General features: G+C 56.8%; 49 protein-coding genes and 1 pseudogene (2 of these 50 running past the window's edge). 26 read left to right on the forward strand and 24 right to left on the reverse strand.

The genetic code is table 11. From position 1 onward, the window contains the following. Nucleotides 1-2,665, forward strand: the 3' portion of a protein-coding gene (locus tag Z946_RS0112850) for an efflux RND transporter permease subunit (RefSeq protein WP_025056139.1). 383 nt of this gene lie to the left of the window's left edge; 2,665 of the gene's 3,048 nt are visible here — the last part of the coding sequence; its start codon lies off the left edge, out of view; it ends in the stop codon at nt 2,663-2,665. Nucleotides 2,666-2,708: 43 nt separating this feature from the next. Here Z946_RS0112850 and Z946_RS0112855 read toward each other — a convergent pair whose 3' ends face one another. From Z946_RS0112855 to Z946_RS0112865, 3 genes and pseudogenes are all read right to left on the reverse strand, one after another. Continuing rightward, nucleotides 2,709-3,317, reverse strand: a complete 609-nt coding sequence (locus Z946_RS0112855) for a TetR/AcrR family transcriptional regulator (protein WP_025056140.1) — start codon at nt 3,315-3,317, stop codon at nt 2,709-2,711. 3 nt (nt 3,318-3,320) lie between these two features. Further along, nucleotides 3,321-3,972 (reverse strand): annotated as a pseudogene (locus Z946_RS20715) (DsbA family oxidoreductase). 258 nt (nt 3,973-4,230) lie between these two features. Then, on the reverse strand, nt 4,231-4,800 hold the full coding sequence (locus tag Z946_RS0112865; RefSeq protein WP_025056141.1) for a carboxymuconolactone decarboxylase family protein: 570 nt from the start codon (nt 4,798-4,800) through the stop codon (nt 4,231-4,233). Between the two features lie 392 nt (nt 4,801-5,192). Between Z946_RS0112865 and Z946_RS0112870 the strand changes: the two genes are divergently transcribed. The 3 genes from Z946_RS0112870 (at nt 5,193) to Z946_RS0112880 (ending at nt 7,662) form a co-directional block, all read left to right on the forward strand. Next, a complete protein-coding gene (locus Z946_RS0112870) occupies nt 5,193-6,161 on the forward strand; it encodes a response regulator (RefSeq protein ID WP_025056142.1) in 969 nt (322 codons plus the stop codon). 152 nt (nt 6,162-6,313) lie between these two features. After that, complete coding sequence (locus Z946_RS0112875) at nt 6,314-7,303, forward strand: response regulator (protein ID WP_025056143.1); 990 nt, start codon at nt 6,314-6,316, stop codon at nt 7,301-7,303. Next, nucleotides 7,300-7,662, forward strand: coding sequence for an Hpt domain-containing protein (locus Z946_RS0112880; RefSeq protein WP_025056144.1), 363 nt, complete (start codon nt 7,300-7,302; stop codon nt 7,660-7,662). The genes Z946_RS0112875 and Z946_RS0112880 overlap by 4 nt, the downstream gene beginning before the upstream one ends. 68 nt (nt 7,663-7,730) lie before the next feature. On the opposite strand, the gene Z946_RS0112885 is transcribed toward Z946_RS0112880, so the two are convergent. From Z946_RS0112885 to Z946_RS0112895, 3 genes are all read right to left on the reverse strand, one after another. Next, nucleotides 7,731-8,105: a response regulator gene (locus tag Z946_RS0112885; RefSeq protein ID WP_025056145.1), complete on the reverse strand. Its 375-nt coding sequence runs from the start codon at nt 8,103-8,105 to the stop codon at nt 7,731-7,733. 15 nt (nt 8,106-8,120) lie between these two features. Next, the gene (locus Z946_RS0112890; protein WP_025056146.1) at nt 8,121-9,770 is read right to left on the reverse strand and encodes a PAS domain-containing sensor histidine kinase; all 1,650 of its coding nucleotides are present in this window, start codon (nt 9,768-9,770) and stop codon (nt 8,121-8,123) included. Nucleotides 9,771-9,919: 149 nt separating this feature from the next. After that, a complete protein-coding gene (locus Z946_RS0112895; protein ID WP_037969717.1) occupies nt 9,920-13,108 on the reverse strand; it encodes a CHASE domain-containing protein in 3,189 nt (1,062 codons plus the stop codon). A gap of 608 nt (nt 13,109-13,716) precedes the next feature. Here Z946_RS0112895 and Z946_RS0112900 point away from each other — a divergent pair. Genes Z946_RS0112900 through Z946_RS0112910 form a run of 3 tightly spaced genes read left to right on the forward strand, consistent with a single transcriptional unit; the run spans nt 13,717 to nt 16,268 of the window. Continuing rightward, on the forward strand, nt 13,717-14,133 hold the full coding sequence (locus Z946_RS0112900) for a CopG family transcriptional regulator (RefSeq protein WP_025056148.1): 417 nt from the start codon (nt 13,717-13,719) through the stop codon (nt 14,131-14,133). A 25-nt stretch (nt 14,134-14,158) separates the two neighbouring features. Continuing rightward, a complete protein-coding gene (locus tag Z946_RS0112905) occupies nt 14,159-15,169 on the forward strand; it encodes an extracellular catalytic domain type 1 short-chain-length polyhydroxyalkanoate depolymerase (RefSeq protein WP_025056149.1) in 1,011 nt (336 codons plus the stop codon). A 1-nt stretch (nt 15,170) separates the two neighbouring features. Then, on the forward strand, nt 15,171-16,268 hold the full coding sequence (locus Z946_RS0112910; RefSeq protein ID WP_025056150.1) for a C45 family autoproteolytic acyltransferase/hydrolase: 1,098 nt from the start codon (nt 15,171-15,173) through the stop codon (nt 16,266-16,268). 97 nt (nt 16,269-16,365) lie between these two features. Here Z946_RS0112910 and Z946_RS0112915 read toward each other — a convergent pair whose 3' ends face one another. Further along, nucleotides 16,366-18,663 (reverse strand): TRAP transporter permease, encoded by a 2,298-nt coding sequence (locus Z946_RS0112915; RefSeq protein ID WP_025056151.1) that lies wholly within the window; start codon nt 18,661-18,663, stop codon nt 16,366-16,368. A 70-nt stretch (nt 18,664-18,733) separates the two neighbouring features. Beyond that, on the reverse strand, nt 18,734-19,804 hold the full coding sequence (locus tag Z946_RS0112920; RefSeq protein WP_025056152.1) for a TAXI family TRAP transporter solute-binding subunit: 1,071 nt from the start codon (nt 19,802-19,804) through the stop codon (nt 18,734-18,736). Nucleotides 19,805-19,919: 115 nt separating this feature from the next. On the opposite strand from Z946_RS0112920, the gene Z946_RS21135 reads away from it, so the two are divergent. Continuing rightward, nucleotides 19,920-20,426, forward strand: a complete 507-nt coding sequence (locus tag Z946_RS21135; protein WP_025056153.1) for a MarR family winged helix-turn-helix transcriptional regulator — start codon at nt 19,920-19,922, stop codon at nt 20,424-20,426. Nucleotides 20,427-20,428: 2 nt separating this feature from the next. Then, nucleotides 20,429-22,078 (forward strand): sulfatase-like hydrolase/transferase, encoded by a 1,650-nt coding sequence (locus Z946_RS0112930; protein WP_025056154.1) that lies wholly within the window; start codon nt 20,429-20,431, stop codon nt 22,076-22,078. 26 nt (nt 22,079-22,104) lie between these two features. Here Z946_RS0112930 and yghX read toward each other — a convergent pair whose 3' ends face one another. The 6 genes from yghX to xylF all read right to left on the reverse strand — a co-directional run bounded on the left by yghX (nt 22,105) and on the right by xylF (nt 29,182). Continuing rightward, nucleotides 22,105-23,004: a YghX family hydrolase gene (yghX, locus tag Z946_RS0112935; protein WP_025056155.1), complete on the reverse strand. Its 900-nt coding sequence runs from the start codon at nt 23,002-23,004 to the stop codon at nt 22,105-22,107. 223 nt (nt 23,005-23,227) lie between these two features. Then, nucleotides 23,228-24,523, reverse strand: coding sequence for a xylose isomerase (gene xylA / locus Z946_RS0112940; RefSeq protein ID WP_025056156.1), 1,296 nt, complete (start codon nt 24,521-24,523; stop codon nt 23,228-23,230). Between the two features lie 16 nt (nt 24,524-24,539). After that, nucleotides 24,540-25,973 carry a xylulokinase gene (gene xylB / locus Z946_RS0112945; protein ID WP_025056157.1) on the reverse strand — a complete coding sequence of 478 codons (1,434 nt, stop codon included), beginning with the start codon at nt 25,971-25,973 and terminating at the stop codon, nt 24,540-24,542. Next, the gene (locus Z946_RS0112950; RefSeq protein ID WP_025056158.1) at nt 25,973-26,722 is read right to left on the reverse strand and encodes an ATP-binding cassette domain-containing protein; all 750 of its coding nucleotides are present in this window, start codon (nt 26,720-26,722) and stop codon (nt 25,973-25,975) included. The genes xylB and Z946_RS0112950 overlap by 1 nt, the downstream gene beginning before the upstream one ends. Next, the gene (locus tag Z946_RS0112955) at nt 26,722-28,008 is read right to left on the reverse strand and encodes a sugar ABC transporter permease (protein WP_025056159.1); all 1,287 of its coding nucleotides are present in this window, start codon (nt 28,006-28,008) and stop codon (nt 26,722-26,724) included. The genes Z946_RS0112950 and Z946_RS0112955 overlap by 1 nt, the downstream gene beginning before the upstream one ends. A gap of 139 nt (nt 28,009-28,147) precedes the next feature. Continuing rightward, complete coding sequence (gene xylF, locus Z946_RS0112960) at nt 28,148-29,182, reverse strand: D-xylose ABC transporter substrate-binding protein (protein WP_025056160.1); 1,035 nt, start codon at nt 29,180-29,182, stop codon at nt 28,148-28,150. A 224-nt stretch (nt 29,183-29,406) separates the two neighbouring features. On the opposite strand from xylF, the gene Z946_RS0112965 reads away from it, so the two are divergent. Both Z946_RS0112965 and Z946_RS0112970 read left to right on the forward strand, forming a co-directional pair. Continuing rightward, nucleotides 29,407-30,669 carry an ROK family protein gene (locus Z946_RS0112965; protein WP_025056161.1) on the forward strand — a complete coding sequence of 421 codons (1,263 nt, stop codon included), beginning with the start codon at nt 29,407-29,409 and terminating at the stop codon, nt 30,667-30,669. Between the two features lie 11 nt (nt 30,670-30,680). Further along, nucleotides 30,681-32,165: a CRTAC1 family protein gene (locus Z946_RS0112970; protein WP_025056162.1), complete on the forward strand. Its 1,485-nt coding sequence runs from the start codon at nt 30,681-30,683 to the stop codon at nt 32,163-32,165. On the opposite strand, the gene Z946_RS0112975 is transcribed toward Z946_RS0112970, so the two are convergent. Then, complete coding sequence (locus Z946_RS0112975; RefSeq protein ID WP_025056163.1) at nt 32,162-33,478, reverse strand: cytochrome-c peroxidase; 1,317 nt, start codon at nt 33,476-33,478, stop codon at nt 32,162-32,164. The genes Z946_RS0112970 and Z946_RS0112975 overlap by 4 nt on opposite strands. Nucleotides 33,479-33,658: 180 nt before the next feature. Here Z946_RS0112975 and Z946_RS0112980 point away from each other — a divergent pair, with 180 nt between their 5' ends. Beyond that, on the forward strand, nt 33,659-35,335 hold the full coding sequence (locus tag Z946_RS0112980; protein WP_025056164.1) for a sulfatase-like hydrolase/transferase: 1,677 nt from the start codon (nt 33,659-33,661) through the stop codon (nt 35,333-35,335). Nucleotides 35,336-35,350: 15 nt separating this feature from the next. On the opposite strand, the gene Z946_RS0112985 is transcribed toward Z946_RS0112980, so the two are convergent. Genes Z946_RS0112985 through Z946_RS0112995 form a run of 3 tightly spaced genes read right to left on the reverse strand, consistent with a single transcriptional unit; the run spans nt 35,351 to nt 38,060 of the window. Continuing rightward, complete coding sequence (locus Z946_RS0112985) at nt 35,351-36,187, reverse strand: NAD-dependent epimerase/dehydratase family protein (RefSeq protein ID WP_025056165.1); 837 nt, start codon at nt 36,185-36,187, stop codon at nt 35,351-35,353. A 21-nt stretch (nt 36,188-36,208) separates the two neighbouring features. Next, nucleotides 36,209-37,411, reverse strand: a complete 1,203-nt coding sequence (locus Z946_RS0112990) for an NAD(P)/FAD-dependent oxidoreductase (RefSeq protein ID WP_025056166.1) — start codon at nt 37,409-37,411, stop codon at nt 36,209-36,211. Nucleotides 37,412-37,448: 37 nt separating this feature from the next. Further along, complete coding sequence (locus tag Z946_RS0112995) at nt 37,449-38,060, reverse strand: 2-hydroxychromene-2-carboxylate isomerase (RefSeq protein WP_025056167.1); 612 nt, start codon at nt 38,058-38,060, stop codon at nt 37,449-37,451. Between the two features lie 171 nt (nt 38,061-38,231). Here Z946_RS0112995 and Z946_RS0113000 point away from each other — a divergent pair, with 171 nt between their 5' ends. The 5 genes from Z946_RS0113000 to Z946_RS0113020 all read left to right on the forward strand — a co-directional run bounded on the left by Z946_RS0113000 (nt 38,232) and on the right by Z946_RS0113020 (nt 42,672). Then, nucleotides 38,232-38,777 (forward strand): sigma-70 family RNA polymerase sigma factor, encoded by a 546-nt coding sequence (locus tag Z946_RS0113000; RefSeq protein ID WP_025056168.1) that lies wholly within the window; start codon nt 38,232-38,234, stop codon nt 38,775-38,777. Continuing rightward, nucleotides 38,777-39,472, forward strand: coding sequence for an anti-sigma factor (locus tag Z946_RS0113005; RefSeq protein WP_025056169.1), 696 nt, complete (start codon nt 38,777-38,779; stop codon nt 39,470-39,472). Before Z946_RS0113000 ends, Z946_RS0113005 begins: the two co-directional genes overlap by 1 nt. Before the next feature lie 82 nt (nt 39,473-39,554). Further along, nucleotides 39,555-40,535 (forward strand): membrane dipeptidase, encoded by a 981-nt coding sequence (locus Z946_RS0113010; protein ID WP_025056170.1) that lies wholly within the window; start codon nt 39,555-39,557, stop codon nt 40,533-40,535. Then, complete coding sequence (locus Z946_RS0113015) at nt 40,532-42,175, forward strand: hypothetical protein (protein ID WP_025056171.1); 1,644 nt, start codon at nt 40,532-40,534, stop codon at nt 42,173-42,175. Before Z946_RS0113010 ends, Z946_RS0113015 begins: the two co-directional genes overlap by 4 nt. Then, complete coding sequence (locus Z946_RS0113020) at nt 42,172-42,672, forward strand: hypothetical protein (protein WP_037969726.1); 501 nt, start codon at nt 42,172-42,174, stop codon at nt 42,670-42,672. Before Z946_RS0113015 ends, Z946_RS0113020 begins: the two co-directional genes overlap by 4 nt. A gap of 10 nt (nt 42,673-42,682) precedes the next feature. On the opposite strand, the gene hrpB is transcribed toward Z946_RS0113020, so the two are convergent. Then, a complete protein-coding gene (hrpB, locus tag Z946_RS0113025; RefSeq protein ID WP_025056173.1) occupies nt 42,683-45,097 on the reverse strand; it encodes an ATP-dependent helicase HrpB in 2,415 nt (804 codons plus the stop codon). A gap of 80 nt (nt 45,098-45,177) precedes the next feature. Between hrpB and meaB the strand changes: the two genes are divergently transcribed. Further along, nucleotides 45,178-46,149, forward strand: a complete 972-nt coding sequence (gene meaB, locus Z946_RS0113030; protein ID WP_025056174.1) for a methylmalonyl Co-A mutase-associated GTPase MeaB — start codon at nt 45,178-45,180, stop codon at nt 46,147-46,149. A gap of 20 nt (nt 46,150-46,169) precedes the next feature. Here the strand turns inward: meaB and Z946_RS0113035 are convergent, their stop codons facing one another. From Z946_RS0113035 to Z946_RS21885, 3 genes are all read right to left on the reverse strand, one after another. Next, on the reverse strand, nt 46,170-47,120 hold the full coding sequence (locus tag Z946_RS0113035) for a tyrosine recombinase XerC (protein WP_241461333.1): 951 nt from the start codon (nt 47,118-47,120) through the stop codon (nt 46,170-46,172). Then, on the reverse strand, nt 47,117-47,824 hold the full coding sequence (locus Z946_RS0113040; protein ID WP_025056176.1) for a DUF484 family protein: 708 nt from the start codon (nt 47,822-47,824) through the stop codon (nt 47,117-47,119). Before Z946_RS0113040 ends, Z946_RS0113035 begins: the two co-directional genes overlap by 4 nt. 76 nt (nt 47,825-47,900) lie before the next feature. Further along, nucleotides 47,901-48,026, reverse strand: coding sequence for a hypothetical protein (locus tag Z946_RS21885; protein ID WP_260168498.1), 126 nt, complete (start codon nt 48,024-48,026; stop codon nt 47,901-47,903). A 12-nt stretch (nt 48,027-48,038) separates the two neighbouring features. Here Z946_RS21885 and Z946_RS0113050 point away from each other — a divergent pair, with 12 nt between their 5' ends. Further along, nucleotides 48,039-48,968: a nitrilase-related carbon-nitrogen hydrolase gene (locus tag Z946_RS0113050; protein WP_025056177.1), complete on the forward strand. Its 930-nt coding sequence runs from the start codon at nt 48,039-48,041 to the stop codon at nt 48,966-48,968. Between the two features lie 3 nt (nt 48,969-48,971). Here the strand turns inward: Z946_RS0113050 and fsa are convergent, their stop codons facing one another. After that, the gene (fsa, locus tag Z946_RS0113055; RefSeq protein WP_025056178.1) at nt 48,972-49,625 is read right to left on the reverse strand and encodes a fructose-6-phosphate aldolase; all 654 of its coding nucleotides are present in this window, start codon (nt 49,623-49,625) and stop codon (nt 48,972-48,974) included. Between the two features lie 94 nt (nt 49,626-49,719). On the opposite strand from fsa, the gene Z946_RS0113060 reads away from it, so the two are divergent. The 5 genes from Z946_RS0113060 (at nt 49,720) to Z946_RS0113080 (ending at nt 56,044) form a co-directional block, all read left to right on the forward strand. Continuing rightward, on the forward strand, nt 49,720-51,915 hold the full coding sequence (locus tag Z946_RS0113060; protein ID WP_025056179.1) for a primosomal protein N': 2,196 nt from the start codon (nt 49,720-49,722) through the stop codon (nt 51,913-51,915). A gap of 135 nt (nt 51,916-52,050) precedes the next feature. Then, complete coding sequence (locus Z946_RS0113065; protein ID WP_025056180.1) at nt 52,051-53,283, forward strand: MFS transporter; 1,233 nt, start codon at nt 52,051-52,053, stop codon at nt 53,281-53,283. Nucleotide 53,284: 1 nt separating this feature from the next. Beyond that, on the forward strand, nt 53,285-54,676 hold the full coding sequence (locus Z946_RS0113070) for an MATE family efflux transporter (RefSeq protein ID WP_241461334.1): 1,392 nt from the start codon (nt 53,285-53,287) through the stop codon (nt 54,674-54,676). Between the two features lie 25 nt (nt 54,677-54,701). After that, a complete protein-coding gene (locus Z946_RS0113075; RefSeq protein ID WP_025056182.1) occupies nt 54,702-55,574 on the forward strand; it encodes a 50S ribosomal protein L11 methyltransferase in 873 nt (290 codons plus the stop codon). Nucleotides 55,575-55,732: 158 nt separating this feature from the next. Beyond that, nucleotides 55,733-56,044: a hypothetical protein gene (locus tag Z946_RS0113080; RefSeq protein WP_206537783.1), complete on the forward strand. Its 312-nt coding sequence runs from the start codon at nt 55,733-55,735 to the stop codon at nt 56,042-56,044. 153 nt (nt 56,045-56,197) lie between these two features. Here the strand turns inward: Z946_RS0113080 and Z946_RS0113085 are convergent, their stop codons facing one another. Continuing rightward, nucleotides 56,198-56,407 carry a DUF1127 domain-containing protein gene (locus Z946_RS0113085; RefSeq protein ID WP_025056184.1) on the reverse strand — a complete coding sequence of 70 codons (210 nt, stop codon included), beginning with the start codon at nt 56,405-56,407 and terminating at the stop codon, nt 56,198-56,200. Between the two features lie 336 nt (nt 56,408-56,743). Between Z946_RS0113085 and ruvC the strand changes: the two genes are divergently transcribed. Both ruvC and ruvA read left to right on the forward strand, forming a co-directional pair. Then, complete coding sequence (ruvC, locus tag Z946_RS0113090; RefSeq protein ID WP_152540580.1) at nt 56,744-57,247, forward strand: crossover junction endodeoxyribonuclease RuvC; 504 nt, start codon at nt 56,744-56,746, stop codon at nt 57,245-57,247. Next, nucleotides 57,244-57,671: the 5' portion of a Holliday junction branch migration protein RuvA gene (gene ruvA / locus Z946_RS0113095; protein WP_025056186.1), read on the forward strand. Its footprint extends 244 nt past the window's final position; the window shows 428 of its 672 coding nt (coding positions 1-428); it begins with the start codon at nt 57,244-57,246; its stop codon lies off the right edge, out of view. The genes ruvC and ruvA overlap by 4 nt, the downstream gene beginning before the upstream one ends.

The following is a 57,671-nucleotide window of genomic DNA, read 5'->3' on the forward strand; positions in this document are numbered from 1 at the left end:
CGTGAATGATAATTTCGGTGACGTCTACGGCATGTACTACGCGGTCACGGCCCCCGGCTATACTGACGCCGAAATGAACGATCTGTCCGAATTTTTGCGCCGCGAGCTTCTTGCTGTCGAGGGCGTATCTGATGTGAGTCTTTCCGGTGTTCCGAACGAAGTGATCTTTATCGAGCCTAATCTTGCGTTGACCACGAACATGGGTATCCCGCCTTCCGCGATTATCGGCGCGATTTCCGGTGCCAACGAGATGGTAGATGGTGGCGAGATCCAGTCACCACAGGGCCGCACGATTATCCAGCGCCCGAACGGGTCTGACACCGTCTCCGAAATTGCAGCACTGTCTATCGGTGTGGGCGGGGAGGTTGTTAACCTCTCTAACTTTGCCGATGTCTACCGCAGCCGCGAGGCCAATCCGAACCTGATCGTGCGGCACAATGGCACCGAGGCGTTCACCTTGGGTGTTGCAGGTATCTCAACCGAGAATATCGTCGAGGTGGGTAAACGCGTAGATGCCCGACTGGATGTTCTGCGGTTGGATATCCCCGTGGGTATATCAATTGAGCCGGTCTATCAGCAGCACGTTGTGGTCGAAGAAGCCTCCAACGCCTTTCTGGTTAACCTCGCAATGTCGGTGGCAATTGTGGTAATCGTGCTGGCTGTTTTCATGGGCTGGCGGGCTGCAGTGGTCGTTGGCTCTACCCTGTTCCTGACGGTTCTGGGGACACTATTCTTCATGGCCCTTGCCTCGATCGAGATGGAGCGGATTTCGCTTGGCGCCTTAATCATTGCGATGGGGATGCTTGTCGATAATGCGATCGTGGTGGCGGAAGGGATGCAGATTTCCATGCATAAAGGCCGCAATTCGCGCGATGCCGCGACTGAAGCAGCAAGCAAAACGCAAATCCCGCTGCTTGGTGCCACGGTAATTGGTATCATGGCCTTTGCCGGGATCGGGCTGAGCCCGGACGCGACGGGCGAATTTCTGTTCTCACTGTTTGCGGTCATAGGGATTTCGCTTTTGCTATCTTGGGTGTTGGCGATCACTGCGACACCTCTGTTGGGGCACTTCCTGTTCAAACAGGGCGACGGTGCGCAAACAGGTGGCTACGATGGCGTTCTGTTCCGCACCTATGCGGCGGTCTTGCGCGCCAGTCTGAAGCTGCGCTGGATCGTGGTTGCCGCGTTGATCGCAACGACTGTCGTCTGCTTTGCCATGTTCGGCCAGATCAAGCAGCAGTTCTTTCCTGACAGCAACACGCCGCTCTACTTTGTGCACTACAAACTGCCGCAAGGGGCTTCGATTCATCAAACGTCCGACGATATGCTCGTGCTCGAAAACTGGCTGTCGGAGCGCGAAGAAGTCACCGCGACGACGGCGTTCATAGGGATGGGCGCGTCACGATTTATGCTGACCTATGACAGCGAAGATCCGAACCCCGGCTATGGTCACCTGATCGTCCGTGTGACATCGCTTGACGTGATCGAAGATGAAATGAATGCGCTTGAGGCCTATGCGTTGTCGGCTATCCCTCAGGGTGAATTCCGCGTGAAACGACTTGCTTTCGGTCCCGGCGGCGGTGCCCCGATCGAGGTCCGTTTTTCCGGCAGTGATGCTGATGTCCTACGTGATCTGGCCGATGAGGCGATTGAACGTTTGTCGGCGGCGTCGGATAACGTCGTGGCGCCCCGTCATGACTGGCGCGAGCGCGAGCTTGTCCTGCGACCGATCTATTCCGCTGACCGTGCCCAGGACGCAGGTATTTCGCGGTCAGACATTACGCAAACACTGCAAATTGCAGTCGAGGGCATGGCAGCTGGCACGTTCCGCGAAGGCGACCGACAGATCCCGATAACGATACGCGTGCCGCGCGACAGCGATATGTCTTTGACGGATCACGTGATCTATTCTGACAGCGGCGGCGGCTTTGTCTCAATGGAACAGGTCATCGACGGGTTCGTCTTCGAGCCGCAGGACACACTGCTGCTACGGCGAGACCGTGCAGACGTGATAACAGTTGGCGCAGACATTCCGCGTGACATGACAGCTTCAGAGGTCCTTGCCGAGGTGCGCGAGACCATCGAAGCGATGGAAATACCAAGCGGTTACGAAATGGAGTGGGGCGGGGAGCTGGAAAGCTCCACAGATGCGCAAGCGTCTCTCGCGGGGCAGCTGCCCTTCAGTATCATCATTATGATCCTGATCTCGGTACTGCTGTTCAACGCGCTCCGTCAGCCAATCATCATTTGGCTCTTGGTGCCAATGGCGGTCAACGGGGTCAGCCTTGGGCTGCTTGGATCAGGCTTACCCTTCACGTTCACGGCTTTGCTAGGTCTGCTGTCGCTATCGGGCATGCTTATTAAAAACGGCATCGTTTTGATTGAAGAAATCGACCTGACCCGTGAAGCGGAACCGAAGCTGCCGTTGGCGGATGCGATTGTATCAGCCTCGACATCAAGACTGCGGCCTGTGTTTCTGGCAGCGGCAACGACAATTCTGGGGATGCTGCCGCTGATCAGCGATGCTTTCTTTCAGTCGATGGCGGTGACGATTATGGGGGGGTTGGCATTCGCATCAGTGCTTACACTTATAGCGGCACCGGTGTTGTACTTCATTTTCTTCAAGCGTTCTGCCCAGCGGGAACTGGACGCGCTGCCTGCCTAGATTTGTTAAGGCGGTCATCGTTCGGCATAAAGCGGGTCTTAATTTAGTGAAGGGACGAGCCTGCGCCCAACTGCATGGTTTCGGTCGCCATATCTTCAGCGAGTGATTGTATGTGCGACTTGTCACCGCCGCGTTGCAGCTCGACCCGCAGGGCCGTGATGTTGGCTTGAAACCGTCTTGCAAGCCGGCTTGCGTCTGCGTCTGCGGGGATTTCTCCCGCATCTCTCGCTGCCTCAAAAGCGGCTTCGAACTCGGCACACATCTGATCGAGATAAGTCTGGGAGGCCTTGGCAAGTGTAGGGTCTGTCGAATTGGTATCCACCAATGTTTTCATCAGCATGCAGGCTTGACGTGATTGATCGCCATCAGCCAGCTCGACATACTTGCTGAACTGCGAAGCCAGACCTTGGAGGGGTGACTTTGCAGCTGCCATTTGGGCGCGAAAACCTTCGCGCGAGAAGTCGAAGTACCGCTCTATCGCCAGCAGATAAAGGTTCTCCTTGTTCTCGAAGGCCGCGTAAATGCTGCCGGGCTTCATCGCGAGCGCTGTTTCCAGATCCTTGAGCGAAGTCGCATGATACCCTTTGCGCCAGAAGATGGTCATGGCTGCATCCAGTGCGGCATCCCGATCATAATTCGCAGCGCGGGCCATGGTTCAACCTTTCAAATCTGCCAGTTGAGACAAAATACTGGTATAATTCTCTACGCCTTGCGCGCCGGTGACAAGATGCTGACGGTCAAAGACCATGGCAGGAACGCCAGAGATGCCCTGCTGCTGCCAAAAAGTCTCCGCGTTGCGGACTTCAGCTGCGAAACGCTGGTCATCTAGCACTTGTACTGCCTCTTCACGATCAAGGCCGATGTCGCCTGCAACATCAGCCAATACTTCATCATCTGACAGATCGCGTCCGTTTGTGAAGTGCGCCTCGAACAGCGCCAACTTCAGGTCGTGCTTGCGTCCCTGAAGCTCGGCCCAATGCAAAAGCTGATGGGTGTTGAAAGTGTTGTGCATCCGAAAGTCTTCTGTCCACCGGAAATCAAACCCCAAATCGGAACCAAGCTTTGTCATTTGCGCACGGTTTTCAACGGACTGGGCACGCGTGGCCCCGTACTTCTCGGCGATATGCTCGAACCCGTTCTGCCCTTCGGGGGGCATCTGCGGGTTCAGTTCAAAAGGGGTGCCAGTGAATTTCATGCTCTGTGCCGGATGCCTCAAGCGCATCGGCAAGCTGGCGATAGCCGATGATACACCAAGGGCACATCACGTCAGAAATAATATCGATACGGAGCGGTTCAGTCATGGTCATCTACTTTCGTTTTGATCCGGTTTCTCCGCGTGTCAGTGTTCATCGATAACGAGTGAGCGGAGCGGGGGGCGAACATATACTTAGACGTGCAGGTAGTGGCTGGCACCGTCTTCTGCAATGCGCTGGGCTGACAGTCGTTTATCTGTGAAGGTCCCAAGCGTCGGTCAGATTAATTTTGGCGACAACAAGGCGTGACGGCAAAGTAACTTGCCATGCAGGCGAAAGCCGGGGCAGGCCGAAGACCACCCCGGCAACTGATCATTCAGCCGCGACTGCTGTTTTCTTTTCCCACGCAAATTTCTCAAACACCTGATCGACCGGTGTCTTCGCAAAGTGGTTAGTGTAGTTCGACATCAGCTTCTGCGCAGCACCCAGAATGATCTCAAGAATGTTGGTTTCTGTGAAACCCGCATCCAGAAATGCCTGCGTTTCAGCATCAGATACAAAACCACGGTCACGGATGATAGCGAGCGTAAAAGTGCGCAGCGCTTCGAGCTTGTCTGTCGGCAGTGGTGTCTCGTTGCGCAATGCTTCGGTGATCGCGTCATCGATCTTCATCATCTTGGCGATACCGGTGTGGGCAGGCACACAGTAGTGGCAGTCGCTCTCAACGTTGATTGTCTGCCAAACCACTGTTTTTTCTTCATCTGTAAGTGAAGTAGCCATGAATTGTTGGTGGGCAAAGTTATACGCGGCCAGCAGTGGGGGCGCGTCCGCCATAGTGCCGTGAAGGCCCGGAATGCGGCCATTGTTCTTGAGAGATGTTTCCAGAAGCGGCTTGCCCGCCTCGGGTGCAGATTCAATCGTATGGATTTTGAAGGACGCCATGATTTTTCCTTTCAGGTTTCTGTTTTACGATGGGGCAGAGATAGGAGTTTTTGAGTGATTGCTCAATGGTGCATTTGAGCAATCACTCAAATGTGAGAGGAGGTAAAAAAAGGACTCTCTTCCGTTAAAGAGTTGCCATCTTTTGATGCAACATTCTGGAAGGCATCGCAGCGTGCTTTGGGATCTATAGGTACGCGGACAGACGCAGCGGTAGCGTGATCAGGCCATCGACGGGTTCGAAATGCTTGCAATGGCAATTCCAAAATTCTATTATAAGTTGTCTTATTCTTTCCTCAAACACGTCATGGATTTGTCGCGGAGAGGGTTTCCTATAGACCGACAACTTCGACGCCCAGGTAAAATGCGCCGAATAACAAAAGGAAACGAGCGCTATGCATATCTTCGTAGTGGATGATGACCCGCTAATGCTGGAACTTCTTTCGGAGACCTTGCGTGAAGAGGACGGTTTCCGCCTTGATATGTATGCATCCGCAGAAGCCGGTCTGGCCGCGCTGGACAGCAAGGAAGAGACATACGACTGTATGTTGCTTGATATCATGCTTCCCGGGATGGACGGAGTAGAGCTTTGCGAAGTTCTGCGGAAATCCAGCCGGTATGTTTCCACACCAATCCTAATGATTACGGGCAGTGCTGAAATCGGCCTGATGGATCGCGCGTTCAAGGCAGGGGCCACTGACTTTATCCTCAAGCCGTTTAACCAGAACGAGCTGAAGGCGCGGGTAAACATGGCCGGTATGTTGAACCAGAGCCTCGCGGTTTCCAGCCACACCATGCGGGAACTGACAGAACGGATGAAAATCCGTTTCGAAGAACCGCTTGATCTGGCTATTCCCGGAATGTGCAACGCGCTGGCGCTGGAGAACGAGCTTCTACGCTACCGGGCGGGCTGTTTCGCAATGACGATGTTCAGTTTCGAGGTGATCGGTCTGCGCGGCATATACCGTTCTGTCCGAACGCCTGCCTTCCGCACCTGTCTTGATCTGATCGGCAAAGCCGCAGTGGACATGCTCAAGAACTACAACGCGCGACTGGCATATATAGGTCGGGGCCGTTTCGTCGGTGTCATCATGGACCGGAACCGCCATGAGCGTGACTTCTTAAGCGCCGCCCTCAACCGTAAGCTTGCCAAAATCTGGGATGTGGGTGCCACGGGCGTACCTGTCCCGCCCGAAACGCAGTTTTCTGCAATTGCTGCACAGCGGCTGTGGTCCGGTATCTCGGCAGGCGACATGCTTCGGGTCTTCGTAGATGCTTCCGGCAGCTTGGGTGATCTGACAGAAGACGATGAGAACGACCTTTTTGCCAGGTTGGACAAAGAACTCACTCAGGTGCCCAAGTAAGAGCCAATGCAGTGATGTCAGGTGAACAATCTGATGAATTTGCAGGAGATTGTTTCGAAACGCCCAAATTTGGCCACGTTTCGCGTTCAGGTAGAGGGTAGCGAACAGGCATAACCACACTTGCGAAGCAAGAGGGTGTAGTGGAGAGAAAAATGAGAATTCTGGCCGTTGATGATGATCCGATCATTCTTGAGCTGCTGACCCAGTTCGTCAGCATAATTGGCGAGCATGAACTGATGACAGCGCAGTCCGGCCCTGAAGCGCTTGATCTCGTGCATGCGCCTGACACCGGAACTTTTGATTGTTTTCTCTTTGACATTCAAATGCCGCATATGGATGGCATACAACTGACCGGTGCGATCCGCGAGACAACGCGCTATGCTGACACACCGATCCTTATGCTGACGGCCATGTCGGACAGACGCTACATTGATGCGGCCTTTACGGCTGGCGCGACCGACTACGTCACAAAACCGTTTGAAATCCCAGAGCTTAAGGCACGTCTTGCCCTTGTCGAAGGATTGGTGCAGGCGCGTAAATCCCGCACGCGAAAGATCTTTGCAACACAGGGACTTTCGGCAGGTCAACACTCCGAAGATGTCGCTCACACTATAGGCCTTCACGAGCCGATCTCTGTTTACGATGTGGACAAGGTTATTGATTACACGGCCATGCAGAACTACGTGGCGCAACTTGCGCGCGGCGCGCTGTTCGGGTCGTCCACTTTTGCCTTCACGATCCGCAAAATCGAAGAGCATCACGCCGCGATGTCCGCCTTCGAGTTCGCCAGCCTTATCTCCGACGTATCCGAGGTAATTTCGGATACGCTGGCAGAGTATGAGTTCCTGATGGCTTATGCCGGCAACGGGACATTCGTTTGTGTAACCGAAAGCGGATGGCGCCCGAATATGTCCAATCTGATGGACGCGGTGAACCTGTCTCTGTCCAGAACAGAACTTTATGATAACGCTGGCCAGCAGCTTTATGTGCGCGTCAGCGCCGGAGAGGCCGTCCGCCTGATCTGGAAATCCGAAAGCTCGGTTATGGAAGCGGTAGGGGTCGCCCACGCATCCGCAGAAGCCGCCAGTGTAAGGCACGAGCGGGCTATGAACGATCTCTGGATTACAGAGCACCGCGCATGAAAGACCTGAACGAGACGTTGCCGGGTATCGAACGGATTAAACTGCGCTTTCTGGACCTTCTGCAATCCCGACAGGGGGCAATAGCGCAGTGCGCATTGACCGCTTGGGAAGCTTCCGATCCCGACGTGGTGCGTAACCAACTTTCCGAAGCTCAAGGCATTTTGCACCAGATCGCAGGAAGCGCAGGTTCACTTGGGTTTGCATCTTTGGGGCAGATCGCACGAGACTGCGAAGGCGACATTATTCAGTATGTCTCCCACGCTCATCAAACGCCTGTGCCAGTCTGTGTGGAGGTCATGGAGAGCCTCGACAGATTTGTATCGGCAAGCCAGGATTTGCTGCAGGACGCTGCACAATAAAGCCGCCTCAAGGGCGGCTTTGTTCTGAAATCATCACATTTTAGTCAGACCAGTCGACGCGAGACGCCTTAGTCCGCGCGTCCGATGGCATTTTTGATCTGGTCCCCAAGGGTCATCGGATCAAAGGGCTTGCTAATCACTTCAGCAGCACCAGTATCAAGCAACTCTTCAATCTCTGCGTGCTGGGCGCGTGCGGTCATAAATATCGCGGGGATGTCGGCAAACGCAGCCTTCTTGCGCATCTGCTCAAGTGTCTGACGACCGGTCATGCCGGGCATCATCATATCCAGCAGCACAACATCGGGCGTATAGCTTTCGACCTTGGCAAGCGCTGCCTCTCCGGACTCGCATTGAACGATCTCGAATTCGCCTGAAAGGCCCAAAGCCATCTCGGCGATTTCACGGATGTCGGCGTCGTCTTCTACATGAAGAAGTTTAATCATTACGTGCCCCTCGTATCAGGCGATTTGTTTTGTGTCGCTGTTATCAGCCGCTATCATATCAGGAAGAACCTTGGGCAGGGTGAAAAAGAACGTGGTGCCGACACCAACCTCTGTTTCAAATCCGATCGAGCCGCCAAGGTTCTCCACGATAGCTCGGCAAATGCTTAACCCCAGACCTGTACCGCCCTTGGACGCACGGTCAGAGTTTGTCATGTCTGCAAAGCGGTCAAAGATTTTGTGCTGCTCGTTGGCGGGAATACCCTGACCACTGTCCTTGACAGCAATGCGTACCTGTTCGGCGTCGTCTTCGACACTGACTGTAATGCTGCTGCCTGGTGATGAAAATTTGTAAGCGTTTGATAGAAGGTTCGTCAAAACCTGAATGATCCGGTTCGGATCGGTATGCATCATCACAGGGGCGTCGACGCCCTGCAGAACAGTCTCCACACCGAACCGCTGCTGGAACATCGCGTTCGCGGTGTCTGTCTCCTGCACCAGCTCAGCCAAGTCTACCTCTTTGATATCAAAGTCCATCTGTCCATTGGAAATCTTATCGAGGTCGAGAATGTCGTTAATGATAAGGATCAAGCGATCCGCGTTTCTATGCGCAATTTCAAGAAGGGCAGAGGCTTTGTCAGGCAGCTCACCGGCTGAACCGGACAAAAGCAGACCCATCGCGCCTTTGATCGACGTGAGCGGTGAACGCAGCTCGTGGCTGACCGTCGAGATGAACGCAGATTTTTGCTGTTCTTGCTCAAGGTGTTCAGAGATATCGTTAAACAGGATCAGATAGCGGCCCGTTCCGGCACCACCGGGCAAAAACTTTACGCTGACGTGCATAGGTACACCAAGCAAACTCGCTTTGAACTGTGTGCTGGATCCGCCGTTCTTACGCAGTGTGCGGCAGGCCTGAAGCACCTCTTCAATTTCCTGATCATGGTTCAGGTCACTGAGGTTCTTCGATTTGTACTCTGCTTCGCTCATCGACAAGCGACCCTTGGCGGACCTGTTCATATAGCTGAACTTCTCCGTCTCGGAATCGACAATCCAGATGTCGTCCCGCAGCTCGTTAAGCGTCTGTGTCGTTTGCCGTTCCGTGATCAGATCGTGCGCTTGCGTGACATCGGTACGGGCGGAAATCGAACCGGACCAATTTCCATCTTCGTCAAAAAGCGGCATGATCGTTGCATGTGTAAACAGGACACTACCGTCCTTGTGGCGCAGCTGCGTCTCGCCCTGCCATGTTTTCCCGCGTTCCAGAAACCCGCGCACCTCGTCGGCCTTGTTCTTCGCAGGGTCGTCATACAGCACACGAACTTGCTGACCGATCAATTCTTCGCGCGAATATCCAGTGAGGGAGAGCAGGCTGTCATTAACTTCTGTCAGCGCGTTCTGGTCGTTCACGATATTGATGCAGGCGTGCTTGTTCAGTGCGTCAAGCCGTTGGGACATTGACAGTAATTCGGTTGCAGAACTGGCTTTCGCTTTGCGACGCAGGATATATGTCGGCAACAGGCTGGCAACCGCGATTGCGCCGCCCGCCGGTAGAACGCTGCCCAATGTTCCGGTCAGAAACGCAGTAGAAGCTGCGTACCAGACAGCTGCAACACCACAGCCGCTGAGTGCGGCTAGAGCAACTTCATTTTTCTGTTTTTCCGGTGCCATCGATTCACCTGCTTTTACAAAACATACGCCCACCAATGACTGGTAGACCGCATTTTTGTTAAATCCTTATGCCAAGTATATGCAGATGAAACTGGGCGGTATTATGTCCAAGTCTGCACGAACTTTGGGCGGTATATAATCCGCCGCAACTATGAGGCGATTGATCCATCGAAGTCGACAGCGGAGACGAGTGTTGCGATGCCGGCACGGCTTTTGACGAGGCTCGCAAAGAGACGAGAATCGTATTTCCGGTCTGCATCAGCAGACAACGCAACGATCCGGGCATGTGGCTGACGCTCGATGATTTCATCCAGAAGGGTATTGGCATCACCGTCTGGCAGGGTCCAATCCAATAGGACGACGTCAAAGTGACCCGCGCAGATTGCCTTTTTCGCAGCTGCAAGCGAACTGGCGTTTTGAATATCAGCAACGCCACTCAACGCACCCGATACGACTTCGGCAAAATCGCTGTCATCCTCGATATGCAACAAGGAAGGCACATCAAGCGGTCTAAGCGTTAGTCTGGGCGAATACGTCTGGGACTTCCCTGCCTTGTTCGACAATGGAATGGTGAACCAAAAAACCGTCAAGCCGTTCGGAATGCTTTCAAACCCGATCTTTCCACCGTGTCTGAGCACAATTTGTCTTGTGATATTAAGCCCAAGTCCGGTGCCGCCTTTGGCGCGTGTGTCGGAGCTGTCTGCTTGTGAGAAAGCTTCGAAGATCCGAGAGCGGAAAGCGTCGGGGATGCCCGGTCCGGTATTCTGGACAAAAACAATCGCCTGATTGTCGATACGCTCCGCCCTGACGATGACTTCGCTGCCTGTGTCGGAATATTTGCATGCGTTGGAAATCAGATTGGCCAAAACCTGCTTGGTACGGCGCGCATCCGCAAGAATGACAAGCGGTTCTTCCTGAACCTCAAATCTCAGTGTGTTTTCGTGCGTCACAGCAAATGGGAGAATTTCACGTTCGGTGTTCTCCATCACTTCGCCAAGATCAACATCTTCGATGTCGAAGGTAATCTCTCCCGAGGCAATCCTCTCAAGATCAAGGATGTCGTTTACAAGATCGGTCAAGCGTTCGGCGTTAGAGCTGGCAATCTCGATCAGACGTGCGTTCCCTTTGCTCAACTCTAGGTCCTTGGAGGCCGTCAAAAGCCCCAAAGCACCCTTGATAGAGGTTAGCGGGGTGCGCAGTTCATGGCTGACGGTTGAGACAAATTCGTCCTTCAACTGGGCCAGTCGTTTCTGCTCTGTGATGTCGATCACCTGAGTAATGAACAGGTTGGTGCCTTCGTTTTTGTCGAAAGACCAAGAGATGTTCAGAAGGCCCCAGCGTTCGCGATCTCCTGCGCAGATGATACGGTGTTCACCAGTATAAACGGACGACTCACCTTCCTTCATCAAATCTGTGACGGCGATGTACATCGCCTTGCGGTGTTCCCGTGGGATCAGGTCGGCAAGCTGGCCGTTCTGAAGAAGGTCCTTTTCACTGCGGCCGCTAAGCTGACAGAAAGCTGCGTTCACACCAATAAAGTCGCCTTTGTCATTCGTCATCGCCATGCCGATAGGGGCGTTTGACAAGACCTGCCGGAAAAGCTTCTCGCTGGCCTCCAGCGCGTTTCTGTCGTGTCGAAGGCCGGTCACGTCGGTCTGCGTGCCAATCATGCGCAAGGCAGTGCCATCAGTGTCACGTTCAACGATCACGGCATCTGACCGCATCCACGACCATCCGCCTTCGCGGTTCTTCAGTCGGTATTCAGCAATCGAGCGTTCGGTCCGCCCTTCGATACAGTCCAGGTCAGCCTTGGCAAGAACAGCTACATCATCAGGATGGATGCGCGACATAAAGAGCTTCTGGGTGTCCAAGCCTCCGCAATTGTCGTCAAACCCCATGATCCGGCACCATGTCTCGGATACTTCGGACTTTCCGGTTGTAAGATTAATGTCGAAAACGCCAATCTCTGCGCCTTGCAACGCCATGTCATAAAGCGCCTTGTTGCGTGTCAGATCGCGCTGTGCGTTATTTTGTTTTGTCAGGTCGCGAAGGATAACAGTCGTTGATGCTGTTCCCTCACTGTCAATCCAGTCATTGCGCTGCAAATCCAGCTCGAGCCTGCGACCATCTTTGCTGTTTCCGATTGCATTGTGCGTCTCGGTCGGAACTGGCAGTTGCGAAGCAAGATAGGAAAACCTCATTCCCCGCATCTCGGCGTCCGTGTATCCAAAACAATTCTGCGCAGCGAGGTTGGCAAACCGAACCCTGTCTGAATCATCGAGCAAGAGAACCGATGTCACGTCGTTTTCGATGATCGATTTATTCTCTTCTTCGCGCGCAGTGATTTGTTTCGCACGTAGCTTCGCAATCTCCGCCAAAGACGCTGACTGTCTGCGAAAACTGCGCAGCACCATCACAAGAAACGCCGTGAGGGCAAGACCGGCAATCAAAACGGCAAGTGGCTGGTAGGTGTGGAAACGTTCATCGAAACTGGCCGTGCTTGAATAGGCAAGCGTCCACGTTCTGCCGAACTGGTCAATCTGATAGGTCGCCGCGTACTGTCCCGCCTCTTCCGTATTGTCGCCAACGTCGTAGATCAATTCCCCGTCTTCTGCTGAGGGGCCATCATATACACGTACGGTAAAGCTTGACCCATGCCCTGCGGTCAGGCCGTCGATCAGATTGTGCGAGACAAAGCCAGCACTCACCCAGCCTTTGAACTCACCCGGGTCGCCGACATCGTCATGCACAAATATTGGCGTAAAAAGCACAAAGCCGAGAACCCGCTTGTCGGCCGTTACAAGTTGCACAGGCGGTGTCATCTGGGGCTGCCCCGTCGCCTTTGCGCGCTCAAGGGATTCTGCACGGTCAGTCGTAAACGAAAGATCAAGACCGATTGCGCTTTGGTTTGTTACCTTTGGTTCAACATACTTGAGGATGTAGTGCTGATCGCTGTCCGAGCGCCGCTTGATCGTAAAGTTTGGCCGCCCCTCCATGCGCATTTTGCGAACAAAAGGATAAAGCTCTTCATCGGAAATGCCTACGACAAGAGCCAGACCGCCGATGCTTGGCAGTTTCTCTCTGACCTGAAGGGTTTCGACATATGTCTCGAAATTGTCTTCGGTTACCTTGTCGGCCGATGCAACGTAGGCGGCAATGCCGTTGATGCTTTGAAGATATGTGGAAAGCCTGGCGCGCAGCACCTGAACACCGGCGTCTGACAGTCGCTGGAATTCGCGGTCGGCGACCTTGGTGTTATTATCAACGCTTGCGTGATACCAGCTACCTGTGAGGCCAAGGCACAACACGACGAGAAATATTTCTAAACGTGATGTCACCACTCACCTACACAATTAGATTCTTGTTTTCGTATCCGTGCCTCAACACGCGGCATCCGTTTTTCGGACAGCATTGTTCTAGGTAAAGTTGATAAAAGACAGCGGGGGTACAATCAATCCGTAGTTGAAGATTTAACATCCACACGCCCACATCTATGCGTATGTTTTACTGCGGTATCGAGGCTATTTGGCGGAGTTGAAGCTGAACTCAAACGGCTTGAGTTGCCCGCCGCTGATCCGGTTCTGACCATGCTCCAGACGGGGGTAAACTCAGCCGGGTCCCAAGTCACTCTTTTCATGCAGCTTTTTTTGTCAAATCATACCGAGGTGGGCACCAGCCAGCCCAGAACCATCGCCGAATGTCGGGCCTTGGTTCCAAGGCCATTCTATCCAGACAGGCTACAAAGACCGCACTTCCTCCGCTTCCGGACTGTAGCACATATACAACTTTTGCTGTGCTCCCCCGAACACAGATATCGAGGCGTTCAGCCTTTAAGAGCACGCTCTCCAACATTCTTAGCAATGATACATCGTGAGAATATCGGCCTCTTTCGGCTTGCGCGCAGCCTTGCGGCATCTATATACCATCCACATGGATGGAGAATCTGATGTCAAACGTGATAAGCCTTCGGGGCAAACAGCCCGATAATGAGAAAATAACAATCAACCTTGGCTTTGTTGATCTGGGAAGGATCGACCTGCTGGTGCAGGAGGGGTTTTACTCTAACCGGAGTGACCTGATCCGGACGGCGATCCGCAAACAGCTTGATATCCACGAAGCTGAAGTATCCAAAACAATAGACCGGCATACGATGGAACTGGGCCTGCGCGACTATACGGTCGCGGACCTCGAAGCGTTAAGAAACGCAGGCGAGATGCTGCACGTTCGGGTCGTGGGTCTGGCCCGTATAGCACAAGACGTGACACCGGAGCTCGCCCTTGAAACCATCGGTTCGATAACCGTCTTGGGCGCGCTTCAGGCCAGCAAGGACGTCAAGGCGGCGCTTGCAGACCGGATAACCTAACATTCTTCTTGAAAGGAAGACGATCATGATGATCAAGAACGCCCGCGCTTTGCGCAGGGCTATGGATAACACGCGCGCTGGTACCCTCATGGATGCAACCGCGCTGATACAGAAAACACTGGGCCAGCATGGTTTGCTACCATCAAACACCGATGGCATTCGTCCAAGACGACAGGGCGCACAGAATGCTGAAAAGGGGGCAGGCCGCAAGCGCTACAGCTGCCGCGCTGGTACGCGTGAGTATCTGGTACACGTTCCGGCAGGCAGAGCAGAGGGCGTCCTGCTGATGCTGCATGGTTGCACGCAAACACCCGAAGATTTTGCGACGGGCACCGGCATTGTCAACGCGGCGGTGGGAGCTGGTTTTGCCGTGGTACTGCCGGCGCAATCGCGCGGTGACAACGCACAGTCCTGCTGGAACTGGTTCAGTGGTGCAGATCAGAAACGTGGCAGCGGTGAGCCGGCAATCCTTGCTGGTCTGACGGCAGGGATTGCTAAGGCGCATGGCGTTCCGCAGGCAAAATGCTTCGTGGCAGGGCTGTCCGCGGGTGGCGCTATGGCCGTCATCCTGGGGGAGACATACCCTGATGTCTTCGGTGGCGTCGGGGTTCATTCGGGCCTTCCTTACGGTTGTGCACGTGGTGTGAACGAAGCCTTTGCTGCAATGGGTGGCAGCGCGACCAGACGAACCGCCAAGAGCGACGGCGAAATGGTGCCAACGATCATCTTCCACGGCACAAGTGATGCCACAGTGAAAATGTCAAACGGCGAGCAGATCGTAGATGACGCGCTAAACCGCGTGAAAGGTCCACAGACCCAGATCGTAACGGAAGGCACCACCGCAGGCCGCGCATTTACCGCGATGACATCACTTGATGCGAGGGGGCGGCCTGTTGCCGAATACTGGCAGATAGAGGGGCTTGGCCATGCATGGTCAGGCGGGAATGCTAAAGGCTCTTATGCAGATCCCAAAGGTCCCGATGCTACCGCAGAAATGCTGCGCTTTTTCAAATCACTCTCAACCTCAAAGGTTTGATATGACTTACCATTCTTTGACATTCGACGCTGTTTCCGAAGCAACACCCGGTCCGAAATGGGCGGCGCGCTGGGCACGTTCATGGCCCGCGTATGAGCCATGGTTCGTGGCCCGCGGCGGTGATGCAGGACCATCTCGTCAGGCCTGCGCAGAGGCGCTCGAAAGCCACATGCCGGAACTGGTCGAAACCTACGACCGGCTTGTGGCTATTGCAGGCGGGGGTGATCGGGCCGCACGCTTTCTCTCCACTTGGTGCCCGCCGAGCTATTTGGGAGGCTGCTCACTCGCCTGCGCGGTGTCCGCCGACGATATACGCTTGGTCCGCAACTACGACCTGTCGCCTGACCTGAATGAGGGGCTTTTGCTCCACACTGCATGGCGCGGCAAAAAGGTAATGGGGATGGTCGAGTTTCTCTGGGGGCTCTCCGACGGCATCAATGAGGCGGGACTGTCCATTGCGCTGGCCTACGGGGGCCGGCAGGAAACAGGTGAGGGCTTCGGGATTACCACGATCCTGAGGTATGTGTTGGAGACCTGCGAAAACGTCGATGATGCCTTGGCCGCCCTTCACCGTGTCCCGTCGCATATGTGCTACAACATTCTGGTGGCGGATGCCGGTGGTAATGCAGCTTCGGTAGAGGTCTACGCCGGAGGAGGGGCAAAAGAACAACCGCTTCCCATCGCTACGAACCATCAAAACGATGGCTCGACACCGGATCGCGGTGACTTCACTCAGACCCATAAACGCGCAGCACACCTCAAATCGGTTCTGGACGCTGATCCGATACCTGCCAGCCTTGTAGAAGACTTCTTGGCGCATCCCTTACGACAAGACCGCTACGGTGAGGGGTTCGGAACGCTGTTCACGGCAGAATACAAACCCCGACAAGGGGCGATGATGCTTCATTGGCAGGGCGAGAATTGGACGCAGTCGCTTGATAGTTTCTACGAAGGCCAGCGCGTCATTACCTATGGCGGTAACACCGCTCCGACGGCACCCCTCTATGATATTGACTGGGTCGCAATTGGTCAGGCCTACGCGCGGGGCGATTATCCCGATTGGCGCAGCTTCGTCTCCGGTTGGTCAAACGCTGCTTGATCGAAGAGGGCCGCAAGACAGCATAAAGTATGCGCTCTTGCGGCCCCGTCTGTCCAAGTCGCTTGATATTAGGTCAGGGTATAAAACCTCGGAAAGGCTACGCAGCGCGCGTTGAACTCTGGCGCATCGCAATGATCTGCCTGCCCAGAACCAGCAGCGCGATACATAGCCCGATCCACATGATGACCGGCGATTTCCATAGGATCAGGACCGCTACAGCAATCCGCAGCATGCTTTCGAACTTGCTGATGGCGATAAGGTCAAAGCGCGCCAGCGCAGAGGCAAGAAGATACAGCGCAATCACAAGCCTTGCGCCTAGAAAGGCCAGGGCAGGCCAATCAACAACGCCTGTGTATCCTTCGATCAGGCTCCGCTTTCCCGCAGCGTCAGTGATTGTCACCGCTTCTTCGATCAGCAAAAGCTCGGGATACCATGCAAAAACGAACGGGATGGTGAACATCACCACACCGACACGAAGGGCGGCAATGCTTGTGCGCATCGGCTCTGTCCGGGTGATCGAGGCGGCAGCAAAAGCGGCAATTGCCACTGGCGGTGTGATCGCGGAGGCCACTGCAAAATAGAAGACAAACATGTTCGCTGTGAAAAAGCTGACACCAAGATTGGCGAGCAGTGGCCCCAAAAGCAGGGCAACATTCACATAGGCAGGCACCGTGGGCATGCCCATGCCCAGCAGGATTGAACACAACATCGCGCAGACCAGTGCGAGCATCAGATAGACCCCACCGACAATCTCGACCTCGACTCCAAAAAGGGTAATCTGTGTCGCGTTCTCCAGCCATGCCGTGACGGAGCGGGTCAGCTCCCCCGTAAGGCCACTTTCATTCAGAAAGGCAGATATGATCGAAACCGCAAATAGCAACAAAAACAGCCGCGATATCAGGATGCCGCCCTCTGCAACAGAAACCAGAACCTTCGACGGCGCAGCGCGTGTTTCAGGATCAAGGAACAGCAGCGGCAACAGGACCGCGACAGCCCACCATCCAGCCGACACAGCATCGCCAGTGCCGTTCACCAGCGTCTGTGTAACGCCGCTGGGCAGAATGGAAGCCAGAAAGCCGGAGCCGATGGCATCTTTGCTGCCCAGAAGCAGGCAAAGGATCGTCAAGATCGGGACGCAGATGATAATCAGGTTAAGCCAGTCCTGCCGCACCATAACCAGATCATCCGGTACTTCCCGCATGGCCTGCACTTTTTCGCGCCGGGCCTGAAACATAACCGCGAGAAAGATCGAAAAGAAGAAACAGACCGCTGGCAGGAAAGCGGCTGTAATCACCTTGGTATAGGGAACTGCGGTCAATGCCACCAAAACAAAGGCCGCAACACCCATAACCGGCGGCATGATCTGCCCGCCTGATGACGCTGCCGCTTCGACACCACCAGCAAACTGCGGGCTGAAACCGTTGCGGCGCATCATCGGAATGGTCAGCCGTCCAGTTGACAGCACGTTTGTCACAGGTCCGCCGGTTATGGTGCCAAACATTGCGGAGGACACAATGGCCGCATGGGCAGGACCCCCGCGCAGATTGCGCGTCATACGTACAGCCAGTTTGATAAGCGATGTGCCACCAGCCGAAGAGCCGAACAATGCGCCGAGGATTACATAGGGGAAAACCTGATTGACGATAATGTCCATGAACCGCCCCATGAAACCGTCGGGCGTGATGAAAATGTTGGTGCTTTTCTGAATGGCGGCGGCCAAGGCATCACCGCCATCGGCCCCCAGTTTTGTCAGCAAAAAGTTGTTGGTGCTCAAGTCGAACACCCAGATCAATGCGGTGGCAACCGTATAGATCACGACGACGCTCGCGACCGCCACCAGCGGGGCACCCCAGACGCGGATATTATACAAAAAAAACAGAGTGATGATGGTGAAAAGCAACGGGATGATCCAGACACCGAACCGTGCTTGGCACGATGGTACCTCCGCATCAAAGCTCATGCCCGGTATCACGTTGGCAGACCGCTCCGCCGCTTCTTTGATCAGCCGTGCCCTTTCACCGGTGAGCTGGTCAACCAGACATACGGAATCGATCTCTACCCAGAAACCGACGGCAGCCAGAACCGCCGCAAATACAAGACCGCCATCCAGCAAAGCGCCCAACCAGGCCCGCGAGGGGTTTGTATCCCGCCAGGCGCGATAGATGCTGGCATCAAGCGCCACAATCACCATCATCAACACGAAAATCGGTGGGTAGAGGTACTCGGGAGGGAAGCTGGAAACGCGGAAAAACTTGATTCCGGTAACATCTCGCGCCCAGTCCTGAAGGCCTGCGATTTCCGGCATGGTGTTCAACATACCGACAACAACAAGGATCACTGCAAGAACAAGCGCAAGCCGTTGGCTAAACCGCCGTGGCTGGGGAAGATCAGTCATGTTTTGAGTACCCTAGAGGACCGCGAACCTGCCGCGATCCTCATGAAGCAATTATTTAAAGGCGCCCGTGTTACGGGCGAAGGCAATCGGCAACCGCGTGGCCGGCATCTTCATACGCGCGAACAGCGCCGGGATGCAGGCGCATATCGACCGCGCCACACACGCCCTGGCTGGTGCCGTCAAGATCGCCAAAGGTCATGAACAGGTATGGGCCACGGGGGGATCCCGTCTCAAATCGGGCCTGTCCTTCGAGGTAGGCAGTGGTGATTTTGTAGACGAGGTCCTCATCTAGGTTCGCAGGCACGATCTGGGCAAACGCAGTGGCATAGCTGTCAAAGGTGTCGTCATCGGTGACGATCGTGATGTCATTGCCGGCATAGGCCGCGCGGTATTCCTCAACCGGTACGGAGTAAGGTGCATGACCGGGTGCTGACGCGATCTGCTGGCCCAATTCGCTGTTCAACAAATCAGACGGAATGTCGTAAATTTTCGTGGCGCCTGCTGCGGCAATTGCTATCTGGCGGCCGGACGGCAAACCTTCGGGGATGGTCCAGCCATCAGCGCCACCTCCTGTGATCGTGGAAACCGTGTCTGGCCAAGGGCTTTGAACGCTTTCGTATCCTTCTCCGTCGTCTTTCAAACCGGCAAGAAGCTGTACAGTTGCGCGGCCTGACGTCAGTGCCGCGCCGCGTGGCGGGCCGTTCCAGATGCGCATACCCTCAAGGTTGCGGATGTCGGAAATTGCACCGCTGTCATAGTGACCGAAGATCTGGGCAGAAGCGGCGGTAAAGAAAATGGCGCGCAGATTGCCTGCAAGTTCAGCACCGCGATCCGGTCCTATGCCGCTGTATGGGCCAATGCCTTTCGCCAGCAGGAAGGGCAGGATCAGCGGCGCAGGTGCCATGTCCAACTGACCTTCTGCCACAGCCTGTACCGAGTTTGTGAGTGTCGCACCTTCAGTGATCTGAAGCGTGGCAATGCCCGCGCTTTCCAGTACTGCCGCAAGCGTGGTGTCGATGTAGTGCGGTGTTGACCCTGGCGATGTAGTTTCTGCCGTGAGCGTTGCCTGTGCCAGCGCGGCGACAGGCGTCATCAAAAGTCCTGCCGCTACAACGGACTTTGCGATCATGTGTTTGAACATGTATTCCTCCCTGGTTTTGCCACCGCCTCCACACGGTCACGTCCCGAGCTTACAAAATTTATGTGACTTGTCACGTAAATAATTTACTGCTCTACTTCCTGTCATGGAGGAATAGATGGCCAATGATTTGAGCAGGACCCGCGCAGAGAGGGTCGCGCACCGGAAATCACATCAGGAGGCGAATATCTTCAGTCGGCTTGCCGCTGCCAGTGCTACCTCTCGGGCGCATGCACAAAGGTTGCTGAAGCAATCCAGCGGCCTGTCGATTGTAGAGTGGCGCGTTCTTTGGGATTTGTCGGAAGCGCAACCGCTAAGCGTGCGGGATTTTGCAAACATCCAGCGCAATGACCATTCGCTGATCAGTCGCGCTTTGCCGCAAATGCAAAAAAAGGGATATCTGGTCCTTTCCCAGGACCCGAATGACAAGCGTCAAACCCTCGTGACGCTGACAGAGAAAGGGCGCGCCGCATTCGATCAGGCTGCACCCATCATGAAGGCGAGGCGCGACATGCTCCGTGCGACCTTCACAGCTGAAGAAGCTTCACTTTTCCTCACATTCATCGAGCGGTTCGAGAATAGTCTTGAACCATCCTCGGGTCAGAAGAATATCGAAACGGAGTGAACGTGGCCGAAAAACATCCGAACGTTCTGTGGATCATGGCGGATCAATTGCGCTTTGATTACCTTAGTTGCTACGGGCATCCCCACCTGCACACGCCCCATATTGACGCGTTGGCCAAGCGGGGTGTGAAGTTTAACAAGGCTTATGTTCAGTCTCCGGTATGTGGACCGTCACGGATGTCGGCCTATACGGGGCGCTATGTCCGCAGCCATGGTTCCACCTGGAACGGAATGCCCCTGCGGGTGGGCGAGCCGACCTTGGGCGACCATCTGCGCCAAAGCGGCGCGCGGGCGGTTCTTGTGGGAAAAACTCACATGACCGCGGATGCAGAGGGCATGGCATGGCTGGGTATCGACCCCAAAAGCGAAATCGGGGTCAGTCGGTCGCAATGTGGATTTGACCCTTTCGAGCGCGACGACGGCCTGCATCCCGACAGCCTGAGGCAGAACTGGTCAGCCTATGACGATTACCTAGAGGCGCAGGGATACAAGAGTGATAACCCATGGGGTGACTTCGCAAATTCTGGAAAAGATGCGGATGGCGATCTGCTTTCGGCTTGGTTGCTGAAAAATTCCCGCCTTGCCGCAAATGTCCCCGAAGAGCATTCCGAAACCGCTTATATGACCGACCGAGCAATCGCCTTTATGCAAGGGGCAATAACTGACGACCGGCCGTGGGTGTGCCACCTGAGCTATATCAAACCCCACTGGCCCTACATTGTGCCTGCTCCCTACCATGACATGTATTGCGAAAGGGATATCGTAGACCCCGTTCGCTCCGACGCAGAACGTGATACCTCCCATCCCTTGATGCGGGCCTACCTTGATGCGCGCGTCTGCAAAAGCTTTTCGCGGGATATGGTCCGCGAACACGTAATCCCCGCCTACATGGGGCTGATCAAACAGCTCGACGATAATCTGGGGCGGCTATTTGCGTGGATGGAGAGCAAAGGGCTGAGCGATAATACGATTGTCGCATTTACCTCGGACCATGGTGACTACATGGGGGACCACTGGATGGGGGATAAAGATTTCTATCACGAAATGGCGGTCAAAGTGCCTCTGATCATCGCCGATCCTCGTCCCGAAGCAGACCGGACACGCGGTAGCGTCAGCGAGGACTTGGTCGAGATGATTGATCTGGCACCCACATTTATGGCGGCCACCGGATGCCCCCCGAAACCTCATATCGTTGAAGGCCGCGACCTGACCCCGATCCTGCATGGCAAGCAGGGCTTCTCCCGGCGCTACGTCATCAGCGAGCATGACTACCACTGGTCGGAGATGGCTCGGACGCTGGAGGTGCCGCAAGAAGACGCGCATACAACGATGATTTTTGATGGCCGTTGGAAGTACATCCGGTGTGAAGGATTCCGGCCTATCCTATTCGATCTTGTAACCGATCCGTCGGAGTTGACCGATTTAGGCGGATCAGAAGACACGACCCACATCGCGGCAAGAGCAAGGATGGAAAGCGCATTACTGACGTGGGCGACACGACATCATAGCCGCATCACGGCCACATCGGAGGTTCTCGACAGGCAAAAGAAGTCGGCCCAAACAGGCATCCTGATCGGGTTCTGGGATGAAGCCGAGTACGAGGAGGCCAGCGGCATCGCATTTCGTGACCTCAAACCAGTGGGGCGGCCCTAGACTTCAGGCCACTGCAAAACACCTTACTACCCACGCACATGTGTATCGAAAAACGCGATGGTCCTCTTCCAAGCAAGTGACGCAGCTTCTTCGTCGTATCGGGGTGTCGTGTCGTTGTGGAAACCGTGGTTCACTTCGGGGTAAAAGTGGACGCTGAATTCTTTCTGTGCCGCCTTCAACGCCTCTGAATAGGCAGGCCATCCCGCATTGATCCGCTCATCAAGTCCGGCATACTGAATCATCAAAGGGGCCTTGATCGCAGGCACATCTTCAGCTGCGGGCTGCCTGCCGTAGAACGGAACAGAGGCTGCCAGATCGGGATAGGCCACGGCGAGCGCATTGCATACGCCACCGCCATAGCAAAAGCCGACGGCACCGACTTGGCCTGTGCTGTCATGATGGTCGCGCAGGAATTCAAAAGCGGCAAAGAAGTCTTCCATGAGTTTGGCCCCGTCCAGACTACGTTGCATTTCGCGACCTTCCTCGTCTGTGCCGGGATAACCTCCCAAAGGGCTAAGCCCGTCAGGACCAATCGCAAGGTATCCGGCCTTGGCCGTGCGGCGGACAACGTCTTCGATATAAGGGTTCAGACCGCGGTTCTCGTGGACGACCAGCACAGCAGGTAGTCTGCCTGAAGCGTTTGCGGGTCGCGCCATCAATGCGTTAATCGTCCCGTGTCCGTCCGGGCTTTCATAGGTGGTACGTTCGGTCACGATATCGGGATCGTCTTCGGCAACCTGCTGTGCAAGGGCATAGTTCGGCTGCAACTGCTCAAGGATCATCGCACCGGTTACGCCGGCCACAGCGTATTTACCTGCTTGCGCGATAAAATCCCGCTTGCTCATTTTGCCGTGCACATAGCCGTCAAAAATCTCCAGAATGCGCGGATCGAAATCGCTGGCCTTCTTGCGCGGAGGCTGGGTCATCGAAAACTCCTTTCGGGTGAGAGAGCAGCCACCCAAGACTGCCTTCCCTCAACCCTAGAGGATTCGCATTTCCGCACAACAATTTCGTTTGCCATGCGCCGGGCCATGCCGAAACTGTGATGAGCAAGTATGTCCACCGCATTTCATTTGTGCAGGCTAGATGACTTCGTTCGTTCCGGTATCGGTCGGGCGACCTCCTCCAGCCCAGCGGCTCTGAAAAGACCTATACGAAACGGTTGACGATATTCTCAAGGATTTCCTGCCGTCCGGAACGGGGTTGCGGATCTATATTACCTTCCGCGACCAGCCCTGCGACCTCTGACAAATCCATCTTCAACATCGACTGGGCCGGCTCTCGCTGCCATCCTTCGTAACGGGCTTCGCGTGCACGCTCCAACGCGCCATCTTCCAGCATCGCGGCAGCCGCTTTGAGGCCACGCGCACAGACATCCATGGCACCCGCGTGTGAGGCAAGGAGGTCTTCGGGATCCAAAGACTGACGGCGCAGTTTGGCGTCAAAGTTCGTGCCACCACGACCCAGGCCGCCGCCTTTCAGTATTTCGTAATAGGCCAGCGCAATTTCCGGCACATTGTTGGGGAATTGATCGGTATCCCAACCGGATTGGTAATCGTTACGGTTCATGTCGATGGACCCGAAGATACCAAGTGCATTGGCCATCGCAATTTCGTGCTCAAAGCTGTGACCCGCCAGAATGGCATGGCCCTGTTCGATGTTCACCTGAACTTCGTTCTCCAGCCCGTAGCGCTTGAGAAATCCATAAACCGTGCTGACATCGTAGTCGTACTGGTGCTTTGTCGGCTCTTGCGGTTTTGGCTCGAGCAGGATCGCGCCCTCAAAACCGATCTTGTGTTTGTAATCGACGACCATTGTCAGGAAACGGCCCATATGGTCCATCTCTTGCTTCAAATCGGTGTTCAGCAGTGTCTCATATCCTTCGCGCCCGCCCCAGAGCACATAGTTCTCGCCCTTCAGTGCATGTGTCGCATCCATGCAGAGTTTTACTGTGGCAGCAGACCATGCATAGACATCCGGGTCAGGGTTTGAGGCGGCGCCGGCCATAAACCGACGGTTGGAAAAGAGGTTTGCCGTCCCCCACAGGAGCCGCGTCTTGCTGGTCTCCATCTTCTTCGCGAATATGTCCGTTATCTCGCGGAAGTTCTTTTCACTTTCGGCAAAGGTCGCGCCTTCGGGGCGAATGTCGGCATCGTGGAAACAAAAGAAGGGCGCATTGAGGATGTCGAACATTTCGAAGGCCACGTCCGCCTTGAGCCGCGCACCTTCCATGGTTTCGTTGAACCACGGACGCTCGAACGTCTGTCCGCCAAAGGGATCACCGCCGGGCCATGCAAAGCTGTGCCAGTACGCGACAGCAAACCGCAGATGGTCTTCCATCCGCTTGCCCATCAGCATCTCGTCCGGATTGTAGTGACGGAAGCCAAGATCCGTTGTGTCGGGATCGAAAGTTAGCGGGGCAATATCGCCGAAAAACTGGCTCATGATAGAATCCTTTGGGTCAGAGGTCGCGCAGGACGGAATAGGCGTGGCGGTAACGGGCATGGCTTTCGGCGAAGGCCGGAACCAGTGAGGCATCGGGCATGTGTGTGTGTGCGATGGGGGGCGGGGTCGCGATACCAACGTCAGCGCCAGTGGCGGCCATCATCCCAAGCCGTGCAGCTCCGATAGCCGCGCCGTAGTCACCGGCAACGGGCAGATGGAGCGGAAAATCAAGAGCCGTGGCCAGAACGTCCAGCCAATAACCGGACTTGGATCCACCACCCAACGCCAATGCCTCTGCTATCTTGGTGCCGGTGCTGGCCAGAGCGTCGCGGCAATCGGCGAATGCAAATGCAACGCCTTCAAGTACCGCGCGGGCAGCTGTACTTGCATCCGTTGCATGGTCAAGATGCAGGAATTGTCCACGTATCCGCGCATCGTTATGCGGCGTGCGCTCACCGCCCAGATAGGGCAGGAACAACGTCGTCGAGGGGGCTTGCAGCCTGCCAAGATCAGCGGTCAGAGCGGCAGCGGATTTTCCCGTCAGCCGCGACAGCCATTCCAGCGCATCCGTTGCTGCAAGGATGACACCCATCTGATGCCATGTGTCGGGGACCGCGTGACAAAAACTATGCACAGCAGAGGCGGGATCTGGGCGGTAGCCGTCGTTCGCAGCAAAAAGCACACCGGAGGTGCCCAGGGACAGGAATGCACTGCCGTCCTTGACCACGCCCGCACCAATGGCGGCGGCGGCATTGTCTCCGGCACCGCCTGCAACCGTCACGTCCTTGGCACCCAGAACCTGCGCAAGCGCAGGGCGCAGCTTACCTGACGGGGCTGACCCTTCGACAAGGGCGGGCATCTGGTCTCGGCCAAGACCACAGGCCTCCAAAAGGGGGTCTGACCAATCGCGCCGACCAGTATCAAACCACGCTGTACCCGCCGCATCTGACATTTCAGATACATGACCGCCGGTCAGATAGAGGCGCAGCGCGTCCTTTGGCAGCAATATCTTTGCGATCTGTTCGAATATCTGCGGCTCATGCTTACGGACCCATGCCACTTTCGGTGCAGTGAAGCCGGGGAAAACGATGTTACCTGTAATTGAACGGAATTGGGGGTCCGCATCCATCTCGGCGGCCTCTTTGTGGCTGCGCGTGTCGTTCCACAACATACAAGGACGCAAAGGTTTGTCGGCCTCATCGAACAACGTGGCACCATGCATATGACCTGACAGGCCGATCCCTGTCACAGTGCTGCAATCAACCGTTGCGGCCAAAGCGCTCAACGCGGCATCCGCAGCCTTAAACCAGCTTGCCGCATTCTGTTCTGACCATCCGTCATGCGGCCGCTCAACACTTAGCGGTACCGAATGCTCTGCCAGAACCCGCTGCTGATCGTCGATCAGGATCGCCTTGAGCGAAGAGGTCCCTAAATCAAGCCCGATGAACATTATGCAGCGGCCTTCGGGTTTTTGCCCAGAATAATCATCGACAGAATATCATCCTCGGTTACATCCTCGACCCGTTCGGTTCCGACCATCTGGCCATTTTTCATCACCGATACACGGTCACAAAGCTCCATCATCTCGCGGGTATCATGGCTGATCAGGAAGATGCCCAAGCCCTGTTTCTTCAGCTCTTGGATCAACTCTGCCACCATCGCTGTCTCATGTACGCCCAGTGCGGCTGTGGGTTCGTCCATAATGAGGATTTTTGCGTTGAAATAGACGGCGCGCGCAATAGCCACGGACTGGCGTTGTCCACCGGACAAAGCCGACACAGGTTCTTTCAGCTTTTTGAAATTCGGGTTTAGCCGCGCCATGATCTTGCGTGTCTCGGCTTCCATCCGGTCATCATCGACAAACCCCAAGGGTGTCGTCAGCTCGCGCCCAAGAAACAGATTTGACGCCGCATCCAGATTGTCGGCCAAGGCGAGCGTTTGGTAAATTGTCTCAATGTTATGATCGCGGGCATGACGGGGCGTTGCGATCTCGGCCCTTTTGCCGTTGATGTAAATTTCGCCGCTGTCCATCTTGTAGGCCCCCGACAGCATTTTGATGAGCGTCGACTTGCCTGCACCATTGTGACCAAGCAGCCCCACAACTTCGCCCGGGTATAATTCGATGCTCACGCGGTCGACCGCCTGCACACCACCAAAGGCGATAGAGACGTCTTTCATTTCTACCAAAGGAGTTGTCATTACTTCGCCCCCACACGTTTACGATATTGAATGTCGATGAAGACCGCAAAGACCAAGACTGCGCCTACCACGATATTCTGCAGCGGAGCGTCCACACCGACCATCGCCATGCCTGATTGCAGCGACTGCATAATCAGCGCACCTAGGATCGCGCCGTAGATCGTTCCGATCCCGCCCGAGAGCGCAGTTCCGCCAATCACCGCAGCCGCAATCACGCGCAACTCATCCAGTGTGCCCAGATCGTTTGAATGGTTGGCCAGACGGGCCGAAGCCACCACCGCCGAGATGGCGCAAAGCACACCCATCAGCGCAAAAATCTTGACCGTCAGCATCCGTGTGTTGATGCCGGACAGCTCCGCCGCATCAGGGTTGCCACCAGTTGCAAAGATGTAGCGCCCGAAACGGGTGCGGCGCGCGATCACTGTCATCACGATGGCAATTGCCAGCAACAACAAAACTGAAATCGGCAGACCATAGACCGGCGTGCAGCCTTCGGCGACTTCGCAGCCATATCGCGCAGGGTCACGCGCCACGACGCGTCCAGGCACTGCATAATTGGTCAGGATCGCGATGAAGCCTGCAATCGCTGCAACACAGATGCCGGCGAGGGACAGCTCGGCCCACATCGGCTTGACCGGAAAGCCATGCGCAACTTTGGTGCGACGTGCGCGAAAGATCATCACGATGGTGGCGACAATCGCCACAGCACCCAGTGCCCAGCTCAGCGGCCCTCCCAGCGTGCCGTTGATCCCGCCGAAGGTCATAAACGTTTTATCAAGCGGGCCGATGGTCTGACCGGACGTCTGATACCATCCCACGTTCCGCCAAACGAGAAAGCCACCCAAGGTAACGATGAAAGCCGGGATGCCCTGATATCCGATCAGCCAGCCGTTAAAGGCACCTATAACACCGCCCAAGACAACGCCCGCGGTGATAGCAATCCACGGAATGGCCCAGTGGCCGATCTCCAGCCCCAGTCCCGGCAGGAACCGGACTTGTGTCATCGCCATAAGCGCCGAACAGGCAGCAAGGACCGCGCCGACGGACAGATCAATGTGGCGGGTGACAATCACGAACACCATGCCCGTTGCCATGATAGCAACAGAGGCCGTCTGGATTGTAAGGTTAAAGATGTTGCGGGGGGTGAGGAAACGCCCGTCTGTCAGCACGTTGAAAACCAGCGCTACCAGTATGAAAGCCCCGATCATCCCAAGCAGCCGCGTATCGACTTCCAGTGATTTCAGAAAGGATTTGCGCGTAGGCGCCGTGGCGGTTTGATCGCTCATTTCAGATACTCCTGTTGGTGCGGCGCGGGCGTAAAAGCCGCCGTTCCAATTCGGGTAGGGAATTTCAGGAAAGGGGAGATGTGCTCCGGCCGCAAGACTGATGAGAGGCCGGAGCAGGTTTCAATCTAAGGAGGTTAGATCAGTTGCAAGGAGCCGGGCCGCCGGAAACACCTTGGCAAAGCTTGTCTTTTTCGATCCAGCCTGCGTCAACAACTGCTGACAGATTGTCTTTTGTCACAGGAACCGGTGCGAGGAACTTGGCCATCATCTTGGTGCCTGCGGGGCTTTCCCATTCGGCAGAGCCGTCAACCGCGCTCATGTCGCCGTCCGATTTGGCCAGTGCAACAGCGATTTCACCGGCCGCTTTGCCCAGTTCACGCGCGTCTTTCCAGACCGAAACAGTTTGCGTGCCCAGTGCGACACGGTTCAGGGCGGCGTGGTCACCGTCCTGACCGGACACCGGAATGCCTTCCATGCCCTGTGCTGTAAGCGCTGCAACGACGCCGCCTGCTGTACCGTCGTTTGAGGCCACAACCGCATCAACACCGTTGTCATTTGCGGTCAGGATCTGCTCCATGTTGCGCTGCGCGTTCGCGGGCAACCAACCATCCGTATAAGCCTCGTCAACGATGGTGATGTCACCGGCGTCGATCGCTGCCTGCAGGACCTCTTGCTGTCCGCCACGCAGAAAATCGGCGTTTGGATCGGTGGGTGAACCCTTGATCATGACATAGCGTCCCTTGGGGGCCGCTTCGAGAACCGCACGCGCCTGCATCCGGCCAACTTCGACATTGTCAAAGGTCAGGTAAAACGCGCGTTTGTCTTCGATCAGGCGGTCATAGCCCACAACCGGAATGCCTTCGGCAGCAGCGGCGTCAACAGCTGGGCCAATGGCCGCGCTGTCTTGGGCCAGAATGATAAGGGCATCAACGCCCTGCGCGATCAGGCTTTCAACATCCGACAGCTGCTTGGCCGAAGACGACTGCGCATCAGCCGATACATAGTTCGCACCGGCAGCGTCCAGCGCGCCCTTGATTGCGGCCTCGTCGGTTTTCCAGCGCTCTTCCTGAAAGTTGGACCAGCTGACGCCGACGGTCATCGCATGGCCGTCGGCCAAAGCGGATGTTGTGAAACCAGCCACAGCCACAGCTGCCGCTACGATAAACTTTTTCATGTATTCCTCCCAGAACAATAGCCCTCCCAACTAGGAAGGGGACCGAGTCGTTTGCCCGGTTGGATTGAACTTGCCAGATTTATTTTAGTTGTCAAAATAAAAATTTGCAAAAATCGTACGTCAGGCAAATTTTTCCTTTCAATATTTCGATTTTAAGACCAGTCTTTGCCAAATCATGTGTTGGTCAGGGGTTTCTGACCTTATTTATTTTAGGTTTCGAAAATATGGACGGCGAAAGAGACATAGCGCAACTGAACGCCGCAACGGGTTGCGGTCCTTTGCTGTCCAGTCCGCCGGAAACAAAGCAGCCCTTGCGCCAGCGTGTGTTCGAATATGTGCGTGCGCACGGAAATGCTGCTCGCAGTGACATCAGCCGCGATCTGGGTGTCAGTCCCGGATCGGCAACCACGCTGACAGCCGAGTTGATGCAGGCCGGTTTGCTGCGCGAAGTCGCAGAGGTACAACGCGAGCAGAGCAGGGGGCGGCCGCGGGTTGCGCTGGAGATCGTGCCCGAAGCGGGATACATCATTGGCATCAAATTGGGGGATGCCCAACACACCGCAGCGCTTGCTGATTTCACCGGGACCATGGTCGCTGATGTGACCATCCGGCATGCACGCAACAGCAGGTCCATGGCGGATGTACTTGACGAAATCGAGACCTTGATTGAGGCGCTTTTGGATAAGGCAGGCATGCAGTTGTCTGCGGTGCATGGCATCGGCGTGGGCATGGCGGGAATCATCGGCCATGAGACAGGCATTGTACATTGGTCACCCCTGCTGGATGCGCGCGACCAGCCCTTTGGCGACGCGTTTGAAGCCCGACTGGGCCGTCCGGTTTTTCTTGAAAACGACGCCAACATGCTAACCATGGCGGAACTGTGGTTCGGGGCAGGTCGGGGCCTGCGCGATTTTGCTGTGGTCACCATCGAGAACGGCGTTGGCATGGGACTGGTGCTCGACAACCAACTTTATCGTGGATCTTTCGGTATGGGGCTGGAGCTTGGTCATACTAAGGTCCAGATGGACGGTGCACTGTGCCGTTGTGGCCAACGCGGCTGTCTGGAGGCTTATCTGTCCGACTACGCACTGGTGCGGGAAGGTGCGACGGCACTGAATCTCGCGCCCGAGGCCAAGGCCGGATTTCAGGTCGTGCTCAGCGACCTTCTGAAGGAAGCGCAAAACGGTAACATCGCGGCACGCAAAGTGTTTCAGCGGGCGGGCCGGTTTCTGGCACTTGGCCTATCGAATGTCATTCATCTGTTTGACCCCGCGCTGATCATCTTGTCTGGTGACCGGATGACACATGATTTCATGTTTGAGGAAACTGTCGTGGAAGACGTGCAGGCGCTGTGTTTGTCGCGCGGCCAGATGCCATGCCAGATCAAAGTACACTCTGGCGGTGATCTCGATTGGGCGCGCGGGGCTACAGCACGTGCGCTTTCCGAAGTCACACATGATCTTTTCAACGGAGATACTGCCGGATGAAAGCCAAGGCGATGGCTGCGACTGTTCTGTGCTGCATATGGGGGCAGGCGGCACTTTGTGATATTGCTTTCATAGACCGTTCCGATTTGCTGCCGCAGCATATCTATTCGGGCGGATGGGAGCACTTTGTCGGGGGCGGTGTGGCCGTTTTCGACTGCAACGGGGATGCGCTGCCGGACATGTACGTCGCAGGTGGCGAAAGCCCTGCGCAGATGATGCGCAACGAGGGCGGTTTTGCCTTTAAATCTGTTGCAGTGCCTGAGCTTTCTGGCGTCACAGGGGCCTATCCGCTGGATATGAATGCAGATGGATTGATGGACCTTTTCGTGCTGCGTGTCGGTCCCAATGCTGTGTTGAAGGGGCAACCGGATTGCCGCTTTGAGGATACAACGGTGGACTGGGCATTGCCAGCATCCGACCGGTGGACGACAGCATTTTCCGCATGGTGGGAGCCGGATGCCGATTGGCCAACACTGGCTGTCGGAAACTATGTAGACCGCGCCGATCCTGACGGCCCCTTTGAAGCCTGCGATGAAAACGAACTGCTTGTCCCAAGTGCTGATGGGTACGCAGCTTACCCGCTCAAGCCGGGGTTTTGCCCGTTGTCGATGCTGGCTGCCCGCGATGCATCGGGCAGCTTTCGTCTGCGCGTCTCGAACGACCGTCATTACTACGTCAAAGGCGGGTCCGAGCAGATGTGGGACATCGCAGAGCAGCGTTTTCTGAGCGAAGCAGACGGCTGGCAGAACCTCGCGCTTTGGGGCATGGGGATCGCGTCACGTGATTTGACCGGCGACGGCGCGGATGAGGTGATGCTGACATCCATGGGCGATCAGGTGCTTCAGCTGGCCCAACCCACAGGAACCTACACCTCCGCGCCCTATGAGATCGGGACCTATGCGCAGCGCCCGCACACCGGCGGCGATGGCCGCCCGTCAACAGGCTGGCACGCAGAATTCGGCGACATCGACAACGACAGCCGCGCGGATTTGTTTATCGCGAAGGGGAATGTGGATCAGATGCCGGGAATGGCCACACGTGATCCCAATAACCTGTTGATGCAAAGCACCGGTGGGCGCTTTGTCGAAGTGTCACAAGCCGCTGGTGTCGCGACACTTTCGCGTTCGCGGGGTGCAGCGCTTGCGGATTTCGATCTGGACGGGCGGCTTGATCTGGTCGTGATGAACCGTCGTGCGCCGATGGAACTTTATCAGAATGTGACCGAAGGCACTGGCAACTGGCTCCGCATCGCCCTGTCTCAAGAGGGCGGCAACCGCAATGCCATCGGCGCGCGTGTTTCGGTCAGTACCGGCGCACGGGTTCAATCCGCACAAAAGCTAGTTGGCGGTGGACACGCGGGAGGGCAGGCCTTGCCGCTACATTTCGGCTTAGGGGAAGCGACTGATGCCGCCGTACGGGTCGAATGGCCCGACGGGACGACGACGCAGACGACGGTTTCGGCGGGGCAAACCGTCACAATCAGCAAGGTGCCTTAGGGTACCGGCAATCCGCTTGGCACCGTGGCTGGTATGCCCAGACGGCCCTCAACCGCCGCACTGTCTGTCAGTGTTTCAAGAAAGGCCGTAATTGCGGCAATCTCTTTGGCTTGCAGAGCCACCGTTGGGGCCGTCACCGCCTTTGAAATGGCTTCAACTTGTGCCGCGTCTTCCATCACATCAAAATCGTTAGACACAAATTGCGGCAGTCTGACGGTCGTCGGATCAAACGTCTTGATTGACCCTGCCGGATCTGCGTGGGCTGCCAAAAACTCTGCCAGATCGGCATGCGCACCGGCGTGCCCGTAGGGTGCTGTCAGCGCGACATTGCGCAGCGACGGTGTACGAAAAGCATACATGTCGCCCGGATCGCCAGTCACCAGAAAGCGCCCCTCGTCGCGGTGGTGGTTCTGGAAGCTGGTGGCTTTGCCCGGCCCGATCTGAGGGGCGCCCATGGCGTGAAACTTATGATCTGTCAGGAACGGACCGCTGTGGCAACTGGCGCACCCCGCGTTGCCGTAAAACAACCGCAAGCCTTGCGCCTCTGCTCCGCTGAGCTTTTCCTGTCCGCGCAAGACAGCATCAAAGCGTGACGTGTCAGAGCGCCACTCATACCCCATAAACACCGCGATCGCATTGGAGATATCGGTAAACGCGATGTCTTCAGCAGCGTGGATATGCGGATAGAAGCTGATGAACCGATCCGCGTATTCAGGGATTTCCGCAACACGGCGTGCTATCAGATCCCACGCACCGCCCGGTCCGCTGATCAAACCCTGCCGTACGGCACGCCCCACTTCATTCTCGCGGTAACCGCCTGCCATCTCGGCCGCGCTAAGCACTGGAAACATGGTCTGCGCAGACAGGAGCGAAGCAAAACCTGTTAGCATATCGGCATCCATTGGAGTGCGGATGCCGCCGGGTTGGCTGTCGTCCAGCTCAAGCCGTCCGTCATGAAACAGCACTGTGAATTCGTTCGCTGCGAGATTGAAAAGAGCTGGCGCATTGCGCGGGATGCGTTCGTCAGGGGGGGTGGCAGGATCAACCTGGCGCTCCGGCCCCAGACCCACGCCGCCTTCACCGATTGCCAGTGCAACGCCGTCAGCGGTTGCAAGTGAAGGATGGTGGCAGGTCGCACAAGCGATATTCTTGTTGCCGGACAGGATCGGATCGTAGAACAGCAGTTGCCCTAATACAGCTTCTTCATAGGGGACGGGGGCGAACATGTCGTCGTGAACCGGTGCCGGCAGGGTCTGTGTCCAACCGGTGGCAGGAACAAGCGCCAGCAGCGCAAAGATCAAAGCATGTCTCATCGGCAGTCCCAACACGTTCTCGCAGGCTTAAATAAACACACTCTGCCCCGCAGCGCCAAGAGCGCTTTCACTAAGAAGCACAGACACTTGGCTATTGATGCAAAATCTGGACAGACAGGGGGAGGAGCGGCTTGGAATTCGGCGGTAACTTCGCCAAAGTGCACCAACGGAGGATGAGCAATGACAACCAAGCAGCCGGATCATGGGGCACGCCCCAACATTCTGTTCATCATGTATGATCAGTTGCGTTTTGATTATCTTTCCTGTGCAGGCCATCCGCATATGGACACCCCGAACTTTGACCGCGTGGCGGCAAAGGGCGTGCGCTTTACCAACGCCTACATCCAATCGCCCATTTGCGGCGCGTCACGGATGAGCACCTATACAGGGCGCTATACCTCTTCGCACGGGGCGCAGTGGAACGGATTCCCCTTACGGGTGGGCGAGCAGACGATGGGAGATCATTTGCGCCGTGAAGGCATGGAATGCTGGCTGATTGGCAAGACGCATATGAAGGCCGATGCCGAAGGAATGGCGCGGCTTGGGCTCAGTCCTGACAGTATGATCGGAGCGCGGCAAGCCGAATGCGGCTTTGACGTTTGGGTGCGCGATGACGGTCTTTGGGGTGAAGGGCCGGATGGGTTTTATGATTCAAACCGTTCGCCTTATAACGCCTACCTCAAATCAAAGGGCTATCCGTCCGAAAACGGCTGGCACGACTTTGCCAACGCGGGCGTCGATGACGAGGATAATCTCGCGTCCGGGTGGATGTTCGCGAATGCGGACAAGCCTGCCAACATCGCCGAAGAAGACAGCGAGACACCATGGCTTACGCGGGAAACAATCCGCTTTATCGATCAGGCCAAGGACGGTTGGTGCGCCCATGTCAGCTATATCAAACCGCATTGGCCCTATATCGTACCAGCCCCTTACCACGATATGTACGGGGCCAACCACGTACCCCAAGCCATGTGCAGCGAGGCAGAACGGGTTGATCCGCATCCCGTTTACGGTGCCTACATGCAGAATAAAATTGCCAGAGCCTTTCAGCAAAACGAGGTGCGCCAAAAGGTGATCCCGGCCTACATGGGACTGATCAAGCAATGCGACGACCAACTAGGCGCCCTGCTGGATCATCTTGAGGCGACGGGCCGGATGGACAATACGATGATCGTGCTGACCTCTGACCACGGTGACTATCTGGGCGATCATTGGCTTGGTGAGAAAGACCTCTTTCACGAACAGTCCGTGAAAGTGCCGATGATCATCTATGATCCAAGCACCGCCGCTGATGCCACACGTGGCACAACCTGTAACGCCTTGGTCGAAGCCATTGATCTGGCACCAACCTTTGTCGACCGTATCGGCGGGAAGATCGCAGATCACATTCTTGAGGGGCGGTCCTTGTTGCCGTGGCTCTATGGAAAAACGCCGGAATGGCGCGATTTTGCAATCAGCGAGTACGACTATTCTGCCACTCCGCAGGCTGTGAAACTCGGGTTGGAACCCCGGGACGCGCGGCTCTTTATGATCTTTGATGGACGCTACAAGATGATGCACGCCGAAGGCGGCTTCCGTCCGATGTTGTTTGATCTGGAAAACGATCCCGAAGAATTTGACGATCTTGCCAAAGGCGATACACACAAGGCGGAGATCGAGCGGCTTTACGGACTGCTGGCTGTCTGGGGCAGACGCATGTCGCAACGCGTCACAAAATCAGAAGACGATATCAAGGGCATGCGCGGCGCGTCCCTGCGCAAGGGCATCCTGCCTTTCCTTGTTGATGGCTCGGAAGTACCGGAAGAACTAACCGCAAAGTACCGCGGCAAAGCTCCGGCGAAATACACGCCGGAGTAAATCTCAGCCTGACGCTCAGGTCTTTTTGCGGTCGTCTACAATGCCCATGCTGCCGACAGCACTTTGCCCCAACGGGATCGAGGCGAAAGGCCCGCCATGGCACATGGTCCCGATATCTGTAGGATCGGCCTGCGGTGCCTCCGCCAAAATCTGTTCGGCAAACTGTTCTGCGTTGTCTTGCGGGCGGTATCCCAGAAACGAGGCGAGCGCGTTATCGACCGGCGCGCGGTCATTGGCGGACACACCATAGGCAATGGTGAAACCCACCACCGGTGTGTCGATGGCTACGCGAACCAGCCGTACCAGATCATCGTAGGACAGCCACGACCCCAGCGCGCGCGGGTTGGTAACCTGTGCCGCCGACAGGATGCGCAGATGTACTGACTCCATCTGCCGCTTTTCCCAGTACATACGCCCCAGATCTTCGGTAAAGCACTTTGCAAGGCCATAGAAAGTATCAGGCCGGTGCGGCACATCGGTGCCGATAAATTCGGTTTTGGGGTACATGCCAACCGCATGAATTGAGGACGCATAGACCACGCGGCGCACGCCGTGCCGGTGACCTGCTTCCCAGATGTTGTAAGATCCGATGAAGTTGGGGCCGAGCATCTCTTCAAAAGGTACTTCGTCAACGATGGCACCAAAATGCACAACCATATCCGCGCCTTCGACAAGCGGTTCGATCTCGTCGAACTTGGCAAGATCCGCCTTCACATAGCGTTCGCCGTCATAGAGATTGCCGATGTCGTCCGCGATGTCTGTGCTGACCAGTTCATCGCACATCTTGCTCAGCGGTTCGCGCAGATACGACCCCAGCCGCCCTGCGGCACCCGTCAGCACCAGTTTCTTCAGTTTCATATTGCTCTCCTGCCGCTAGATGACTGCTTTTTCAACGAAATGATGGTTCTTTTCGATCCGCTCGTAGCTGAATTGACCAAGATCGAGGCTCCGATATTTACCATAGGCAATCAGTTCTGCAGCGCCACGCCCAAGGGCAGGGGACTGCTGCAACCCGTGACCGGAAAAACCGTTTAGAAAGATGAAGTTTGCGACTTTGGAATGGGGCCCGACGACCGCGTTCTGATCGAAGGTGTTGAAGGCATAATGCCCGACCCATTCGTTGATGACCTTGACCTGTTCAAATGCTGGCACGCGCGTGGCGATGATCGGCCAGACTTTTTCCTGCCAAAGGCTGTGGTCAAAGGCGAAGTCGTCAAATTCAACATCAGGGTCCACATCGGGTGGACAGCCGGCAAGGTAGTACTTTCCTTCCGAGCGCATGTGTACGCCGGAGGGATCAATCGTGAGAGGCAGATCACGGTCCAGCGGATGTGCGGCGTCAAAGATGAACGTATAGCGTTTGCGCGGACGTACCGGCAGCTCCAGCCCCGCCATGCGGGCTGTCGCCACAGCGCGCGGGCCGGATGCGTTTACGACTGTGCCGCAGGCAATGCGGTCACCGGATTTCAAGGTAACGCTATCCACCGCAGTCCCCTGCGGATTCAATGTCATCGATGTGACTTCGTCGTGGATATATTCAACACCGTTCTTGCGTGCCATGCGCTTGAACCAGTCAAACATGGTGCCACCATCGAAGTAGCCTTCATCCACCAGATTGTGGTTGGCCGCAATGATATCGTCGAGCTGGTAAAAGGGATAATCAGCGGCAACTTCCGCAGCTGTCATGTGCCGCGTCTGCGCCCCCTCGGCCATCTGGATCGCTTGGGATTCCTTCAGGGTCTGCGCGAATTCTGGCGTGTCGGCCAGATACATGTAGCCGTAGCTTTGCAAAGTCAGATGCGGCACTTCGGGATCGCCGCCCATGTAGCGCCGGAAACTCTTGATAAACTCGGCCCCGAAACGCGAAATCTGGATGTTCGTGCGATTGGAAAACTGCTGCCGGATGCAGGAGTTGGTATGGCTCGTAGAGGCATTGGTATACGTCGGGTCGCGTTCGATCACGAGGATGCGCCCCTCAAACCCGTCCATCTGCGTCAGCCACCAGGCGACCGCCGAGCCGTAAATGGCACCGCCAACCACCACCACATCATAAGTTTTATGTTTTGCAGATCCCATTGGTCTTCTCCGTGGCACAGCGCGCAGGCGCGCTTTTTCAAGGGGCAAACGGCGTCGTCAAAGCCTGTTCAACCATGAACAGACGGTCTTGACCATAGAACATGTCACCGTCGACGAAATAGGTGGGCGAGCCAAAGACCGACCTTGCAATCGCCTCGTCGGTATTGATCTTGTGCTGCTCTTGCACGCCTTCGCTTTGTGCAGCGTCCAGAAGGGGATCGGGATCAAGAACGACCTCTTTGGCAAGGCGGCGCAGGGTCGCCACATCTGCGATATCAGCATCATCACGCCAGTGTGCCTGAAGGATCGCGCGCGACAATGCACCAGCATCCTCACCAGCCGCGATGATCGCCCCGTTTGCCAAAGCCAGCGGATTGTCATGATGCACTGGCCGATGTCGTATCATGGGCAACCCGCGCACTTGCGCCCAGCGGGCCATCTCGCGACCAAAGAAATAGTCTATATGCGCGCGACTGCGCTTGGAAAATCCTGGTACCCCCGCTGCGGCAATGATCGGCGCGAAATCAAAGGGACGGTGGACAACGCGTGCCCCGGTTCTCACGGCGATCGCTTCGAGTTCCCAAGCGCCCAGATAAGCATAGGCCGAATGCGCGGAATAGAAGTATTCGATCTCTTTTTGTGATGCCATGTCCGCTTGTTCTCCGATGTGTCTTTCCGTTCAGTCAGGATGGGAGGAAAACAGGCTTTGCGCCGCGCGTCCATTGACTTCTGCCTCTATCGCTTCAACATGACAGTCTGTTTGCGGGAAGTGACTGTCTTGTTTCCGCATCGCCCAGTTCAGTAACGGAGCTTTTGTTGAATGTCGGACCGTGAGGAGATTGAAGAGTTGATCTCGCGCGTGGCGCAAAAGGACCGTGAGGCGTTCGAGGCGCTTTATGACCGTGTCAGTGCGAAACTCTTTGGTGTATGTTTGCGTGTCTTGACCAAACATGCGGCTGCCGAGGATGCAATGCAGGACACATTTGTCAAAGTCTGGAACAACGCTGATCGCTACCGCTCCAACGGGCTGTCACCGATGACGTGGCTGATCACAATTGCACGCAACACTGCGATTGACCGCCTGCGCGCACGTAAAAAGGGGCATCAGACCATCAACAAGCCCGGGCTTGAGCTGATCGCGCCTGAACCATCGCCCGAACAATTCGCTGTTGCAACCTCTGAGGCGGCCAAACTGAGCGATTGCCTTAACGGGCTTGAGGCTGATCGCGGTGCCGCGATCCGTGGCGCATATCTGGACGGTCTGACATATGCTGATCTGGCGAAACGCTTCGATGTCCCACTTAACACCATGCGCACGTGGCTGCGCCGTGGCCTTATCGCGCTGCGGGCGTGTATGAGCACATGATGGACGATATCCCCACTACCGATGAGCCCGGCGCAGATGATGCGATGCTGGCCGCTGAATATGCCTTGGGTCTGACGCCCGTGGCGGAGATTGATACCGTACGCGCCCGCGCACGCCACGATGCTGCATTTGCCCAACGTGTCGCTGCCTGGCAGGAACGGTTCGTGGCGATGACTGATGGCATCGATCCGGTTAAACCGCCCCGCAAGCTGCGCCGGAAGCTGCTTGCCGAGGTGTTTCCGAAGGTATCTGTGCCGGTTATGCAGCGGCTCTGGGTTTGGCAGGGAATTGCGCTGGCCGCTTTGGTTCTGGCCGCCTATCTGGCCACACCTTTGCTTCAACCTGATCCTGAAAGCGTTCCGCGCAACGTATTTGCCGCGCATATGACCGGCGAAAGCGGTGATCTGGAACTGCTTGTTGTGGTCGATACCGACGGCGACATCGCGCTGCGCCGTGTGGCGGGCGCGGTGCCGGAAGGCCGCGTGCTGGAACTTTGGGCGATCCTGCCTGATGCCGCGCCGCAATCCTTGGGCGTCTTGCCTGCCGACGCGGCGACCCGCGTCCGCTTGCCTGAAGCATTGGTGCCGTTCGTCTCTGACATCACCCTCGCTATCTCGGATGAGCCGCCGGGCGGTGCGCCAGGTGCGGCTCCAACGGGTGACATTCGTGCGGTGGGCACCATAACGGCGCTCTGAGGAGCGGCGGCCTGTCCGTTTTGCAGCCTTCTATGTCGGATTCCGTGTTGAGCCGTTATGCTGAAGTGGTCATGGTACAGGCATGAAAACGCCTCTGATCGATAACCTGCAGTACGCCAACTTCTCTCCTGCGATCTTTGAACAGATGCGGGCGGGCGGTGTCGATGCGGTGCACGTGACCATCGCCTATCACGAAACCTTTCGCGAAATGGTGCTCAACCTTGAACGCTGGAACCGCTGGTTCGAGGACCATCCCGATCTTATCTTTAAAGGAACAACTGCAGCGGATGTGAGCCTTGCGCAGAAGACGGGGCGCACTGCGATTTTCTTTGGTTTCCAGAACCCCAGCCCGATTGAGGATGATATCGGGCTTGTAGAAATTTGCCATCAGCTTGGCATCCGCTTCATGCAGTTGACCTACAACAACCAGTCACTGCTGGCGACGGGGTGTTACGAGGACGATGACACCGGCCTCACCCGTATGGGCCGCGCAGTCGTGACAGAGATGAACCGCGTTGGCATGGTGATCGACATGAGCCATTCGGGCGAGCGCTCCACCCTGGAAGCGATTGATCATTCCACACGACCCATCGCCATTACCCATGCAAACCCGCATTGGTGGCACGTGGCGCTGCGCAACAAATCCGATGCCGTTCTGAAGGCACTGTCCGGCGCGGGTGGAATGCTGGGTTTTTCGGTTTATCCGCATCATCTGGCTGGCGGATCAGACTGCACGCTCGACAGTTTTTGCGCGATGATTGCAGAGGCTGCGGCGCGGTACGGGGCAGAGCACCTGGGGATCGGAACAGATTTGTGTCAGGATCAACCCGACAGCATTGTGGAGTGGATGCGCGTAGGTCGCTGGACCAAGGGCATCGATTACGGCGAAGGGTCGGCCAGCAATGCGGGCTTCCCGCCGATGCCGTCATGGTTCAACGACAACCGCGATTTCGGGAACATCCGAACCGGTCTACTGAACGCAGGTTTGGAAATTGCGCAGGTTGATGGTATCATGGGAGGGAACTGGCACCGCTTCTATCAACAGGGTTTTGGGCCGGCATGAAGGATATCGCAACACCGCCGCAAACTGCTCTGCGCCCCGCCTCTCAGGTGATGCGTCTGGCGCGGATGGGTGCGATGTTCCCCACGCGGTTGTCCTTTCTGCGAAGTCTCCTGCGGCGTTTGGCTGAGGAAGATGTTACGGTCAGCCGCCCCGTCTGGGACATGTGCGAGGACGGCTTTGGCCACGCGGTCTATTCCCTTCGTCTGGGCGGGCATGTCTACTCGCTTGTTGTTGTGTCCACCGATTTGCCCGAAGACATGCGCACGGATCGCGTCATAGCGACGGCTTGGGACAGCGCGTATGTGCTTTATGACGGGGTGCCATCCCCGGAAGAAATCGCACGGATCATCACCTGCGCACCCAAACAGGAAGCCGCCCGCTATACCGAGCGGGATTTGGTCCTGAGCCGTGCCAATAAATCTGTGCGCCTGTTCGGCCATGTCGTGCAATCCTTACGGGAAGGTCGCCAACCCGATCCCGATATGATCCGCGATGTCGGCTACCTGATGCGTACAACTGCTGTTTACGGCAACGGAAAGTTCGGCATTGCGGACCGCGCGCTGATCGACAGTCGTCCCGGGCTAGAGGGTCCTTTTGCGGCCGAAATGCTGACGGTCTGGCTGATCCGGCACTTCACCCATGATCTCGCAGAGCATGTAGGCGGTGCGACGCTTGATCCTGCGCTCAAGCGGCATCTGGGCATAGGTAATTCCACCGGTCTTGGGATGGCACCGTTTCTGGTGAACCATCCGGTATTGCTAAACAACTGGATGCTGGCGCGGGAAACCGCACTCGCGCGTGTGCGCGCAATCGAGCGTCTGGATGATTTGCAGCAACAGCATCTGCGTCATCTTGCGCTGCGTGCCGAACAGCATTTGAACGAATGGAACGTGCCTGACCCTGTGCATCAGGCGCGGATCGATGCCTTGCGGGTTGACTGGGCGGAACTTCACCCAATGTTTGATTTCTCCGTCAGACAACCGCTTGACCTCGTGATGGAGCAGGTGGCAGGTGCCAGCCCTGACATTCAGGAACTCACCGCCGCGCTGATGATCGAGCCGTTTGGCGATCTTGTTGACGGCCTGACGGAGTGCATGTCTGATCCTTACGGTGCTTTCGCGCCGCCATTGGCTGGCACTCAGAAGATCAAGGAGATGATTGAGGGCCACTTTGATTGGGCGCTGACACCTGACTATGCTGCCGCAGATCACTGCGGGCAGTTCTGGTATGTCTCAGAAGCCAAATCGGAACCAAGGCTTGGTTTGCGATTCGAAGAAGAGGGTGCGGCGCTGGAAACGCCGCTCGACATAGGCCGCAGGATCAAGGCGCTGTACCATGACCTCACCGAAAACGAGATGAGGCTGTCGGACTTTCTGGATGCCTATCCCCATCATGCTCTCGCTGTCACCCGCGTACAGATGGCCGCGCATCATCCCTATGCTGAAATACGCGATAACCTGATTGCGACGTCGTGTCTGCCGATCGACATGCTCCGATGCAAATTGTCGTTTTTCGGGGCCTCGAAATTCGATCCCAAGTCGGACCGCTGGACGCGCATTACCCTGTGCCAAGGGGCACCATTGGCCGATGATCTAAACCAGAATGCGGATGATTGGTGGCTGCCGGTGTTCGCGCCATGATGTGCTCTGCAAACGAGGTAATGACGCTGGCGGACAAAGCTGCACGCGGGGCAGGGGCACCGCCTGCACAAGCGACCGCATTCGGCAATGCTGCATTGAGCCACATCAGCGCGGGCTGTGACCAAAGCGAGCTTTCTGCCGCGCTGCGCGCATTGCCCTCCGGTCCGGTCATGGCATTGCCCATCAAAATCATGCGCCTGTTGGAAGGTGCAGATCAGGCCCCGTTGACTGCGGTGATAGAACCCGGTGCCTTTGCTGCTCTGGAACTCAGCTATTTTTACGCGCAGCCTTACGCCGTGCGTGGAAAGACCGTTGAAGGGTGCGTTCACGTCAGCGTTGATCTAAAGCATCCCAAGGGACCGCCTGTGCTGCCACGGGTGGAAATAGGGCAGTCGCTGTATGATGAGATGCAAAGGTACGCCGCGCGGATACTGGTTCCCGAAACAGCAGCTTCACGGCTGTCAGGCGCTGGGGCAGGGCTGACCGACAACGATTAGTCGTCAATTCTCAGGTGCCGCGTCGCTTGGCGCGCAGGGTCGGGTCGGCCTGTGTCGGGTCTTCCGGCCAAGGATGGCGGGGATAGCGTCCGCGCATATCCTTGCGCACATCGGCATAAGAACTGCGCCAGAAACCGGGCAGGTCCATGGTTACCTGAACGGGGCGCTGGGCGGGTGACAGCAAGGTGATCTGCAGCGGTTTGCCTGCCACTGTCGGATGCGTAGTCACACCAAACAGCTCTTGCAGGCGGAGGGCGATCTGCGGCACCTCCGCATCATAATCTATTGCGATTTTGCGCCCCAATGGTGTCTCGAAATGGGGGGGGACGCGTTGGTCCATGACTTGTTGCTGCTCCCACGTCAGTCGCGCCTTGAGCGCCGGCAACAAATCGAACGCTTTCCAGTCGGCTGTTGTCCGAACACCGTTAAGATGTGGCAACAGCCAATCGTCCAACGTCTCCGTCAAGTGGTCTTCGGAAAAATCGGGAAAGTCATCGCCCATCAGGCGGGCACGCGCCAGAAATAATGTGGCCGCTTTGCCCGCTTTCAGGCCTAGCAGGCGGACCCCGTCCATCATCGCGCGGGCCACGTCCTCATCAGGAGCATCCGTCCAGTTGCGGTCGTCGAGCACGAGTGCGCCGAAACACTCCTGCTGACGGCTCAACACCCGACCTTCACGGCGTGACCACTCACACAGGTTGCGCCAGATAATCTGATCTTCAAAAAGTTCCCGCAACTCACCTTCGGAGATGGGTACGGCTTGCCGCACACGCGCTTCGCGCGGGTCGCCATCGAGATCGGTCGCTACGATCAGCCGTGTCTGCGCAAGCGCATCACCATCAGGCATGACCGCGCCTTTGCCACCGGACAGCACATAGCGGGGCGCGTCGCCTTTGCGGCGCAGGCCGACACGGTCAGGATAGGCGAGTGCGGCGAGCGGGCTGACGTCATCAGGGCCGTTGTTGCTTTGACCTCGGCTCAGTCTTTTTGCTTCTTGCCTGATCCGCGCAATTGTTGGTGCGTGCGGCTGTGCCGTGGTTCGCTTGCCTTCTACAGCATCCATGCGCATGCGCAGGTCTGTGCCTGCCCCGCGCATCGGATCACGTTCAGCCATCAGTGCGGCCAGAAGCGGCGCACGCGACCCGCCACGATCCACCATATGCGCCAGCCGTGGATGAAGCGGCAGACGGGCAAGGGCACGACCGTGATTTGTGATGCGACCTTGGTCGTCTAACGCATCAAGCATATGCAGCACGGCCCGCGCCTCGGCCAGGCGGCCTTCGTGGGGCGGCGTGACAAAAGAAAGATCGGCGGCCTCCGCCCCCCAAACCGCAAGTTCCAGTGCAAAACCGCTCAAATCACCCACTTCGATCTCGGCTGGCGGGTAGGCGGCGAGCGCACCTTCTTCGCCGCGCGTCCATAGCTTGTAAGCTGTGCCGCTACTCATGCGTCCGGCGCGGCCTGCCCGCTGGGTGGCTTCGGCACGGGTGACCTTCTCGGTCACGAGCCGCGACATACCGGAGGCCGGATCAAACTTCGCCCGACGCGCACGGCCTGCATCGACCACAATTCGGATCCCTTCGATGGTCAGCGATGTCTCGGCAATCGAAGTGGCCAGCACAATCTTGCGGCCATGCGGGGATGGATCAATAGCGCGGCGCTGCGCGGTAAAATCCATCGCGCCAAAGAGCGGGGCAATGGTGCAATCATCCGGCACCTGATTGCGTAGCAAAGCTTCTACCCGTCGGATTTCGCCTTCGCCCGGAAGAAAGACCAGCGCGGACCCTTCAGCTTCGCTCAGCGCTTTCAGAACCAGATCGGAGACACTTTCTTCCAGCCGCTGTTTACCGATTGGCCGGTCCAGCCAAATAGCTTCAACTGGAAAGCTGCGACCTTCTGATGTGACAACAGGGGCATCCATAAGGGCCGCAACCGGTGCCGCATCAAGGGTTGCGGACATCACGACGAGTTGCAGGTCATCGCGCAATGCACCTGCGACCTCAAGACAAAGCGCTAGACCAAGATCAGCGTTCAGGGACCGTTCGTGAAATTCGTCAAAGATCACCGCGCCCACACCCGGCAAATCAGGCGCATCTTGTAGCATGCGTGTCAGAATGCCCTCTGTGACCACCTCGATGCGGGTACTTTTGCCGATCGCGGAAGCCCCGCGCACGCGGTAGCCGACCGTATCACCGGCCTTTTCTCTCAAAGTCTGCGCCATGCGTTCGGCGGCGGCCCGCGCGGCAAGGCGGCGCGGCTCAAGCATGAGGATGCGACCTTGCGTGACACCTGCTTCGAGCATTGCAAGCGGTACACGCGTTGTCTTGCCCGCACCTGGTGGTGCTTGCAGCACGACGCGTCCCCGCGTCTGCAAGGCTGCGATCACCTGCGGCAGTACCGCATCAATTGGCAAGGCGTCTGTCATACCTGCGCTTATCTGCGAAACCACGGCTAACGCCAAGGGTGGGGATGGACAATCGCGGACAGGACCGCAAAAGATGCGCCATGGATATGACGGATTTGGCACAGCGCGTAAGCGCAGGGGAGAGGCGGGCGCTCGCAAGGGCGATTACACTGGTCGAGTCGGGCCGCGAGGATCACCGTGCACAGGCGGCAGAACTTTTGGCCGCGTTGCCACAGGACAGGCAAGCGGTACGCATTGGCCTGTCGGGGACACCGGGCGTCGGTAAATCAACATTCATCGAGAGCTTTGGCATGATGCTGATCGCGCGTGGTTTGCGGGTGGCGGTGTTGGCGGTTGATCCGTCTTCCTCGCGCTCCGGTGGGTCGATACTGGGCGACAAGACGCGCATGGATTTGCTGAGCCGCGAGACAAATGCCTTTATCCGGCCATCCCCTAGTCAGACCCATCTGGGTGGCGTGGCGCGGCGCACCCGCGAGGCTGTGCGTCTGTGCGAAGCGGCGGGTTTCGACGTGGTGCTGATTGAGACCGTTGGTGTGGGGCAGTCAGAAACAGTGGTGGCAGAGATGGCTGATCTCTTTCTGCTGCTCTTGGCTCCTGCGGGCGGCGACGAGTTGCAAGGCGTCAAGCGCGGTATCATGGAGATGGCCGATATTATTCTCGTGAACAAGGCGGATGGCGATCTCAAACCGGTGGCTGTGCGTACCTGCGCTGATTATTCGGGTGCGCTGCGCTTGCTACGCAAAAGGGCACAAGACCCAGAAGGATATCCCTGCGCGATGACAGTCTCTGCTTTGGAAGAAGACGGTCTGGCAGAGGCTTGGGAGAGAATGGAAGCCCTGATCGGCTGGCGTCGCGAACAGGGGTTCTGGGAAAAGACCCGCGAAGCACAGGCGCGGTACTGGTTCAACGAGGACGTCAAGCAGCGGCTACTGGCGCAACTGTATCATCCCGAGGCGCGCGTTGCCCTTGCCGCATTGAGCGATCAGGTCGCAGCGGGGGAGGCTGACCCGTCTTCAGCTGCGCAGCATTTTGTGGATGGCCTGAAGGGCTAGCAGGATTGATAGAGTGATCGTTAGCCGGCTTTCGGATGGGAGCGGTTGTAAACTTCCATCAGTCTGGCCGTGTCCACAGCCGTATAGGCCTGTGTGGTGGAAAGCGACGCGTGGCCCAGCAACTCCTGAATGGCACGTAAATCGCCACCGGCATCCAGAAGATGCGTTGCAAAGCTGTGGCGCATGGCATGTGGCGTGGCGGTCGCGGGCAGGCCCAGTTGCATGCGGGCATCTGCCATTACTTTGGAAATTGCGCGCGGGCTGAGCGGGCCGCCCCGAATAGCACGGAACAGGGGAGCATCGGTCATTTGGGGATGCGGGCAAAGTTCAAGGTAGTGCGCAACAGCGTCGCGGGCAGCAGGCAACACGGGCACAACCCGCTCTTTCCCGCCTTTGCCGAGGATACGCAGTGTTGCGGGCAACGGGGCATCTCGGCCCAGCAGGCCCAAAGCTTCGGAGATACGCAAACCGCAGCCCCAAAGAAGGGTCAGAACCGCGACGTCACGTGCAGATACCCAAGGGCGCTCTGACTGGATTTCGACACAGTCGATCAATGCCTTGGCGGCATCGACGGCCAGCGGACGGGGCAGTTTCTTCTGGAACTTGGGCGATCTGGTCGATAGCACTGCTGTAGGCTCGAACCCTTCACGCTCGGCCAGCCAGCGATAGAACGCTTTGACCGCCGACAATTTGCGCGCCATGGAACGCGGCCCTACATCAGGGCCGCGCGTGCGTGCCATCCACGAACGCATATCGGTTATGGTGATCGACGCAAGCGCGCCAAGCCCTTGGGATTGCGCCTTATGCACAGTCATAAACGCCAGAAAGTCCGCGACATCGCCCTGATAGGCCGTCAACGTGTTTTCCGCGGCACCCTTCAGACTGCGCTGATGGTCGAGCCATGTCTGTAACGCATCCCGTGCGGCGGGGCTGATCAACCCGGTCTCGGCAGCTTTTTGCGCCCGGCTCAAGACAGCCAGCGGCGCATCGCGCGCTCGAACACACCGGTGAAGAAGGTAAGCAGATCGGTACCCTGCTGGGGCCCGAACATATGCGGATCTTCAGCGCCCAGAACCAGCAGTCCGGGCAGACGGCCTTCGCCGAAGTCCAGCTTTAGACAAGCCTCGGACCGTATCCAGTCAGCCTTGTCCGCGTAAATCTGCTCTGAGCCGTCCTGAACACCGCGCAGCGTAACCTGACGCGGTGTGCTGTTGCGGCCTTGGGTCAGATAGTCGTCGATAAATCCGGGCTCGGCCACGCTCAGGACATCGCCCAAACGCTGCACGGCGGGATCATTGTCGTTCTGGACCGATTCCAACACCAGTTTGACCGCATCCACGCGTAGAATATCAGCAACATCGCCACCCAGATCGCGCAGGAAGGGTTCAAACTCCACGGGATCAAGCATTCGCAGGATCGCGCGGTGGATTTGGTTCGTACCGGCAAGGTTTTCATAGGCCGCTGCAATCACTGAACGGTGGGTATCTTCCAACCTGTCAAGACGCGATTCCAACCGTTCCATGGCGATGCCGCGCAGATCGACGATATTGCCACCCATCGCTTTTTCATTCGCCGCGATAAGCGCCTGCATGACGTCGGAATCGTCAAGAATAACATCTGGTTGGGAAATGATCGCCTCTCTCAAGGCGTCATCGATCTTTGGGTTGCTGCTCATATCAGTCTCGCGCTGTTTGGAGGGCTCAATAACACGCGATTGCGCATCGGTCTGCCCCCGATTGCAGAAAATTCGCCTAGCGTTGCTGATTTGTGGTGGAGGCCGGAACAAAAGAGCGCAAGGCGCGTTTGCTGTCGAACGCCAGTGCGGCGTGTCCCGTAAGCAGGGCGAGCCTTCCCTGCGCTACATGCATTTTGGGCATGGAATTACTCCATTGGATACAATTTCTATCGATCTCTGGGCGGCGAACCTGCAAAATGACATCGCATCCCTCGACAGCTGGATAGACAGCGTGGCCAAGCGCACGGCATCCGCCGCAGAGCGTGGTGCGCGCATTTTGGTGCTGCCTGAATTTGCCTGTGCGCAATGGCTCAGCTTTGCACCAGCGGACTTGCCTGCGTCGCTTCATCTGGAATGGCTGGCGGGCCTGACCCCGACAGCAATCACCGCGCTTAAGGGCATTTCCGCCACCTACGGCGTAGCGATATTGCCCGGTACGTTTCCGGTCGCCGGCCAAAGCACGACCGGTTCAAACGGATTTTTCAACCGTGCATTTTTCTTAACGCCCGAGGGGGAAGAGCACGTACAGGATAAGATGTCCCTGACACCTCTCGAAGAGCAGGGCGAGGGAGGTAGTACCCTTCACGGTACCCAGATAAATGTCATTTCATGGCAGGGGCTGCGCATAGCGATGCCGATCTGCCTTGATACGGAATACACGGCACTATGGAGCAGGCTGGGCAAGCTTGATCTTGATCTGGTGCTGATCGCAGCGAAAACGGATATGATTACTGGGTATTCCCGTGTGTTTGGTTGTGCTCATGCGCGCGCGATTGAACTTCAAACTGTGGTTTGTGTGGTCGGTGCCGTTGGTGCGCCACTCACCCCATGGGAAACAGATACCGGTGTCGGTGGTGCCGCAGTGTTCCTGCCTTGCGACATTACGGTCAGTGAAGGTGGTGTTTGGCAGACCTTGCCACCACAATCCGCACAGGACGGTTTGGATATTGCGTTACATGCAGCTTCCATTCCGGTGGGCGCGGTCCGTGCCATCCGCAGGGGCGGCGCAGAAGCGGAATTGCGGCCCGCCTCCTGGACGGCGGACCACCTTTTGGTGAGCGATCAGGCAGCGATAGCCGCGTGATGCTTAAAGGATGTTCTGACCGGTCTTTGCCCAGTCTTTCATAAACTGGTCTAGGCCCGCATTTGTCAGCGGGTGTGTGGCTAGTTTCTTGATCACTTCCGGCGGTGCCGTCATGACGTCGGCACCGATCAGCGCACAGTCCTGAACATGCGCAACCGAACGGATGGATGCCGCAAGAATGTTGGTCTCAAACCCGTAGTTGTCATAAATCGTGCGGATGTCCTGAATGAGGTCCATGCCGTCGATGTTGATGTCATCCAGACGTCCGATGAAGGGCGAGATAAAAGTCGCACCTGCTTTAGCCGCGAGCAGCGCCTGATTTGCAGAGAAACAAAGCGTGACGTTGACCATCTTGCCTTCGCCGGACAGAACCTTACAGGCCTTGAGGCCGTCCCACGTCAGCGGCAGCTTGACGGTGATGTTTTCGGCGATCTCGGCCAGTTTGCGGCCTTCGGCGATCATGGCGTCAGCTTCCATCGCGACGACTTCGGCGCTAACCGGGCCTTCGACGAGGTCACAGATTTCTTTGGTGACTTCCATGATGTCACGGCCGGATTTCAGAATCAGCGAGGGGTTGGTTGTTACACCGTCCACCATGCCCAGATCATTAAGTTCGGCGATGGCGTCGATTTCAGCGGTATCTACGAAGAATTTCATGTGCGGTCCTTGCAGTTGAGGAAGGGAGCGTTGATCTTGGGTCTAGCCTATGATCTTGCGGCCTGAAACCCTCTTTTATGATTGCGGAGTACGCGTGAGCGCCCCTGAATTCTTTGACCATGGTGATCTTGTCGCGGTGCTAAGCACACAGCCTCTGGGTCGCGCGCTGGATTACAAAGCGCCGGAGGGCGGTTGTCATCTGGGTGCCTTTGTCGAGGTGCCCTTGGGGCCGCGCAAGGTTTTGGGTGTGGTCTGGGGGCCAGGCGCAGGTGATTACGACTATGCCAAGGTGCGCCACGTGATCCGCGTGCTTGATGCCGCCCCGATGCGCAGCGAAATGCGCAGCTTTCTAGAGCGCGCGGCCGCTTACACGCTGACGCCTTTGCCCGCGATGCTGCGGCTTGCCACCCGTGCGCCGGGGCTGGGTGACCCGCCGTCCATGCGGAAAATCTATCGCCGCGGCACGGCGGAGCCTAACAAAATGACGGACGCGCGGCGGCGGGTGTTTGAGACGCTGGCCGAATACGGTGATCTGTCGTTCACTCTCAAAGAACTGGCAGATATGGCCGGTGTCACGGCATCCGTCATCAAGGGGTTGGTGGCGCAGGAGGCCGTGCGCGAAGAGGACAGCCCACGGGATGTGCCGTTTCTGCGCATGGACGCTGACCGTCCCGGCAAAACGTTGACCGACGATCAGGCAAAAGCTTCCGCCGTTCTGGCCAAAGGCGTGACGGCGGGCACGTATGGTACGACGCTGCTGCGCGGTGTCACAGGCTCGGGCAAGACCGAAGTCTATCTGGAAGCCGTGGCGGCAGCCCTGAAAGCAGGGCGACAGGCGCTCGTGCTCTTGCCAGAGATCGCCCTGACCGAGCAGTTTCTGGAGCGCGTTGAGGAACGGTTCGGAGCCAAGCCCGCCGAATGGCATTCCGGTGCCACCATGACAGAGCGCCGCCGCATCTGGCGGATGGTCGGGCAGGGGCAATGCCAACTGGTGATCGGCGCACGTTCAGCGCTGTTTCTACCCTACCAGAACCTCGGCCTGATCGTGGTCGATGAGGAACATGACACTTCTTACAAGCAGGAAGAGGGGGTTCTTTATAATGCGCGGGATATGGCGGTGTTGCGCGCGGCGATTTGCGGGGCGCAGGTGGTGTTGGCTTCTGCAACGCCATCGCTGGAAACATGGGCAAACGTCGAGGCGGGAAAGTACCAGCGCCTTGATCTGACATCGCGATTTGGTCCTGCGGTTATGCCACAAATGGGTGCGATCGACATGCGGGAAGAAGGATTGCCGAGCGACCGGTGGGTGTCACCCACCTTGCAAAGCGAAGTGAACAAGCGGTTGGAGAAGGGCGAGCAAGCTATGCTGTTCATCAACCGCCGCGGTTATGCGCCAATCACGCTGTGTCGGGCATGCGGGCATCAGATCGGTTGTGATGATTGCGATGCGCGGATGGTGGAACACCGTTTCCTGAAACGTCTGATCTGTCACCAATGCGGTGAAAGCAAACCCATGCCAGAGGCCTGCCCGAGTTGCGACGCTGTGGGTAAGCTGGCACCGGTCGGTCCGGGGGTCGAGCGGTTGGGGGAAGAGGCGGCAGCGATCTGGCCTGATGCGCGGATCGCAACGCTTTCATCTGATATGTACGGGTCAGCGCGGGCGCTGAAGGCCGAGATTGCAGGAATTGCAGCAGGTGCCGCCGACATCGTGATCGGGACGCAGCTTGTGGCCAAGGGGCATAACTTCCCGAACCTGACCCTTGTAGGTGTAATCGACGCAGACCTTGGCTTGCAGGGGTCCGATTTGCGTGCGGCGGAAAGGACGTTTCAACTGATGCGGCAGGTTGCGGGGCGTGCGGGACGCGCCGAAGCGCCCGGGGCTGCCCTTTTGCAAACATACCAGCCTGAGCATCCCGTTATCCGCGCGATCCTTGCAGGGGATGAGGAAAAGTTCTGGGCTGCCGAAGCCGCCGAACGCAAGCAGGCGGGCGTGCCGCCTTACGGGCGCATGGCGGGGATCATTCTGAGCGGGCCGGATGTGGCTGCCGTGTTTGACGCAGGCAATCTGCTGGCACGCCAGGATGGTGCGCTGCGCCGCATCGGGGCGCAGGTCTTCGGACCGGCCCCCGCGCCCATCGCGCGTGTACGCGGGCGTCACCGTGTCCGGTTGCTGGTCAAAGCCGAAAAGTCGGCCCCTCTGCAAGATGCGCTTGCTGAATGGGTCGCGCAGGTGCGGTTGAAGGGCGATTTGCGCTTGGCTGTCGATATCGATCCGCAAAGCTTTTACTAAAGGATATCGCCGGGCTGATTGTTAAACCGTATCAGGCGCTCAGTTACGTCGTGGAAAAACAGAGCGTAACTAGGCATCCCTCGATGCATGATTTTGCATATAGTCAATTCGCTAGAAGCGGCGTAAGGGTGAAGGATGGCACAATACATTACCCTTGAACAAGCCAAGGACTTGCCGTTCTGGCGCAGGCCTGTGGCGTTGCTGTTTCTCATGGCGCTCGCGATGCCCATCGCGTTCAACACATGGTCAGCTCTGCTGAATAACTTCGTGATCGAAGTCGCGGATTTCGACGGGGCCGACATTGGCCTTCTGCATACAGTACGTGAAATTCCGGGCTTTCTGGCCGTTGGCGTGATCGCCATCATCATTTTTGTCCGTGAACAGGTGCTGGGGCTGGTGTCATTGGTCCTGCTTGGTGTGGCGACCGCCGTCACTGCGTGGTTCCCTTCTATGGGCGGTATCCTGACAATCACGATGCTGAGCTCTATCGGGTTTCACTATTACGAGACGGTAAACCAATCTCTGCAACTACAATGGCTCAAGATCGAGGACGCGCCGCGTATGCTGGGCTGGTTGCTGGCGGCGGGGTCTTTTGCCACGCTGATCGCCTATCTGGCCATTATGGCGCTGTGGGAAACGCTGAGCCTGTCTTATAATGTGGTCTATCTGGCGGGCGGTGGCGTAACGGTGGTAATCGCCCTCTTTGCCATGCTGGCTTATCCGCAATTCGAAGCGCCCACGCCCCAGAATAAAACGATGGTCCTGCGGCGGCGGTACTGGCTTTATTATGCGCTGCAATTCATGGGAGGTGCGCGGCGACAGATTTTTGTGGTCTTCGCAGGCTTCATGATGGTCGAGCGGTTTGGCTATGAAGTGCACGAGATCACTACGCTCTATCTGATCAATCTTGTTGCCAATATCATCTTTGCCCCCCTGATGGGCCGCGCCGTCGGCTACTTCGGAGAGCGCCGCACGCTGGGCTTTGAATACATAGGTCTGGTGCTGGTCTTTTTGAGCTATGGTGGTGTCTATTATTTGGGATGGGGTGTTGTCGTAGCGGCAATTCTCTATGTCCTTGACCACATGTTCTTTGGTCTCGCGCTGGCGATGAAGACCTACTTCCAGAAAATCGCGGATCCCGCCGACATCGCCCCCACGGCAGCTGTGGCCTTTACCATCAACCACATCGCAGCGGTTTTCCTACCTGTGGGGCTCGGGCTTTTGTGGCTAGTCTCACCTGCGGCAGTGTTCTTCCTTGCGGCGGGAATGGCGGGGATTTCGTTTTGCCTTGCTATGCTGATCCCACGCCACCCTGCACCGGGAAACGAGACGATCTTTAGCGCGGGTTACCCTCAGGCAGCGCAGTAATATGGAGCAGGGTCGCTTCCTGACCGGCGGGACCATGGGGCATGTTGTCCGCATGACCGCCACAGGGGCGATGGGGATCACGTTTGTTTTTCTGGTTGATGCTGCGAACCTGTTCTGGGTTAGCCAGCTGGGCCAGCCTCAACTCGTCGCGGCCATCGGCTTTGCTTATGCGGTTCAGTTTTTCTCGGTCTCGATTGCTGTCGGGCTGATGATCGGGGCAACTGCCGTGATCTCTCGCAGTATTGGTATGGGCAGCCGCGATCAGGCGCGCAGACAGGCAGGGGCAGCTGCGGTGATCGCGGCGTCTATCCTTGCCTGTGTTTCGACGCTGATCGTCGGATTTCGCCATCAACTGATCGGGTTCACAGGGGCCGAAGGAGAAACCGCGCGCCTTGCGGCCCGTTATCTTGCCATCACGATACCATCACTTATTCCGATGTCGGCGGCATTGGTCCTTTCCGGCACACTGCGCGCGGATGGCTACGGGGCCAAGGCCATGTATATTACGCTCACGGGTGGCATGCTGTTGATGCTGATCGATCCTGTTCTGATTTTCTGGATGGGATGGGGACTTGATGGTGCAGCCATCGGTCTGGTGCTTTTCCGGTTCACGCTGTTGGTTGCGGCGATCTATTTCGCAATCATCCAGATGAAACTGGTGGACCGTCCCACCTTGCGCACACTGCGTAATATCGCCGGACCATTCATGGCTGTTGCCGGTCCTGCGATTGCAACGCAGATGTCGACACCGGCGGGTAATTATTTGCTGACCATAGTCATGGCACGCTACGGGGACGAAGCAATGGCAGCCTGGGCGGTCGTCGGGCGGTTGACCGTCGTTGTCTTTGGCGGGGTCTTTGCGCTGTCCGGTGCGATTGGTGGCATATTCGGTCAGAACTTCGGTGCGGGACAGATGGATAGGGTTCGCAGTACTTACCGCGACGCGCTGATGTTCTGTTTCGCCTATACGGTCGTGGCGTGGGTTCTGATGTTGATTGCCACGCCCTATGTCATCAAAGCCTTCGCGCTGACAGGTGTGGGACAGGATGTGTTGCGGTCATTCACGCTTGTCGGCGTAGGTGGTTTTATCTTTATCGGAGCACTTTTTGTCTCGAACGCTGCGTTCAATAATCTGGGCAAGCCCGGGCGCTCGACACTCGTGAACTGGTCCAAGGACGGCATTCTCAGCTTTCCTGCAGCGGCTGCATTCGCGGGTCTGTTCGGGGCCAGCGGTGTGATTTACGGGCAAGCCGCAGCAGGCGCATTGATGGGGATCATCGCCGCGACATGGGGCTGGTTCTACGTCAACGGCTTGCGCGGGCCGGATGCGGCGGGCCTTGACCCTGCGCCGCCACGCGCCTACCCGAACCCCGACAGGCACCGCCGCCGCTGAAAAAGATGATTACCGGAGAAAGCCCATGACGACCTTCACTGCTTTGACGACACTTCAGGGGCGCGATGCCGCTTATGCTTTGGGCGAGGCAATGGAACGGCTTGAGCCGGAACCCACAGGCGTTGGTGTTTTCGAAATGGAAGACGGATCGGGCCTTTGGGAGGTCGGCGCATATTTCGAAGCGGAGCCTGATGATACGTCGCTGGCGGTTCTCGCCGCAGCCATGGGGGCGAAACCTTTTGTGGTGTCCGAGCTTCCCGAGACAGATTGGGTAGCCCATGTTCGGCGTGAACTTGCACCTGTCGAGGCGGGGCGCTTTTTCGTCTACGGATCGCATGATGCAGACAAGGTTCCGGCCGATTGCGAACCTTTGCTGATCGAGGCGGCGATGGCCTTTGGGACCGGACATCACGGCACCACGTTAGGCTGTTTGCGTGCGCTTGACCGTTTGGCAAACAATGGCTTTGTCGGCGAGCACGTGGCCGACATCGGTTGTGGGACTGCGGTGTTGGCCATGGGGGCTGCGCGCATCTGGCCACAGACGGTGATCGCAAGTGATATTGACGAGGTAGCGGTTGATGTAGCCCGCGCGAATGTCGCCGCGAACGGACTAGAAGGGCGCGTCGACTGTGTGGAGGCAGCAGGCTTTGATCATCCAACCCTCGCTGCGGCTGCACCGTTTGATCTGGTCTTTGCCAACATCTTGAAAGGGCCGCTTGTGTCGTTGGCACCCGACATGGCGAAGGCATTGCAAGAGGATGGATATGCGATTCTGTCGGGAATCCTGAACGAGCAGGCAGACGAGGTGATCGAGGTTTATGCACGATCCGGCATCAATCTGGTTCACAGGGAAAGCATTGTCGACTGGACGACACTGACCCTGCAAAAAAATACCTGAATTGAAGGTCTTTTAAGGTGAAATAGGGGCAGCTGCCCAGATTTTGCCACATTCGTTGGCTAATACTTTCTTAACAACGGTGGGGGCCGATTGTTGATGAAAGACACACCATGCCTGCAACGGTTGAAACGCACGACCATTTTGAAAAGCGCTTGAAAATGCTTGGCAAAAAGCATTCGAGCATGACACACGGCTATTCCACAAAGGTCGGCAAAGACGGTCTGATCGTAGCCAAGCCACGCAGACGCCGTGTTCGCGGTGTCAGCGCAGTGCGCTTGCTACTATTGGTGGCTGTTGGCTTCTTCGGCTTCAAGGCCTTCACATTGGCCGCGGTCGGTCCCATTACCTATAACGAGCGTGTGGCAAAGCTCGAAAGCGGTACGATCATCGAAAAAGTGGGGGCTAAGGCGCTCAAGATCGATCCCGTTACCGAAGCAGTAGTCGGCTCAATCTCTCCAGTCGTCCGCTAAACGGGCGCATCGCAGCCTTCCAGCTGCACCAAGAATTTCGCTTCTCCAAGGCAATGAAAAGCCGCGCTTCTGAAAATCAGAGCGCGGCCTTTTTATGTTCTACAGTTCGGTACTGAAAGGTCCGGCAAAGGTTATCCTTGCCGGATCAGTTTTTCAGCGGAAGAAAGATGTCTGTGCTACACCTTCGATGTCGCCACGGATGAGACCGATGTCTTCCAGTTCGCGGTCTGTCAAAGAAGACAGCGCCTTGCGGGTAACGCGAGCGTCGTTCCAGCTTACGACGGATGCGAACATGCGTGAGATCAGGGAGGATGCGGCTGCGGAGGAGCCGTATGCGGTGCGGGATGTGTCGAAAGCTGCCATGTGAGCCGTCCTTATGTCTAAAAAATGATGCCGATTTTCTCGGCGATGTGCTGCGCATATGGGCGGAATGAAAACGCTTTGCAACGCATCAGAATGCATGTGTGATCTGCATTTTATGCATAGGTGAATTCGTAGTTAACCCTCCGTAAAGTATGGCAAAATTGCGATGCTTGGTTTGTCGCTTTTTGCCCTTCAGAGCGCGTTTTTATGCAAGGGTTCTCAAAAGCGACATCAGTGGTGTCGCGAATAGGCGTTACCCGCAAAATGCTTGGCGGATGTTCGCGTTTCGTGCTAGTGCATCAAAAAAACAACAAATCGAGTGAAGTCAGGGATATCATGCGGGTAATCGGTATTGATCCGGGGTTGCGAAACCTTGGTTGGGGTGTGATCGACGTGGCAGGAAGCCGGATTTCGCATGTTGCGAACGGAATTTGTCACTCTCAGGGCACTGATCTGGCACAGCGTCTGCTGTCACTGCATGAGCAACTGACATTGGTTTTTCAGACTTACCGCCCGGAAACGGCAGCGGTGGAGCAGACATTTGTGAACAAAGACGGAGCAGGAACGCTGAAACTGGGACAGGCGCGCGGCATCGCGATGCTGGTGCCGGCCCAAGCTGGATTGTCCATCGGCGAATATGCCCCGAATAAGATCAAGAAAACCGTCGTTGGTGTAGGCCATGCAGATAAGGGGCAGGTGGCACACATGGTCAAAATCCAGATGCCCGGTGTGGTCCTGACGGGGCCTGATGCAGCTGATGCTCTCGCCATCGCAATCTGCCACGCGCATCACGGGGGCAACGGGGCTTTGGATGCCGCCGTGGCAAGGGCAAGCGCATGATCGGCAAAATCACAGGTCGGATCGACTATCGTGCAACGGATCACATCCTGATTGATGTCAGGGGGGTCGGGTATCTGGTCTTTTGCTCTGACCGCACCTTGGCAGCCTTGCCCGCCGTTGGCGAAGTGACCGCACTTTATACCGATCTGGTTGTGCGCGAAGACCTTTTGCAGCTGTTCGGGTTTCAGACATTGGTGGAAAAGGAATGGCACCGTTTGCTGACCTCTGTGCAGGGTGTGGGTGCCAAGGCGTCGTTGGCTATTCTGGGAACGCTGGGGCATGACGGCGTCAGCCGTGCCATTGCGTTGGGGGATTGGAATGCCGTCAAAGCTGCGAAGGGCGTAGGCCCGAAAATCGCGCAACGTGTTGTGCTCGACCTCAAGGACAAGGCACCCAGCATGATGGCGATGACCGGAACACTGGC

This window comes from Sulfitobacter noctilucicola (assembly GCF_000622385.1).
Taxonomy (GTDB): domain Bacteria; phylum Pseudomonadota; class Alphaproteobacteria; order Rhodobacterales; family Rhodobacteraceae; genus Sulfitobacter; species Sulfitobacter noctilucicola.

Excerpts from the sequence above, each read along its gene's own strand:
- Z946_RS0112980 (WP_025056164.1), top strand. The coding sequence starts at position 33,659 with ATGACAACCAAGCAGCCGGATCATGGGGCACGCCCCAACATTCTGTTC.
- meaB (WP_025056174.1), top strand. The coding sequence starts at position 45,178 with ATGGATATGACGGATTTGGCACAGCGCGTAAGCGCAGGGGAGAGGCGG.
- Z946_RS0112875 (WP_025056143.1), top strand. The coding sequence starts at position 6,314 with ATGAGAATTCTGGCCGTTGATGATGATCCGATCATTCTTGAGCTGCTG.
- Z946_RS0112870 (WP_025056142.1), top strand. The coding sequence starts at position 5,193 with ATGCATATCTTCGTAGTGGATGATGACCCGCTAATGCTGGAACTTCTT.
- Z946_RS0112990 (WP_025056166.1), bottom strand. The coding sequence starts at position 37,411 with ATGGGATCTGCAAAACATAAAACTTATGATGTGGTGGTGGTTGGCGGT.
- Z946_RS0113015 (WP_025056171.1), top strand. The coding sequence starts at position 40,532 with ATGAAGGATATCGCAACACCGCCGCAAACTGCTCTGCGCCCCGCCTCT.
- Z946_RS21135 (WP_025056153.1), top strand. The coding sequence starts at position 19,920 with ATGGCCAATGATTTGAGCAGGACCCGCGCAGAGAGGGTCGCGCACCGG.
- Z946_RS0113010 (WP_025056170.1), top strand. The coding sequence starts at position 39,555 with ATGAAAACGCCTCTGATCGATAACCTGCAGTACGCCAACTTCTCTCCT.
- Z946_RS0112955 (WP_025056159.1), bottom strand. The coding sequence starts at position 28,008 with ATGAGCGATCAAACCGCCACGGCGCCTACGCGCAAATCCTTTCTGAAA.
- Z946_RS0113085 (WP_025056184.1), bottom strand. The coding sequence starts at position 56,407 with ATGGCAGCTTTCGACACATCCCGCACCGCATACGGCTCCTCCGCAGCC.
- Z946_RS0112965 (WP_025056161.1), top strand. The coding sequence starts at position 29,407 with ATGGACGGCGAAAGAGACATAGCGCAACTGAACGCCGCAACGGGTTGC.
- Z946_RS0112900 (WP_025056148.1), top strand. The coding sequence starts at position 13,717 with ATGTCAAACGTGATAAGCCTTCGGGGCAAACAGCCCGATAATGAGAAA.
- Z946_RS0112970 (WP_025056162.1), top strand. The coding sequence starts at position 30,681 with ATGGCTGCGACTGTTCTGTGCTGCATATGGGGGCAGGCGGCACTTTGT.
- Z946_RS0112920 (WP_025056152.1), bottom strand. The coding sequence starts at position 19,804 with ATGTTCAAACACATGATCGCAAAGTCCGTTGTAGCGGCAGGACTTTTG.
- Z946_RS21885 (WP_260168498.1), bottom strand. The coding sequence starts at position 48,026 with ATGCCCAAAATGCATGTAGCGCAGGGAAGGCTCGCCCTGCTTACGGGA.
- Z946_RS0112950 (WP_025056158.1), bottom strand. The coding sequence starts at position 26,722 with ATGACAACTCCTTTGGTAGAAATGAAAGACGTCTCTATCGCCTTTGGT.
- Z946_RS0113075 (WP_025056182.1), top strand. The coding sequence starts at position 54,702 with ATGACGACCTTCACTGCTTTGACGACACTTCAGGGGCGCGATGCCGCT.
- Z946_RS0112995 (WP_025056167.1), bottom strand. The coding sequence starts at position 38,060 with ATGGCATCACAAAAAGAGATCGAATACTTCTATTCCGCGCATTCGGCC.
- Z946_RS0112880 (WP_025056144.1), top strand. The coding sequence starts at position 7,300 with ATGAAAGACCTGAACGAGACGTTGCCGGGTATCGAACGGATTAAACTG.
- Z946_RS0112855 (WP_025056140.1), bottom strand. The coding sequence starts at position 3,317 with ATGGCCCGCGCTGCGAATTATGATCGGGATGCCGCACTGGATGCAGCC.
- Z946_RS0113080 (WP_206537783.1), top strand. The coding sequence starts at position 55,733 with ATGCTTGGCAAAAAGCATTCGAGCATGACACACGGCTATTCCACAAAG.
- Z946_RS0112905 (WP_025056149.1), top strand. The coding sequence starts at position 14,159 with ATGATGATCAAGAACGCCCGCGCTTTGCGCAGGGCTATGGATAACACG.
- xylF (WP_025056160.1), bottom strand. The coding sequence starts at position 29,182 with ATGAAAAAGTTTATCGTAGCGGCAGCTGTGGCTGTGGCTGGTTTCACA.
- Z946_RS0112915 (WP_025056151.1), bottom strand. The coding sequence starts at position 18,663 with ATGACTGATCTTCCCCAGCCACGGCGGTTTAGCCAACGGCTTGCGCTT.
- Z946_RS0113005 (WP_025056169.1), top strand. The coding sequence starts at position 38,777 with ATGGACGATATCCCCACTACCGATGAGCCCGGCGCAGATGATGCGATG.
- Z946_RS0112910 (WP_025056150.1), top strand. The coding sequence starts at position 15,171 with ATGACTTACCATTCTTTGACATTCGACGCTGTTTCCGAAGCAACACCC.
- Z946_RS0113020 (WP_037969726.1), top strand. The coding sequence starts at position 42,172 with ATGATGTGCTCTGCAAACGAGGTAATGACGCTGGCGGACAAAGCTGCA.
- hrpB (WP_025056173.1), bottom strand. The coding sequence starts at position 45,097 with ATGACAGACGCCTTGCCAATTGATGCGGTACTGCCGCAGGTGATCGCA.
- xylB (WP_025056157.1), bottom strand. The coding sequence starts at position 25,973 with ATGTTCATCGGGCTTGATTTAGGGACCTCTTCGCTCAAGGCGATCCTG.
- Z946_RS0112975 (WP_025056163.1), bottom strand. The coding sequence starts at position 33,478 with ATGAGACATGCTTTGATCTTTGCGCTGCTGGCGCTTGTTCCTGCCACC.
- Z946_RS0112885 (WP_025056145.1), bottom strand. The coding sequence starts at position 8,105 with ATGATTAAACTTCTTCATGTAGAAGACGACGCCGACATCCGTGAAATC.
- Z946_RS0113000 (WP_025056168.1), top strand. The coding sequence starts at position 38,232 with ATGTCGGACCGTGAGGAGATTGAAGAGTTGATCTCGCGCGTGGCGCAA.
- Z946_RS0112890 (WP_025056146.1), bottom strand. The coding sequence starts at position 9,770 with ATGGCACCGGAAAAACAGAAAAATGAAGTTGCTCTAGCCGCACTCAGC.
- Z946_RS0113070 (WP_241461334.1), top strand. The coding sequence starts at position 53,285 with ATGGAGCAGGGTCGCTTCCTGACCGGCGGGACCATGGGGCATGTTGTC.
- Z946_RS0113065 (WP_025056180.1), top strand. The coding sequence starts at position 52,051 with ATGGCACAATACATTACCCTTGAACAAGCCAAGGACTTGCCGTTCTGG.
- fsa (WP_025056178.1), bottom strand. The coding sequence starts at position 49,625 with ATGAAATTCTTCGTAGATACCGCTGAAATCGACGCCATCGCCGAACTT.
- yghX (WP_025056155.1), bottom strand. The coding sequence starts at position 23,004 with ATGACCCAGCCTCCGCGCAAGAAGGCCAGCGATTTCGATCCGCGCATT.
- Z946_RS0112865 (WP_025056141.1), bottom strand. The coding sequence starts at position 4,800 with ATGGCGTCCTTCAAAATCCATACGATTGAATCTGCACCCGAGGCGGGC.
- Z946_RS0113040 (WP_025056176.1), bottom strand. The coding sequence starts at position 47,824 with ATGAGCAGCAACCCAAAGATCGATGACGCCTTGAGAGAGGCGATCATT.
- ruvC (WP_152540580.1), top strand. The coding sequence starts at position 56,744 with ATGCGGGTAATCGGTATTGATCCGGGGTTGCGAAACCTTGGTTGGGGT.
- xylA (WP_025056156.1), bottom strand. The coding sequence starts at position 24,523 with ATGAGCCAGTTTTTCGGCGATATTGCCCCGCTAACTTTCGATCCCGAC.